The sequence below is a fragment of the Clostridium rectalis genome, from assembly GCF_900626095.1.
In the GTDB taxonomy this organism is placed as follows: domain Bacteria; phylum Bacillota; class Clostridia; order Clostridiales; family Clostridiaceae; genus Clostridium_AS; species Clostridium_AS rectalis.
On the sequence record NZ_UYZZ01000007.1, the window covers coordinates 1 to 57,671 of the forward strand.

Here is a 57,671-nt window from a genome sequence, read left to right on the forward strand (position 1 = left end):
ACTCCCGAAGGAGCTTCATCGCTCGACTTGCATGTGTTAGGCACGCCGCCAGCGTTCGTCCTGAGCCAGGATCAAACTCTCAATTTAAAAGTTTAATCTTTTTTAGCTCATCGCTATTTTAACACTTTGTGTTAAGAATTAACTGGTTTCATTCTTCTCTGTTTAATTTTCAAAGACCAAATACTCATCTAAAAGACTTTTACATATTATCATTTACCAAATAATCTGTCAAGACTTTTTTTTCCTCAGTTATCATCGTTTCTCGCGACGACATGATTTATTTTAACACAATGTTTAATTTTCTCCCATATAATTTACCGAAAAATCTAATATTATGTGTTTTTTTCTCAATATATCTTTTTTTTTCTAAGTTTTATATATAAAGATACACCAGATACAGTTGAAAGAAATTATAACATAATACAGTATATTGCCTGTCTTTAATACAATATACTGTACTAAAAATTTCTATAACAGTTTTTATAACCTATTAACTATTTCTTTAAATCTGTTTCCCCTTACTTCGAAATTAGAAAACATATCAAAACTAGCACATGCTGGTGAAAGAGTAACAATGTCCCCCTTTTTTGCATACTTTTTAGAAACTTCAATAGCCTCTTCAAGAGAAGCTACTATATTTATAGGTATATATACATTACTTTCCTTCATAACCCTTTCAAACTCTTTTTGTATTTTTTCTTTCGTATCGCCTAATAGAATAAGTCTTTTTATGAAACTATATCCTTCCTCGGCCAAAATTTTAAAGGAAATCTTTTTATCATATCCTCCAGCAATTAAAATTACTTTTTCATTAAAAGCATTTAATCCTGCTAAAGTCCTTGTTGGACTAGAAGCTATTGAATCATTATAATATAGAGCCCCATTATACTCCCTTATAAATTCCATTCTATGCTCCACCCCAGTAAATGATGTGGCAACTTTCCTCATACTTTTTAAAGATACATCTCTACTAACACAACAAAATGCTGCTAATAAATTTTCTATGTTATGCATGCCCTTTAATTTTATTTCATTTATATCACAAACCATTTCTTCATTAATATATAATTTATCACTTTTAAAATAGGCACCCTTATCCAATTTATCTTTTATACTAAATTGAATTAATTCACCAACAGCTTCATCCGTCATAGAATTAGTAATACTATTATCTTTATTAAGTATTACTACATCATTATTCCTTTGCCATTTAAAAATATTTCTCTTTGCATCTATATATTCTTCCATATCCTTATGTATATCTAAGTGATTAGGTGATAAATTTGTTATAAGGGCCACCTCTACAGGTTCGGTAACAGTCATAAGTTGAAAACTAGATAGTTCTAATACTACTTTATCCTCTTTTTTTATATTTTCTATTTGTGAAAATAATGGTATCCCTATATTTCCACCAACCCATGTTTTATACCCTTCCTCTTTAAGCATATTACTTACCAAAGTAGTAGTTGTTGTTTTTCCATCACTTCCTGTTATCCCGAAAATCTTACTAGGACAATATCTTATAAATTCCTCTATTTCAGATGTAATATATGCTCCTTCATTTTTAGCTTTTAATAAAGCATTGCTATCTATCCTCATAGACGGTGTTTTAAATATGATATGAAACCCGGTAAGATAAGTTAAATAATTTGACCCTAATATAAGTTTAACATTCTTCCCCTCTAAATCTTTAACTATACTCCCTAATTGTTCTCTATCTTTTTTGTCAAATGCAGTAACTTCTCCTCCAAGTTTAATTAAAAAATTTATTAATGGTCTATTACTTATCCCTATTCCTACTACTGCTATCTTTTTACCTTTTATATTTTTCTTAAATTCACTAAAATCCTTATTCATAATTGACCTCCGAAAATTAAGTTATAACCTTTAAATTAAATTATATCATTTTTATAATATATGATTAATAGTTTGTAGAGTTTTTATTGCTCAAATATCTACAAATATCGTTAAAAAAATAAGTATAACTACGTCGAAATTGTGCGAAAATATTTAATTTAAAGACTTTATTATCATCTATTGCAAAATAATATCTATATGTGCTATACTTATAAATGTGCCGTAAGGAAACATTAATATAATTCCCCAAGTTTTAATTGAACATATAACATATCCCCATGATTAAACCCTATTTAGCCGGATGAGATTCATCCGGTATTTTTTTCTTTTTTGTTACTTAAGAATATTAAAAAATGTGACATCAATGTTAATGATGCCACATTTTTTATAAACTATTTTAAAAAATAATTTTTTCTTCAATAAATTTAACCAATTCATCCACACTTAATCTAATCTGTTTCATAGTATCTCTATCCCTTACTGTTACAGTATTGTCATCAAGAGTATCATAATCTACAGTAATACAGTATGGAGTACCTATTTCATCTTCTCTTCTATATCTTTTACCAATGCTTCCTGCTTCATCATAATCCACATTAAAGTATTTTGTTAATAAACTATATACCTCTGTAGCTTTATTAGAAAGTTTTTTAGTTAAAGGAAGTACCGCAGCCTTAAACGGAGCTATTGCTGGATGGAAATGTAATACATTTCTTATATCTCCACCTTCCAATTCCTCTTCATCATAAGCATCTACTAAAAATGCAAGAGTTACTCTGTCAGCACCTAAAGATGGTTCTATACAATATGGTATATACTTTTCGTTAGTAGTAGGATCTAAATATGTTAAATCCTGTCCTGAGTGCTCCATATGTTGTTTTAAATCATAATCTGTTCTATCAGCAACTCCCCATAATTCTCCCCAACCAAATGGGAATAAATATTCTATATCTGAAGTAGCATTACTATAAAAAGATAACTCCTCCTGTGAGTGATCTCTGTATCTTAAATTCTCTTTTTTTATTCCAAAATTTAACAAGAAGTTCCAGCAGTAATCTTTCCAATACTTAAACCACTCTAAATCTTTTCCAGGTTCACAGAAAAACTCTAGTTCCATTTGTTCAAATTCTCTTGTTCTAAATGTGAAATTACCTGGTGTTATTTCATTTCTAAAAGATTTTCCAATTTGTGCTATACCAAAAGGCATCTTTTTTCTAGAAGTTCTTAAAACATTTTTGAAATTAACAAATATTCCTTGGGCAGTTTCTGGTCTTAAATATATCTCTGATTTGGCATCCTCTGTAACTCCCTGATATGTTTTAAACATCAAATTGAATTTTCTTATATCAGTAAAATTATCCTTACCACACTTTGGACAAACTATCTTATTAGTTACAATATATTCTTTTAATTCTTCATTAGTCCAACCATCAGCACTTGCTATTTCTACTCCATTTGATGTCATATGATCTTCTATTATTTTATCTGCCCTAAATCTTGCCTTACACTCCTTACAATCCATTAAAGGATCGGAAAAACCTCCCACGTGTCCAGATGCTACCCAAACCTGACTATTCATAAGTATAGCACTATCAAGACCTACATTATACGGACTTTCCTGAACAAATTTTCTCCACCAAGCCTTTTTTACATTGTTTTTTAATTCAACTCCTATAGGGCCATAATCCCAAGAGTTAGCTAACCCTCCATATATATCTGACCCTGGAAACACAAATCCTCTATTTTTTGCTAAAGCTACTACTTTATCCATAGATTTTTTTAAAGCCATAATTTATTCCTCCTCTTATATTTAAATAATAAATTTAAATAAAAAAAAAGCCCTTACCTCAAGGGACGAAAAAATTTCCGCGGTTCCACCCTTTTTGGCAATAGCCCTACTTTACTAAACTCATACACTCAAAGGTTCCCTTCATAGTAAAATCTTAGCTATTTCCACCAACCTTAGCCTCTCTAAAAAAATTCTACTATTACTTTTCCTAATCATCGTGCTTTTATTCAGTTTAATATATATTTTATCAATTATTTTTAAAATGTCAATAATATTTTCAAAAAATAAAAATGGCTCCGTGGAAAGGATTTGAACCTTCAGCCCTTCGGTTAACAGCCGAATGCTCCACCATTGAGCTACCACGGAACGTTTATTACATTATTTATTATATCATATTTTTTTATAAATGCAAGCAATTCTCAAAAATAATTTTTAAGATTGTGTGTCTAATAGAAAAACACACAACCTTAATCACTTTACTATTGATTATTATTTGGTTTCATTGTTGGGAAATCCTGCCGAATAATTTACTACCTTTTACATCTCTTTATATCCCTATTTAATAATGCTCTTTTTTCATCTTCATTTTATAACTCTTCTTAATTCTTTATAAATAGTCGTAAGTTAGTCGTAAAGTAGTCGTAAGTTACACTTTGCCAGTTTGAACAACCTTTTGTACATTAAAGTAATCTTCAAAATTAATCAACTCAGCACGTTTTAAATCCTTTGTGGCTTCCGCGTAAATATTCATTGTTGTCTCTGCATCTGCATGACCGAGAATATCCTGCATTGCTTTAATATTAATACCTGCTTCACACATTCTTGTTGTAAATGTATGTCTCAATGAGTGATTACTGAATTTCGGCAAAAAAGTTACTTCTTTATCTCCTTGCTTATTATCCAATATATCGTAATTGCAATCTCTTATAATCCTTCTCAATGCCTTATTAAGAGTTCCCTGATGCTGAACTCCACCAAATCGATTGATAAAAATGAAATCAGTATATCCATCAACAACAGCAGTACATTTATTTCTCAATTCTTCTTGATTCTGCTTTTCCAATAGAAAGGCTTCTTTAACCTTTGGCAACATAGGTACCATTCTCTCCCCTGCTTTTGTTTTTGGTGTATTTACTGCAAAAGCACATCCATCATCTTTACCTCTGCTATAATAAACAAGCGTATGATTAATACTAATTGTTTCTTCCTCCCAATCTATATCACACCAACGCAAGCCTGTAATTTCTCCCACTCTTAAACCAGTCCATAACATAACTGTAAAAATAGGATACCATTTATTATATTGTGCCTTTTCCTTCAAGAATCCCTCAAATAATTCCTGTTCTGGAACTGTCAACGCTCTCCTTTTAACCGAATCATTGTTATGAGCCCTTTTAAGTTCTTTCAATGCATTATCAGAAGGATTGTATCTCAAATAGTCATCTTCAACACCAAGTTCAATAACCTGATGCAATACTGTATGAATGCAATCAATTGTTGATGTTTTTATGTGTTGCTCATCAGCAAGCCTATTATAAAAAGCTCTTACATCAGTTCTTTTTAAATCTGCAATTCTCATATTACCGAAATCAGGCTCTACAAACTGTGTGTACATATATTTATAATTTTGAAAAGTATTGTCCTTCAATCCTCTCTTAATTTGCACCCACAAATTATATAAATCATTGATAGTCAAATCTTTCTTATTCGCCCTGATTCCATCTAATGCATCTCTCAAAACATCTATTTCTTTTTCTCTAAGTTCATCAAGTGTTTTTGCGTAAATGGAATGACGTTTTCCAATTTTATCTCTCCACTTATATTCAAACGTACCATTAGCTCTTTGGTATTCGCCTTCCTTTAAAACTCTTTTCTTATTATCTTTGCGTCTCTCTACTGCCATGATAATTCTCCTTTCATAACGATAAAGAGAACACGCTCATATTTATTATAACCTAAGAATGTTCTCTTCGTCTACAGTAAAACACATCTTTTGTAAATTATATCGAGTACGTCTTTTCTAAATATTCATCAAACAATTTCCTTTTAATAAGACGTTTATTTCCACACCATATCACATATCTGCAATCTTTCGCATTGGTTAAATCTCTCAATTTATTAACCCCAATACCGAAATATGCAGAAGCCTCTTCTAACGTAAGATTTGATTTTTCCCATATAGGTATTTTTTTATTTATAGAGATTCCTCCTTTCTAATCAAAAGGGAATTTTACATTATCAACTTCCATAAAATCATTTTTTCTATCAAGATATTCTCTTACGGACATATACTCTTTTTTATCTCCTTTTGAATCATAAATAACCACTTTGTGTATTCTTCTTAAAAAAGCTTTCCATGATTCCTCATCTTCCCTTTGAGTCTCTAAATACTGTTTTTCAAGCGACCAATTCGATACAATATATACCTTATTATAGCAAGCAAATTTATTTGTATATCTACTTGGTAATTCAATAGGGTAAATATCACAGTACATAAGCATTTCTTTTAATTTGAGTGAAGAACGAAACTCATCAAAGCATATAACCGATTGACAATTGTATCCATCAAATGGATGCAAATAGTCAGTTACTCTATATACATTTGAATATCCGTTATCTTCTAACACGCCTCTTGTTTTACCAGTACCAGTTGCACCACTTATATATATAACTTGTAAATCAAGTCTAACGGTTTCTTTAAATCTTTCAGTTAATATTGTGGTACGAATTTTATCTAGCTTGTCAATTTGCAATATATAATCTTGATTAGTAGCCAATATTTCAGCATTTGTCATATTATCTAGTACCATTTGATATAAGTCAGACATATCACTTCTTTTGCCCCTACTGTCTGGCGGTTGTGTTCCATACTCTTCAAAAGTACCTTCAATCTTCTTTTCCTGCTTAGATTCGTCTAACTCCCATTTTCCTGACTTTTTAATATAGTTTACGTTGTCCGATACAGACCCTCTACATTTTTCAATATGAGCTTCTGGGAAGTATCTCTTTATCATACTGAATCTAACTCTTGAAGCAAATACCACATAAATATGTGTATGAAACTGTGAGCCTTCTTCATCAGCCATGCAAAAATATGATATAGTCTTAAAGTTGTTCCTTATAATTTCAGTAATATATTCATGCGTGAATCCTTTTTCAATAGGAGCATTAATTGTTAATTGGTACATATAGGATTGCGTATCTATAACTTTTCCCTCCTTCTGTGCAGTTTGTTTATTGATGTGAACAACTTGAAACTGTTGAATTTACAAGGTTTTAGACTGTTTGTGCACTGTTGGGTAATACTAACCAACAGTGTGCAAGGGCTTGTGGCTTCGCCACCGCCCTGCACCTAAGCATTATTTTGTTAGTGCATTAATGCAAATCTGTTGCATTTTTTCTACATCACGTATCAATGGTATTTTTATAAACTCTAATTGTGACCCCTGCAACAAAACAACACCTTCTCCTACCATAAATTCCCTTTCACCTATTCTATCAATATATTCTTTAGGTATAAGCATTTCATATATACTTCTAATAGGAGCACCAACAATGATTATTACTCCATAATTCAACCTGCTTCCAGATGGAAAAGCAGATGCATCTGGTCTCTGACACGATATTACTAATCTAACACCAAGTGAACGTCCTAGCATAAGAATTTCTGAAACTTTACGCATTATTTCATCCGCTTTCTTTTTATCTGTATTTTGAATAGATAAAATATTTGCCATATATTCATCCCAAATAAGGGTTATAGGATAACGTGATTTATCTTTCCTTGACTGTCTATTATGCAATATTTCATAAACTGTATTTAATGCCTCTATAGATTTATCATAAGGATAGTATCTAGGACAATTTCTTAAATGTGAAAACTGGTCATCCTGTTTAAAGTCAGCAAAATACACTTGTCCTTCTGAACCATTTTCAAGGCACAATCTTGCGAATAGTATATTTGTCAAAAAGCTCTTACCACTTCCTGACATACCACATACGAGTGTGTGACTATTGAATTTCTTCGATACATCTGTTGTAATAGCTTCTTTTGCTCCATAACCATACCATTTATCAAAATCATAACCAAGCAAGATATTAGAAGCTTTCATCATACATTACATCCCTTTGAATAGCCTTTCTGCCTTTAGCTGTCTTTAACACAATTCTATTTCCGTCATGATTACCACCATATTGAATCTCTTCAACAAAATGAACGTTCATTACATCTGCAATAGCATCCTTATATTCAAGCCACGTGTTATATGGAATATAAGTAAAAAACTCTCTTACAATTACATTAGTACCTTTAACCTTCTTCTTACTAATTAATATTGGATGCCCAGCTTTTAAAACCTTACTATGAAAAACTAATATTAAATTTGCTTCATCACGAATAGCAGTTTTTTCAGCTACTATTTCTATAAGATACCATGATAATAAAATAGGCAAAATTATTACTGCAAAATTCATAGCAAATTCAAATGCTGGAGCTAATATATGTGGTACATCAAGACCATTCATCAACTTATCTTTAAAAAATATTAATAATACTGCAAATACTGCTATTAGAATCCAGAATAAATTTAATAGAGGTTTGTTTATTAACTGAGATACTCCTAACTTAAATCTTAACATTTGTTTTTTTCTGTTACGCTGACGAGCCAAATATGCATCTTTATCCAATCGAAGTCCTCCTTTTAATTTTTATATAATTGCAGATGAAGTAGAGTTATTACTACTTCACCTGCTTAAATTACTCAGACATTTATTATGCCTTATTAATCATTTCAATTTTGCCTTTATGATTAAAGCAAATGTCAATTGTTTCATTTGACTTTATGTCTTTAGGAATATTTAGTCCGTCTTTCAGAAAGAACTTCTCTGTTCTCAAACCTTCTACATTCTCATCCTTAAAGGCAACAAAAATGTTCATTCCTTTGATTACTTCTCCACTATTGTTAGTGAAATTTAAATTTTGAACACCTACTATTTTAACTACCATAATCCTTTTCTCCTTTCCGCCTTTGATGATATCCTCATAAGCTTTATTCGGTTATACCTTCCGATAAACTTATAATATCATCATTAGTAGGTATTGTTGTCGGAAGTTTTTTGTGATATTCTGTTTTTAATACCTACCCAAAGGAGAGAGTACATGAATATTGATGTTATATTAGAATTTTTTTATTGTAGAGCTTCTAACCGCATTAAAGAAAAAGTAACTGAATCTAAACTTACACATCGTGAAATATATCTGCGTGATAGTAAACAAATTAGTTGGATTATTAACAACAATAGAACGAAAAATAACAGATTTTTGATTACTGATGCTGTCCTTGAAAATTGTGATGATTTTGGTGAACCTGATGGACTTTTAGCAAAACTGCCCTTTAAAAATAGAAAAGAAATCCTATGGGGAACAGATGATGAAATTGAATGCTATTTACCATTATTATTTGAGTTGCTATGGGATGAAGTGTCCTATCAATCCAACCCGAATAATATTGATAAAGAACTGTACCTTTGCGACTATATCCCGTATGCTAAGTACAGTACATATCGGAGTATCTTATTTTCTCCCAATAACAAATACCCTGCATTGTTATATGGAATATATGAAGATGATGTTATCAATAACATAGACTCGGCAAGAGATGAAGCACTTGCATTTCTTTATACAAAATGTAAATATAAATTTACAAATATTTTTATTAAATTTGCCTACTCCACAGACTCGTTCCATAAAATTAACAAGGTATTTCAGCATACTTTTATAGAACAATTATTCATTCCAATGCTCCTTCAATTTGCGCCTAATGAATCTTCTTTAGGATTACGTGTAAGAGACCTAATATTCTCTGATTTATCCAAATGTGGCGAACTATTAGTTGAAAGGAACAATATATACAACTCAAATAATTTTTTCTCTCAACTAATCAACGCTTCATCTACTTATATTGTATCATTAGAAAAAATACAATCAGCATACCTTGAGGAACTTAAAAGAGAGACTACCTAATTAAGGCAGTCTCTCTTTTAAAACTAATACACTTCTATTATTTATTCTATTCTACATAATCAAGATAACTCTGATATTTCTTTATCATTAAATTTTTTATATATTGTTCCATATAATTATAATCAGGTTCTCCAGATTCCGTTACAGGTAACATGATTCTTTCTTTTGCAAGTCGAGGGTCTGATATTTCATGGCTAAAACTATATTTTCCAGTTAATGCTTTAGTCATCACTGTAGCAAGAAAGAGATATTGATACTTGTTCAATTCTTTATTCCAACATTGAGTTACATGGTCTGCGGCAATAAAGGTATATGGATGATAAAAAGTCTTTCCTGCGGATGAACCTCCGTTTGCAATGCTAAGACAATCTGTAAACTTTTTTACCTTTTCTTCATTGCCAATAAAATTAGTTATGCCATTTTCTTGTCCGTAAGATGATACAAGAGGTGTATTTCCCACTATGTGATTCTTCTCTACAATACGTTTTCCCCTTTGTGGCTTATGAAATACATCATTAACAAGAAAATATCTCCATTGAACAGACTCTAAATCAGGTAAATACTTTTGTTGCATTTGGGTTAATTCAAATTTACAATAACAAATATATCTATCCTTTTTTTCTGCTTCAAGAGTAATCATATATTGTTCCATGTATTCCCAATTAGGTTCTTCGTTGTGATTTATTGGTAACATAATCTTTTTCTTTTTCACTCTTTCTGGAATCATACCATTTCCAAACGAAAAGCAACCTTCAACACAGGACTGTAATGAACATCTTAAAAATAGTCCTATATATTTGTTTATATATTCACTTTGAATATAATACATTTTATTGCCAGTTATATACTTATATGGTTGATAGAAAAAGCAGGCACTTTCAGCACCAAAGGATATAGTATTTGAAGGATTAAGTTTATATTCTCCATTTTTAACGCAACAATTAAAACTATTATTAAATTGTGTTCTTGTCAAATATGGTATACCTGTTTCACTATTCTCACATTCAGTGATATTTGCAGAGTGATATGCCTTAGAATTTATAATCTGCAAATTTATATCATCAAATTGAAATTCTTTCCACTTTATATTATCCATATTATTTATCCTCTTCTTTATTAAATAGATATTGTCTATTCTTCATTATCATAGAAAATTCAAAAGATAAATAATCTCCGATAGTCTTTTCAAATTCCTCAATAGTAGGAATTTCATCATTGAAGTAGTAATAACTATGCAACCATTCATCCTCCGCTTCAACGGTTGATGTAACACAGAATTTTGTTTCAGCTTCTATTCTGTTGAACCACACGTCAAGAAGATGTTGTTTCTTATCTTTTGCTAATTCTGTCTCAATCAAACCTATATGTGGAGCTACCTTGTATCCGTCGTTCTCAAAATTAATAAACTTACATTCCTTAGTTTTAGGATGTGGTTCTCCTGCTGTAAATATAGCTATACATGGCATAACTCCTACTCCATAAAATGTATCTTTATTGAGTGTAATTACACCCTCTAAAGTGTGATGCTTTAATATGTTAGTCTTAACAGCCTTCTCTTCCTTTGTTTTTCCAGTCATAGAAGATTGAGGAACAATCACAGCACATCTAGCACCAGAGACTAGAGAATCCAAAAGATGCTCCGTAAAGCTGATTTCATATAAATTCGGATTCCTCTTTGAACCCTGTGAATATGGCGGGTTCATCATTCCAACGTTAGAACCCTTTAACTGCAATTTATCTGGCTCTTGTGCTAGAAAATCGGCATTGATAATGTTGCTCTTACCATCGCCACGCAATATCATGTTTGTTGTTGCAATAGTAAACATATATGATTGTAATTCAAATCCATGAAGCTGATTCTTTCGGATGCTCTTTATATCTGGGTCTGATTCAATCTCTTCCTTTGTGTTCAACCCTTTACTTACAATGATTTGATTAAACATATTATGCATTGCAGCTATAAGAAAACCTGCTGTACCACAACACGGGTCAAGCACTATATCCGTAGCCTTTAGTTCTAACAAGTCGCAGAAAAGCTCTGTAATATGCTTAGGTGTAAGTACAATACCAAGTGTTTGTCCATCTCCACCGCTATAGCTCATAAACTCTCCATAAAATCGACCAAGATAATCTTCGGCTGACCTTGTATATTTGATGCATTTATAGATATGTTCATATAAAAACTCTGTGTAATACTTTAATGGAGTTTTGCCTAAAGTAACATTAACCTGATTCAATATAGTAGTATCTTTGATGATAGAGAACTGACTTAATACCTTATCTCTCTTAACATCTGGTGCGACCTGCGCTCTCTTTAGGTTCGCTTCAATAGCTTCATAAATTTTCTGTCCATCAGTCTTTAGATTGTCACCGTTAAGGCTCTCAACACTAAAATTCTTATGTTCCGATTCATTCAGTGCAAGCAGTATTCCAGATACCACTAAAGGCTTATCAATATCTTTTAAATTACCATAGTTACGCAAATCCTCATGTAAAGTAGCGGCATCTTTTAAAATTTCCGTAGTCTCTTTTTCAATATCAGTCTTTTCTTGTAATATCTCTTTGACATAGTATTCTTCTATATTCTTATCATTAAAGGATATGAACGATTCTACTTCTGGTAGCTCTCTATAATATTCTGTATCATCCACAAATATAGGACTTATCCTATGGCGTCTTTCACTTCCAGAAATACCAAAAGCAAGCACCTTTCGGTAACTTGTATTATTAATCAAATGCTTTGCATAGAACAAAGCACCATTCACAGCATAATTTTTGACCGCTTGTGTTTCTAGACTGATAATAGTTCCATTGAGTTTTACATGCTTATTAAGTTCGGCTTTATCTTCAATTACAATAATGAAATCTTTGACAATACCTATATATTCGGGAAATCCAACGTTCCCAGTGCCACTTTTGGAAGCTGTTTTAAGTGCTTCGTTTAATTCTTTTATTGAACTACCCTGTGGTTCTAAATCAATATTTGCTTCTTTTAATAGGTCTCTTACCCATAAGTCAGTTTTTATCTCTTTCTTTGCCATGATACACCTCTTTACCTTCTATACTATCTATATTTTTCCTAGAAAAAACGGTTAGACATTCGCCCAACCGTTATAATCCTATATTTCTGAACGTATTCTCTTATTTGTGTCGTAAATCGGTCGTAACTTTTGCATATAACCATTTACAATTATTGATTTTACTAACCTACTTATTTAGTTGGCTTCATTGTTGGAAATAATAATACATCTCTTATAGATGAGGAATCTGTTAAAAACATAACCAATCTATCTATTCCTATTCCCAAACCACCTGTTGGAGGCATACCTATCTCCAATGCATTTATAAAATCTTCGTCCATCATATATGCCTCATCATCGCCAAGTTCTCTTTCCTTTAGCTGTTGTACAAATCTTTCTTTTTGAACTATTGGATCATTTAACTCAGAGTATGCATTACATATCTCTCTTCCAAATATAAATCCTTCGAATCTTTCAGTATATTCTTCATTTCCTCTCTTCTTTTTAGTAAGAGGTGATATTTCTACTGGGTAGTCCATAACAAACGTAGGTTGAATTAATTCATGTTCACAAAATTCTTCAAAGAATGCATTTAATATATCACCTTTTGTACAATCTTTTAATTCTTTCTTTAATTCAATATGTTTTTCTTTTGCTATCTCCCTTGCTTCCTCATGGGTATTGATATTATCAAAATCTACATTACTATATTTCTTTACTGCATCTACCATAGTTATTCTGTTCCATGGTGGTGTAAAATCTATTTCTGTTCCTTCATAAGTTACTTTAGTTGTTCCTAAAACTTTTCCACAAATATATGCCACCATATTTTCTGTAATTTCCATCATATCATTATAGTCAGCAAAAGCCTCATATAATTCAATAGCTGTAAATTCGGGATTATGTCTTACGTCTATTCCTTCATTTCTAAAATTTCTTCCAATCTCGTATACTTTTTCAAATCCACCAACTATAAGTCTTTTTAAGTATAATTCTGTAGCTATTCTTAAATACATATCTATATTTAATGCATTATGATGAGTTATAAATGGTTTCGCTGCCGCTCCACCAGCTATAGGTGAAAGTATAGGTGTTTCAACTTCTACAAAGTCTCTTTCATCTAGGAACTCTCTCATTGCTTTTATAATAGCAGTTCTCTTAAAGAATGTATCTCTAACATCTTGGTTTATTATTAAATCTACATACCTTTGTCTATATCTTAAATCAGGATCCTTTAAACCATGCCACTTTTCTGGTAATGGTTTTAAAGATTTAGCTAATAATTTGAAATCAGTTATATGTACTGAAACCTCTCCTGTCCTTGTTTTAAACACTGTACCCGTAATAGCCACAAAATCACCAATATCAAATGATTTATATTCTTTTAACTTTTCTTCTCCAACATCATTAATCTTTATATATAACTGAATCTTACCATATCTATCATGTATATCTGAAAAACCAGCTTTTCCATGAACTCTTTTAGACATAAGTCTCCCTGCTACAGTTACCTCTTTACTCTCTAATTCTTCATAGTTTTCTTTTACCTCTTTAGATGTATGAGTTCTATTTATTTTATATACATCGAAAGGATCCTTACCCGCTTCTTGAAGATCAAACAACTTTTGTCTTCTTTCTTTAATCAACTGATTAAATTCTTGTTCTTCTTTTATAAGATTCTTTTCTTCATTTGACATTCTTGCATTCCTCCATTAATTTCTTCTAACAGATAGTATTTTATATCTATTTACTCCATCTGGAATTGTCACCTCAAATTCATCTCCTACTTCTTTCCCAATTAATGCCTTTCCAACTGGAGACTCATTAGATATTTTATTTTCCATAGGATCTGCTTCTGCAGAACCAACTATTGAAAATTCTACTTCCTCATTAAATTCATAGTCTAGAACCTTGGCAATTGTTCCAACCCCTACTGTATTTTCAGGAATTTCACTTTCATCTACTATAGTAGCATTTTTTAGCATCTTTTCAAGTTGAATTATTCTACCTTCAACGAACGCTTGCTCATTTTTAGCCTCATCATATTCAGCATTTTCACTTAAGTCTCCGAAAGACAGTGCAACCTTTATCTTTTCTGTTATTTCTTTTCTTTTAACTGTTTTAAGAAACTCCAATTCTTCCTCTAATTTCTTTACTCCCTCATAAGTCATCACATATTTTTTTGATTCACTCATTTTTTTCTCCCCTTTTAAATCTTTTTACTGAATTTACTTTTTATATATTATTATATTCTTTAGCTCTTTATGCATTAGTCTTCTTAATTAATACCCACGTAATCATTTAAGTTATTATAAATCAGCACTATTTTTATGTCAACTTATATACTATTTAAATGCTATAATACTTTCATTAAATTTTATCTTATCAATATATATATCATTAGACTTTAACAATGTTTCTATATTATTTTCTCCCATCTGACATAATAAAGCACCTAAAAGTGATATTGAAACATCTTTATTTAAAGGATATTGCCAAGGAGTTATATACGTTGCATTATTCAGTATGTTGCCTTTAATATCTACCGGGGTATACAAATTATCAAAATACCATATGGGCACCTTAGTGATTAAATTAATTTCCCTAGTAGTTAAAATAAAGTCACTATTTTTAAAAGCATATTCCTTATCCCTTGTAACTATTGGTGAAGTACCAAAGTTTGCTATAATATAATCAGAAATTAATTGAGACCTTTTAACATCCTCTGTTAAAAACACTAGGAAACCAGCTATTCTAGATATTTGTAAAATGGTATCAAAAATTTCATTATCCGCTGAATCATATACTACAATACAACTACTTTTAATACTTTTTCCTTGCATTCTTAACGCCAATTGAATACTTTTAGACACAGTATATCCATATAACTTTTTCTGGAAATCATTATAAATGTAATAATCAAACTTATTACATACATTAGGTGCCATATATAATTTACTACCTCTTACAAATTTTTTAGCAATATGCATATTTTTTTTATATGCTCGCTTATTTATATTTAAAGGAAAATTTACATTAGCTATATGAAGATTTAAATCACTTATAAAGTTATCCCCCATAAGAGTTATTTTAAATCTATCTCTTATGTTACTTATTAAATTAAACTTATTATACATATTTAAATCTCTATAGGCATTTATATATATGATAGGCTCCATTTAAAATTATCCTAATTAATAATATCTATAAATTATATGATCTTAGTTTAAAGGAAATTCAGCTAATTCCTTTTTATATAGTTCTAATATATTTAAAACTTTTTTATAGTCCTTCTCCACATTTATCTGTTCTTTAATTTTATTGCAATGTCTTAACCCCTTTATATACCATGCTATATGTTTTCTCATTTCTCTTACCGCTTTACTCTCCCCATGATAGTACAAAGCATTTTTATAATGTTTTATACATACTTCTATTACCTCTTGTGGATTAGGTGTAGAAATTAAATTTCCTTTTAATTTTTGTTCAATTTGCCTGAATATCCAAGGATTACCTAGTGATCCTCTGCCCAACATTATACCATCACATAAAGTTTCCCGGGTAATTTTAATAGCATCTTCTGGAGTAAAAATATCCCCATTCCCTATAACAGGTATATTTACTGCCTCTTTTACTCTTTTAATAATATTCCAGTCTGCCTTTCCCTCATACATCTGTTCCCTAGTTCTCCCATGTACAGTTAACGCATCTGCACCTGCATCTTCCAAAAATTTAGCAAATTCCACTGCATTCACACTATCATTACTAAAACCTTTTCTAAATTTCACAGTTACAGGTTTTTTACTAATTTTTTTTATACTTGTTACTATATCAGATGCCAATTTAGGATTTCTCATAAGAGCAGATCCATCCCCATTTTTAACTATTTTGGGAGCTGGGCATCCCATATTTATATCCACTAAACAAATATTGTTATCTTCATTAAAATAATTACACACCTCTGCCATTACATTAGGGTCACTTCCAAATATTTGAACAGCTATAGGGACTTCATCTGGGGAAGCTTTAAGCATATCTTTTGTTTTTTTACTATCATAATAAAGAGCCTTTGCACTAATCATTTCCGTATATACCAGACCACAACCCATATTTTTGCATAGACCCCTAAAAGCTATATCTGTAACCCCAGCTAATGGAGCTAAAAATACATTATTATTAAATTTTAAATCTCCTATCTCCATTTAAAATATTTGCTCCCTGTTTTTTTCATATATTAATCTTAATCCTTCTAAAGTTAGTGATGGATCAATAACATCTATTGATCTTGCTTCTTCACTTATAAGTTTTGCTAAACCACCTGTAGCAACCACATAGGGTTCATTTTCTCCTAAATCCATCATTTCTTTCTTCATATTTTTAACTATGCAATCTACTAAACCTGCATATCCATAAATCATACCAGCTTGCATACTTGACACAGTATTTTTACATATTACTGTATTAGGCTTTATTAATTCAAATCTTGGTAACTTAGCAGCTCTTTGAAATAGAGCTTCAGAAGATATTTTTATTCCTGGACAGATAGTTCCTCCTAAGTAATCTCCTGCCACAGTTACTGCACAAAATGTAGTTGCTGTGCCAAAGTCAATTATTATTAAAGGTTTTCTATAATTATCATGGGCAGCTACAGCATTTACTATTCTATCAGCTCCCACTTCTTTTGGATTATCATATTTAATATTTATACCAGTTTTAACTCCTGGTCCTACTATTATAGGTTTTATTTCAAAATATTTAATTATCATATGCTCTACTGAATACATTATATTAGGAACAACAGAAGATATTATTACTCCTTCTACATCAGATGGATCTAATTTACTCTGTAAAAATAGTTGTATTACTTGAATTCCGTATTCATCTGCAGTTCTTAATGGGTCTGTAGAAATTCTCCAATCAGCTATGAGTTCCTTATTCTTATATAATCCCAAAACTATATTAGTATTTCCTGCATCTAAAACTAAAATCACCCGTACCACCACTTTCATAAAAATTAAAGTAAGTTTATATTATGTATTTTATTATTATGTAAATAAATCTTTTTATTATTCATTAGCATATATACAAACAATTATAAGTTAAAAAAGAGTATCTGTAAATTATAATTTACAGATACTCTTAACTATTTATCCAAATAAAGTAAGTAAAACCCCCGCTGCTACAGCAGTCCCTATAACTCCAGATACATTCGGTCCCATGGCATGCATAAGTAAAAAGTTTCCTGGATCTTCCTGTTGTCCAACCACTTGGGATACTCTAGCAGCCATAGGTACAGCAGATACCCCTGCTGAACCTATAAGGGGATTAACTTTCCCTCCACTAACTTTATACATTATTTTGCCTATAATAACTCCTGCTGCTGTACTTATTCCAAAAGCCACCACCCCTAAAACTATTATTTTTATTGTCTGCATCTGTAAAAATATTTCCGCTTTGGCTGTAGCCCCAACAGTAACTCCTAAAAATATTGTGATAATATTTATTAAAGCATTTTGAGCAGTATCAGATAGTCTATCAACTACTAGTGACTCCCTAAATATGTTTCCTAACATTAGCATACTTATTAACGGTGCTATAGATGGCAATAATAATATAACTAAAATTGTAACAACTATAGGAAATACTATCTTCTCTACCTTTCTCACCTTTCTAAGTTGTCCCATTCTTACAGTTCTTTCTTCCTTAGTAGTAAGAGCTCTCATTATTGGTGGTTGAATCAATGGTACCAAAGCCATATATGAATATGCTGCCACCGCAATAGGTCCTAAAAGCTCTTTTGCTAGTTTAGTCGTCAAATATATAGCAGTAGGTCCATCTGCCCCGCCTATAATTCCTATAGCTGCAGCCTCTTGCTTAGTAAACCCTAGAAGTAGTGCAGCTATAAATGTAAAAAATACACCAAATTGTGCACCTGCTCCCATCAGTATACTAGATGGATTAGCAATTAACGGTCCAAAATCTGTCATAGCCCCTACTCCCAAAAATATTAATGGAGGATATATATCTAACTCCACACCCTTATATAAGTAATAAAATAATCCTCCCGCTTCTTTAGTTATAAGTTTTCCATTTATTAATTCATAAATAGGAGGTTTTTGTAATCCATTAAGGGGTAAATTAGTAATTAACATCCCAAAAGCTATAGGCAATAATAACAAAGGTTCAAATTCTTTTTTAATAGCCAAATAAACCAATAAACCTGATATGCCTATCATTATGATTTGCTTCCAAGTAATAATGGCAAATCCTGATGAAATCCATAAATCATAAAGAGGTTTAATTATATCCACTTAGAACACTCCCTTTTATAATGAATTTATTCTAAAACCATAAGTAAATCCCCTGTATCAACCTTAGCCCCTTTGTTTATATGAATATTTAATACTTTTCCATCACAAGGTGCCATTATTTCATTTTCCATTTTCATAGCCTCTAATATTAACAATACCTGTCCCTTTTTTATAGTTTCTCCCTCTGTTACATTTATCTTTAATATACTTCCCGGCATAGGACTTTCTATTTTTTTACCCTTTACATTCTTATTTTTATCCTTCTTGGATGTATTATTCTCTGCTTTTTTATTCATGTTTACTTTATTATTATCTTCTTTAATATTTTTTTCAACACTTACTGCGCCTTCATCATTTTGGTTGTTTAATAACTCTTCCACCTCAACCTCATATTTATTCCCATTTACCGTAACACAAAATTTTTTCATTAATATTCCCCCAACCTTTAAATATTTCTAAAATTAATAGCAGATTTTCTCCATTCTGAACTACCCTTAATCTTTTTTATACTTTTTATATTCACGTTTTCCAAATCAGTACCCATATACATAGTTAACGCTGCAGATATAGCCGCTACTATCTCCTTATCATTTAATTCATCATTTGTATAATCATTACTTTGTTTATCCTTTAGTTGTGCACTATTAATTTCATCCACATGTTTTACATCCTCAGGTTTTGCTAAGTAAAAATCGTGAAAGATCCTATTTTGAATTTTTATAACACACATCAATATAACTAGAACCAAAAATACTATAACCATAGAAAAAATAGTTACTTTTAACCCTTCAATAAATAAATTCAATTGCTCCCCCTCCCTTTGCCTTCATTCAAATTAGCACACTGCCGTGTTTCTTAGGATAATTTATCTCCCTTTTACTTTGCATCATGCTTAAAGAATTTATTATGATATCTTTAGTTGAAGGTGGTTCAATTATATTATCTACGTACCCCTTTTCAGCTGCCCTATAAATATCCGTTAATTCTTTAGTTTTCTCATCAAATATATCATTTTCCTTTCTCTTTGGAATGTCGCTTTCTAATATTTCATCCCTATAAAAAATACTTAATAGTTTTTTAGGCTCCATAATACATATTTCGCTTTCTGGCCATGCACACACTAAATCAAAAGTACTTTCTTTCCCTGAGAGTAATGTATATGCTCCCCCAAAAGCTTTCCCCACTATTATGGCTAACTTAGGTACAGTTGCCTGTGTAATAGTAGTAAATGTCTTAGCTAATTCCATAATAAAACCTTGTTTTTCCTCGTCTATACTTTCTAAAAACCCTTTACAGTCAACCAATGATACAATAGGTATATTGAAACAGTCGCATACCTTAACAAATCTTCCAATTTTATTAACATCCCTTATTGTTAGTTTAGCTCCTTCTCTGCTCTCTATTATACCTACCACAATTCCTCCAATTTTTCCTAAATTAGTATCTACCTGTGTATTCCATATATTATTTATATTAATTAAAGTTCCTGTATCACATATTTCTTCAGACAAATTTTCAATTTGGCAAATATTCTGTAAATTTTTTTTATTACTATCTTCATCTATATTATCATCTATAGGAAATTCCAAATTATTAGAAGGTAAATAACTTACTAATTTTCTTGCTAAGCTTATTGCCTGCTTTTCATTGTCACATAATATTTGCGCTGTACCATTATCCATTAAATTTAATGCGTTTCCATAACTCTTAGAATCTATATATTTACTTTCATGCACTATTACATCTTTTGGATCATTTAAATATACCTGTGAACTTTCATTGATAACTATATTAAAATCACTTATAGCAGAACCAACAGCCAATAACCCAGAACAAGCACTGTATACTATAGAAATTTGTGGTATAACTCCCGAAAATTTTGAACTTTTATCAATTAATTTTCCATAGGCTAGTAGTATATCTAGATTTTCTGATAAGTCACTTCCTATAGAATCGTACATCTTTACAATAGGTGCTCCCATTTTAGCCGCCATATCCATTATATTACAAATTTTTTCACTTGCTTTTTTAGTAAATACACCACCATTTAATTCATAGTCAAAGGCATATGCATATACTAATTTACCGGAAACTGTACCGTATCCGGTTATAACCCTAGTATTTTTCTCTCTAATATAGGATCCTATCTCAACAAAAGAATTTTCATCAAAAAGTAATTTTATCCTTTCTTCTACATTATACTTATTGCTTTTTTCATTAGTTAAATTTTTAGCATTCTTTTTTGTAGAATCGTTATCCATTATAAAACACCCCTTTCACCATAAAATACTTATTTCTATCATACCATAATATTGAAAAAATGTAATTAATAAAAATGAAGATATAGAGCAAATTTACTCTATATCTGTATACGTAAACGTTATTATTGTTAAATTTTATACTATTGCTTTACTTTATTCATAAACCCTTCTTTCTCTACTATGTATCTTTCATGAGTTCCTATACCAACATCTCCAACTTCATCCCAAGCTTTCACTTGAAAAAAAAGTTTTTTACCTTCAATTTTTGTTAACAAAGCCTCACATTTAACCTTCATCCCTAAAGGAGTTGCTTTTATATGTTTTACATCTACTGATATTCCTACGGTAGTATATCCTTCCTCTAAAAATGGTAAAACGCAATCTTTTGATACATTTTCCATTAATGCTATCATGGCTGGTGTTGCATATACTGATAAATCCCCAGAACCACATTCAATGGCTGTTAGTTTTTCTGTAACCTTTATTTCTTTTATATTTTTGATACCCTCTTTCACGTTAACCATAACTATCACCTCTTTTATTTTTATAATTTAATTATATCATTAAGTTAATAAATTTTAAAAATAAAAAACAGAGGAAATTTCCTCTGTTTTAACTATTTACAAATATTTCTTCAAATTCATCTGCTTCTAATTTTTCTTTTTCTAGTAGAGCCTTAGCAACTGCATGTAATTTATTAACATTTTCTCTAAGCAATGATTGGGCACTATTATATCCCATATCAACAATATTTTTAACTTCTTTATCTATTTTTGAAGCTACTTCTTCACTAAAATTTTTAGCTTTACCAAAATCTCTACCTAAGAATACTTCGTCATGGCCACTTCCAAAAGCTATTGGTCCAAGATTATCACTCATTCCGTAATCCATAACCATTTTTCTTGCTATTGTAGTAGCTCTGTCTATATCATTTTTGGCACCAGTACTGATATCACCTATTATTAATTTTTCTGCAACTCTTCCTCCAAGTAGTCCTACTATTTCATCCTCTAATTTAGATTTTGACATATAAGAACTGTCCTTTTCTGGTAAATGCATAGTATAACCGCCAGCCATACCTCTTGGAACTATACTTATCTGATGGACAGGATCTGCATGTGGTAGTAATTTCATCACTACTGCATGCCCTGCTTCATGATACGCTGTAAGTTTTCTATCTTCTTCATCTATTACCCTACTTTTCTTTTCCGGTCCTGCTATTACCCTAGTAACAGCTTCTTCTAATTCATCCATTCCTATCTCTTTTTTATCTTTTCTAACCGCAAGCAATGCAGACTCATTCATCAAATTTTCTAAATCTGCTCCAGTAAATCCCGGAGTTCTTTTGGCTAAAACATCTAACTTTACTTCTGATGACAGTGGTTTGTTTTTTGAATGAACAACTAATATTTCTTCTCTACCTTTAACGTCAGGAGCCCCTACTACTATTTGTCTATCAAATCTACCTGGTCTTAATAACGCTGGGTCTAATATGTCTGGTCTATTAGTTGCAGCTATCATTATAATGCCCTCATTAGCTCCAAAGCCATCCATTTCAACTAACAGCTGATTTAAAGTTTGTTCCCTCTCATCATGTCCTCCCCCAAGTCCAGCTCCTCTTTGTCTTCCCACAGCATCAATTTCATCTATAAAAACTATACAAGGGGCATTTTTCTTTGCTTGATCAAATAAGTCTCTAACTCTTGAAGCTCCAACACCTACAAACATCTCTACAAAGTCTGAACCAGATATACTAAAAAATGGTACACCAGCTTCTCCAGCTATAGCCTTTGCAAGTAATGTTTTTCCTGTACCAGGAGGTCCTACTAACAGCACTCCCTTAGGAATTCTTGCTCCCATTTCATTATATCTTTTAGGTTGCTTTAAAAAATCAACTATTTCAGCCAACTCTTCTTTTTCCTCTTCTGCTCCTGCCACATCCTTAAATGTTACTTTCTTCTTATCTGGAGTAGCCATTTTAGCCCTACTCTTTCCAAAATTCATAACATTTCTGTTGCCACCACCGCCTTGGGATTGTTGCATAAACATAAACCAAAATACTACAAACATTAATATTAATAATGCTGTAGGTAACCAATTTAACCACATAGGTGTTCTTGCTGGCAGTGCATATTTCTCGATTACCTCTCCATTTTTATCATGAGCACTTATAAATTGATTAAGTCTTTCAAATGGAACTATTGTTTCATACTGGCTTCCATTTTTTAAAGTACCTATTACTGTCATTTTATCATCTTTTACTTCAAAACTTTTTATTTCATTATTTATCCAATATTTTTGGAATTGGTTAAAATTAACAGTTGTTGCACTTTCATTAGTTCTTGCCAAATATAAAGCGGCAACAATAACTCCAATAAGTACTACAACCCAGGCCGTTGCACTTGAAAATTTCTTATTCATTACTGGCCCCCCTCTCTTTCTAGTTTATACTGTAAAATTGTATCATATCAAATATTCCTTTACAATAATATTTAGACTTAATTATTTGTAAATTTCCTCTTTTAATATACCAATATAAGGTAAATTCCTGTATTTTTCTGCAAAATCTAATCCATATCCCACTAAAAAGTGATCTGGGACCTGAAATCCAATATATTTGGCATCTATCTTTACCATTCTTCTATCCGGCTTATTTAATAAAGAAGCTATTTGAATACTATTAGGATTTCTACCTTTTAAATAGTCTACAAGATATCTTAAAGTTACTCCTGAATCTATAATATCTTCTACTATTAGTATATCCTTATTTTCTATTTCAAAATCTAAATCTTTTAATATTCTTACAACTCCTGAAGTTTTACTTGAATTCCCATAACTTGAAACAGCCATAAAATCCATAGTACATGGTATTTCTATCTCCTTCATAAGATCAGCCATAAAAGGTACTGATCCTTTTAATACACCTATAAGCATTAGATCTTTTCCTAAATAATCACTACTAATCCTTTTTCCTATTTCCTTTATTTTATTCCTTAACTGTTGTTCATCTAATAATATTTCTTTAATATCATCTTTCATTTTGCTCATCTTATTTCCTCACTTTCAACTGATATCTTCAAAATTTCTTTAGTAGATTTTTCAACTTTAAATTTTTCGCTAACCCTATACCCAACTATCCATGCTATTTCATTGTGGAAGCAAATAAGTGGTATATTATCTCTTTCATTTTTAGGTATCTTCAAATCCATAAATATATCTTTTACTTTTTTACTACCCTTCATCCCTAATGACGTAAATCTATCCCCATCCTTTCTATATCTTAACAATATATTACCATTAATTTTATTAAAATCAAAATATTTTGTATTTACAGCTTCATCAAAATTTATGCTTTCTTGACCATTGATTAAAGTGGCACAAACTTTTATATTATTATCTAATTTATTTTCCCCCAAATTTATAACATACTCTTCATTATTCTTCTTATATTCTATTTTACCTTTCTTATTTATAACAATATCACCATAGTTGTTTATTGCTACTATACTATTAGGTAACCTTATAAATTTCCCTGTTGTATTATTCTGTAGTTTTATAATACTGTCTATATGTATTTTTTCACAATTATATAAATTTCCATTTATATAATGTATGGCTAATCTCAGTATTCTACTTACTATAGCCATATGTTTATCAAAAACTTCCTTTCTTATTATAACCTTATCTTTACTAATTATAGAATATTTGTTAAATGTATCCATACTTATTTTTTCCATAAACTCATTATCTATAGCAATATTTGTTGATAATCTATTTACAGAATTAACTAAATCAGAATTAAAATTATTTTTCATATATGGAATAAGCTCTAATCTTATTTTATTTCTTGTATATATAGTCTCTAAATTAGTCTTATCTATTCTGGGATTTATATTAAACTCATCACAATACTCCTCTATATCTTCTCTATTAGAATTAATAAGCGGTCTAATATATAGATTATCTCTTACTGGCTTTATTCCTATAAGCCCCTGCATCCCTGTTCCTCTCATAATCCTCATAAGTATAGTTTCGCATTGATCGTTAGCATTATGTGCTAATGCTATTTTATTACCTTTTGTCTCCTTCAATACTTTGTTAAAAAAAGAATACCTTGCTTCCCTTCCTGCTGTCTCACAGGATATGTTTTTTTCTTGGCACATTTTATTTATGTCAACTCTTATAGCGTAAAACTCTATACTTTTAAATTTACAAAACTCTTTTACATAATCTTCATCTCTGTCAGATTCTTCCCCTCTTAGACAGTGATTTACGTGGGCAACTACCAATCTTATTTTATATCTATCCCTCAAAACATGTAGTACATGAAGTAAACACATAGAATCTGGTCCCCCAGATACCCCTACTATTATTTTATCCCCTAAACTTATCATACTATTATCTTCTATAGTTTTTACAACGTTATCTATCATAAAAATAACACTTCCCTAAAATTTCATAATCTTAATTATAACATAAATAAAATCTTAAAAACCAGAAATCATATAGCAATTGTATTTGATCTCTGGTTTTTTACTTTAATACAAAGCATATACCTTTGAAACAACTACTGTCATATCATCTTTTATCTTGCCATTGCTTAACTCTTTAACTTTATTCACAATGTCTTTACATAATTCCTCTGGCTTATTGAAATTAGTTTCTCTAAGATACTTTAATAACCAGTCTATTTTTCCAGCTTCATTAACATTATAATCTAAAACTCCATCGCTAAGCATTATAATTAAGTCTCCATTATGAACCTGTTTGTTTACTATATCCACATCTACCTTATCTAATACACCTATAGGTAGTGTCTTAGATTTTATTATATCTACCTTATCTTTAGATTTTATAAAACTGGCTACAGCACCAACCTTCATAAAATTAGCTTCACCAGAGTATAAATCCACACTATTTAAATCCACAGTTGAAAACTTCTCCTCCTCTGAAAATTTTATAGTCATAAGCGAATTTATAGTATTAATAGCTGTAAGTTTACTAAATCCAGCTTCAGCAAATTTTTTTATTAATTCTACTGCTGCACTACTTTCTTGTTCTGCTTGTGGACCCGATCCCATTCCATCACTTATTATTGTTATATATGTGCCATCCTTCAACTTATCATAAGCATAACTATCACCATTAAACTTTTCTCCATCTTTACATAATATACCCGCATAAGAAGCTATATGATACTTTGGTGTTTCCTCTAATGTTATAGCACAAGTTCTACTAGTGACATCTAAATTACAACATTCCTCACTTATGCTCATCATTTTACCCGTTACATTATTGATTAAAGGTAATATTTGTTTTACACACTTTTGTTTGCCACCACATGCATTCATAGATAACTTTATAATTAACCTATCTTTCTTATTATTATAACAAAATACGTCTCTGTATTTTATATTATTTTTATTTAGTATTCTTCTTATATCTTTTTCAATATATCTATTGAACTTTATACTTTCATTAAACTCTTCCCTCATCTCATTTACAGAAGCAGATATATTACCTATTTGAGTTGCCAAAAATCTTCTGCTTTCAGTTAATCTATGTTTCCATGTTTCATCTATTATATAGTTATTTACTATCTCCTCTGTGTTTCTTATGAGCGCAGCCCTTTTTATACATTTCCTATCTATTTCATCAGGAACTACTTTCTTTTTATTTTGATAATTTCTTATCATTTCTTCTAGAGCAGAATAAGTATAAAAATTCTCTCTTTTCCAACACATAGAATTCATATTACAATTGCCACAAACTCTATCTGCTAAGTTCTCTACCAAAGCGCTACTTTTAGTTTTCATTTCTAATTTTTCATTGTTGGATAAATTTTCCAGTATAACACTCATATCTAGAAGCACATCTGAAAATCCTGTTAATCTATCTAAAAATAAATCTTTTATATTATTTACATAATTCTCTTTTACATTTTCTTGTTTCATTTCCCAATCCAATTCCAATTCCATTTTTTTATATAATGTATTTGGAATAATACAATATATAAATAATGCAACTAAAGCCTCCTTAAATTGAAATTGCACCCCTATATCTGAGTATAACTTTAAAATGGCAAATATAACTACAAAAGATAATCCACTTATCCATTTTCCCATTGACTTAAATATACCTGATATTAAACCACAAACACCATATACCCCTACAAAAGTTACCATATTACTTGTAGATAGGCCTACAATTGTTCCCATTGCTATCCCACAAGCTCCACCAGCCGAACTACCTTTTATGTAACCAATCATTACAATAGACGTAAGGGCTAATATATTTCTTACAGAGACACCATATATACTTATTCCCCAAGTCCCTGCCACTATTAACGATAATGTTATTGCCATACTTATAATTTCTTCTCCAGTATATAAATGTTTAGTTTTTAATTGTTTAATGCATGTAATTGAATAATTAATAATATAATATATTGGAAAGATACACGCTATTTCAAAGATAGCATTTAAAAAAGCTATAGTTGTGCTAATGTGTAATATAAACCTATTGTATAAAAATAATTCAAGAAAAATAATACCATATAATATATATATCTTTTTGTTAGTTTTAATCTTATTAAATACATAACTTGAAAATACTACTGTACCTGTTATTACAAAATATATCCATATATTTCGTATATTATTATATAAGGATATATACCCTATAGTACATCCAATACCAGTTATCATAGTAAATTTATTATCCTCAGAAATAATTGCAGCTACTAAAAACGCAATTCCAAAAGGAGCCATCAAATTTACCATAATTACTCTACTTGTAAATAAAGCAGAAAAGAAATAAATAATTACGGTAACAATAGAACTCCAATTAATTTCTTTTCCTTTATGTCTATCCTTATTAGCCTTTTTTATTCTTTTATATGGAAATATCTCTGCACCATATTGCATTATAAACCCACCACCCTTGTAAATATTTCATTTTAAATTATAACAAAGGTTACTGGAAATAATTGTCATAAGGTGAGTGCTGATTAAATTTTTTTTAGGACATATATCTCTAGTATTTACGGGAAAAATTATTTTAAAGTAAAAGATTAATATTTTTTTAGAGCAAAAAACAAAAAAGAGATGATTATGTTGTAATTGGAAATATATGGTTGTGATTAGGCAAAAGAAGCTTTTTTTCTTTCTTTACACTAAAAAACCCGTAAGCTAACTTACGGGATCTATCTGGTAGCGGAAATAGGACTTGAACCTACGACACTTCGGGTATGAACCGAATGCTCTAGCCAGCTGAGCTATTCCGCCATATTTTCTTTTGGTAGCGGGGATAGGACTTGAACCTATGACCTTCGGGTTATGAGCCCGACGAGCTGCCAACTGCTCCACCCCGCGATATTATGGTGCCGAAGACCGGAATCGAACCGGTACGATGTTTTAAGCATCGCAGGATTTTAAGTCCTGTGCGTCTGCCAGTTCCGCCACTTCGGCATATAATCTATATGGTAGCGGAAATAGGACTTGAACCTACGACACTTCGGGTATGAACCGAATGCTCTAGCCAGCTGAGCTATTCCGCCATATTTTCTTTTGGTAGCGGGGATAGGACTTGAACCTATGACCTTCGGGTTATGAGCCCGACGAGCTGCCAACTGCTCCACCCCGCGATATTGTGGTGCCGAAGACCGGAATCGAACCGGTACGATGTTTTAAGCATCGCAGGATTTTAAGTCCTGTGCGTCTGCCAGTTCCGCCACTTCGGCACGTGAATTTTTTTTTCTGTATCTCACGACATGATTAATTATATATTAACAATTTATTTATGTCAACATTTTTTTTTATTAATTTATAAAAAGAGGCTAAAAAGCCTCTTAATTCCTAGTAATTTGAACTTTTTCTATAGCCCCTACTTTTTGAATCCTGATTTTTCTTCATATCTTGAAGTCTTTCTTCACTTTCCTTTAAGAACTTTGACATTATATCCTCAAAGTTTTTTGAAGGCTGTTTTTCTTTTTCCTTTTCCTTACTCCAATCAATCTCAATAGGTTTCATAGATTTTTTTTGCGGTGATGCTTGCTTTATTGATAAACTTATCTTGCCATTATCATCTACTGAAATAACTTTAACCTTTACTTTATCACTTTCCTTTAAATAACTTCTAATATCTTTTACATAACTATCTGATACCTCAGATATATGCACCAAACCTGTCTTGCCTTCAATTTCAACAAAAGCACCAAAGTTTGTAATGTTAACCACTGTACCTTCTAGTATGTTTCCTGCCTTTAAGGTCATATTAAAAAAATTCCTCCTTAAAAAATAAATGTATATTAATTTTTAAAATTAACCAATACTATTTGCTATTCACCACAGGGATCTCATTAGGTTTCACAAGCTTTAATCTTTCCCTTGCCAACCTTTCTATATAAGAATCATCTTTAGACATATTTACTTCATCCTGTAGTTTTTGATTTTTGTCCTGTAATTTTTGTAGCTCAATATTTTTTTCATTAATTTGTGTTTTTATATTTTTTATTGTAAATTGCTGATTTACAAATATATATCCAATATAAAACACAACCATAATTAAAAATAGACTTTTAAATTTAATCTTCTTAATCATTTAATAAAAATAATTCCCTTCATGAGCGTATTTTATCCTTTAACTATATTCTAATTGCAATTTGAATTTTCTTCAAGTGATTTTTAGAATTTTAACTTACTTTTTTCTTCTAAATTTATATATCATAACTTCTATAGGAAAAAATATCAAGTTTTTAGACATTCTTAAGGCTTTTCCTATACTTTTTAAAATATTATGCAGCACTTTTAAAAAAACCTTACTTACAAATTTTAGGTATAAATATATGCCTAATGCAATAAATAAATATACATAAAAACCGACATAAGCATAATTAGTATATAAAAGGAAAATAAAAACTAAAATACCCGATAAAATCCAAAATAAAGTATCTTCTATAAAAGTAACTATTTGTTTTGGATTCTCAAATCCTCTTATTATTCTATATATATCAAATAGTATACCAGTAATAATACCGGATGCTAAACTAAATATTAATAACTTTAATTGTTGATGTATTGAAATTATCATATTTACCTCTATTTAAATAATTTCTTAAATAGTTTTTCTTTTTCTTTTTTATTTTCTTTATTTACATATACACAGGAATTTATCATACCATTTATAATAACTTCCCCATTTTGCACATCCAGCTTATTCATCTTTAATCCCTCACCCTTTATATGTAAAGTTCCTAATTTTGTATTTAATATTATTTGATCCTCATTGAAACTTACAACTTCAACCACACCATTTAGAAATAATCTCTTTCTATTTTCTAAGGTCATACTACTTTTTTCTTCTATTTTTATTTCCTTTTTTTCCATATATAATACACCTCCAACCTATAGTAATTATATGACTGCCTAATATTTTATAGAACTTTAAAAAGAAAAAGACTAGAAGTATATTCAACTAGTCCTTTAAAAATATTTTATAAATTTTCTGTTCCAGCTATTATTTCATACATTTCCTTAGCATCTTCTTTTTTTACATGTTCAGCTATGTTTATAACTTTCGCTTTTATTGATCTATCAGCATACTTTATTTCTATAATATCATTTTCCTTTATTTCAGTGCTAGGCTTTACCACTTTATCATTTATAAGAACTCTTCCACTTTCACAAGCTTCTTTAGCTATAGTTCTTCTTTTTATTATCCTTGAAACTTTTAAGTATTTATCTAATCTCATTGATATCCCTCCTAAAAAAACAAAAAACCCAGATTCTCACCCAGGTTTTTTTAAAATATAGTAAAAACAATATTTTATTTATTAACTCTTTCTTTGAATTCTTTACCAGGTTTAAATACTGGAACTGTTGATTCTGGAATATTTATTTCTTCTTTAGTCTTTGGATTTCTGCCTATTCTTGCAGCTCTTTTTCTAGTTTCAAAAGTTCCAAATCCTACTAACTGTACCTTTTCTCCACATTCTAGTGCTTCCTCAACACTTTCTATAAATGATTTTAAAGCTAGTTCTACATCCTTCTTTGTTAGTTTTGATTTTTCTGCCATACTTGTGATTAATTCTGATTTGTTCACCTTTGTTACCTCCTTAAATTTGAATATGCTATAAAATAGCATATTCTGCACTTAATTTAAAATTCCTTTTTTTAATCGTAGAAATCACAAAGATTTCTTTTCTTTTTTCTTTGATTCTTCCCACAATTGATTCATTTGTTCTAATGTCATTTCATTTAGTTTGACATCCATATTAACCGCAGATTTTTCTATGTATTGAAATCGGCTAATAAATTTATCTATAGTATAATTTAATGCAAACTCAGGGTCAATGTCAAGGAATCTTGCTACATTTACTGTAGCAAATATTAAATCTCCAACTTCTTCTAATATTTTTTCCCTATTATTATTTTTATATACATCTTTTACCTCATAAAATTCTTCTAAGACTTTTTCCATAGCATCTTCAACTTTATCCCAATCAAATCCAACCTTTGCCGCCTTTTTTTGAACCTTATCAGCTCTTATAAGTGCTGGAAATGTTTTTCCTATATGTTTTAATTCTTCTGTATATGTAATAAATCCTTTTTCTTTCTTTTTTATTTTATCCCAATTATCTAAAACTTCTTCTGATGAATTAACTAGCATATTATTAAATACATGTGGATGTCTCGTTATCATTTTATCACATATTCCTTTTATTACATCATTTATATTAAAAAAACCTTCTTCTTTTCCTATCTGTGAATGAAATACTACTTGTAATAATACGTCTCCCAGTTCTTCTACAATACCATCATCATCATTATTATCTATAGCATCTATCACTTCATAACTTTCTTCTATTAAATATTTTTTCAAAGATTCATGGGTTTGATCTCTATCCCATGGACATCCATCCCCACTTCTTAGTTTCTCCATTATGTTAAGTAAATCGTAAAAATCATTATTATTGTTTTCATCTTTAGGAATAAAAATTGATGTTAAATAATCTATATCTAATTGCCTATCTAACTCATATATTGGAATTTTTCTTACACTTTGTAGTCCCTTCACTCCTGCAGCTCTTACAAAATATATTTCTGTTTCATCCTTATAATACTCTAGTAGAGTAAGCTTAACCTCGGAAGCTATAAATTTATTATACACTTGTGTTATTATGGTTCCTACTCTTTTATCTAATAATTGATTTTTTATATCAAAGGCGTCTATTATTTTTATTCCTTCTATAGGATCAAGTTTAAGAGCCTCCATCATAGAGTCTACAAAACTAACTGCTGGTAAAATATCTATATCTATATTCTCTTCCCTACATAATTTTAATAAATTAATTACAGATTTTTCAGCTACCAATGGATGACCTGGTACTGCATACACTATATCATGAAATTCTTCATAGTTTTTAATTATATCCTTTGCTATGGATTGGTATACCTCATCAAAACTATCCATCTGTTCATATTTATTATCAAATGTAGTAAATTCTATGCCAAAATCCTTTAGATATTCTACAGTAGGATGCTTATGTGTCCTCAAATATACATGCTTGCATTGCTTTAATACATCTATGGTCCCCAAGGTAAGAGCTTCTTTAGCTCCTGGTCCTAATCCCACTACTTTTATCATCTATTATCTCTCCTTTTGTATTTAAGAAATTTATGCTTAAAATAACTATAACTAAATATTCTCATTAACACAATTAGTATACTATATATTAATATACCAGAAAATACTGCTATTAAACATGCCAATGCGTTACTCCAAGTATAATCAAATGCCGTAATATATATATATATTACTCCAATTATCATAATTACAGAAGCATACATTGGTTTTATCATAATTTCATAATAATTAAGAGATATTTTAAGAGTTTGCTTTAAACATCTTATATTTAATATTGAGGAGATTAAATACCCCATTATACTGCCTACAACAGCTCCATAGATGTTCAAATCCGGAATAGGTACTAGTGTAACTGTTATAATAATTTTTACTATACATCCTATTACAAGGTTTAACACAGGTCTTAAATATCTACCCACCCCTTGTAGTATAGCTGTTGTTGTTTGAGTTATTATTATAAATGGTATAGAAATAGATAAATATTTAAGAATTTCATATCCTTGACTATGTCCAGGGAACAATAGTCTCATAACAGGAGCTGACAAAAAAAACAATCCTAGAAAAGATGGAAGGGCTATAACCATTGAAAATTTAATTGCTAAATTAACTTTCTCTACAAGTTCACCTTTTCTATTGAGTATATAAAATTCAGCTATTATAGGAACAATTGATGCACATAATGCTATAGATATAGTAAGAGGTACATTTACTAATACAAATGCCTTTCCTGTAAGCTGTCCATATAGTATGGTTGCTTGCTTGTAGCTATATCCAGCTTCCAAAAGTTTTTGAGGTACTAAAGCCGAGTCTATAAGACTCATTATACTTCCTACAGTGGCTCCTAAAGAAATAGGAATAGATATATATATAAGCTTTGTTAATATAAATAAATTATCCTTTACTTTATTTATATTAAGCTCTCTTTTTATAGACATATATCTAAAAAATAAATATATACCACCAAATATCCCCCCTGCTGTAGCACCAAATGCAGCCCCTCCTGCAGCATATTCTATACCTTTAGGTAACAATATGTATGCTAGTCCTATTCCAAAAAAAACTCTTCCTATCTGCTCTATTATTTGTGATACTGCAGTAGGGCTCATATTTTGTAACCCTTGAAAAAAACCTCTAAAGGCACTCATTATAGATATAAATATTGGTGCAGAGGCTATCCCTATAAGTGAATAGTAAGACTTAACATCCCATTTAAAGAACTGTATAAGTTGCTTAGAAAATATAAACAGAAATGCTGAAAATCCTCCTCCTATTATAATCATAAGAAGCATTGATTTCTTAAAAACTTGTATTATTCCCTCGTTATTACCAATTGCCTTTTCTTCAGACACCATTTTTGATATAGCCACAGGCACTCCAGAAGCTATTGCAATAAAAAACATATATAATGGGTATGACATTTGGTAATAGCCCACCCCTTCATCTCCTATTAACATTATGAGAGGCCATCTGAAAAACAACCCTAAAAATTTCGCAAGTATTCCCGCTATACCTAAAATAAATGTTCCTTTTATAAGAGACTGCTTTTTCATCAATTTATACCCCCTTATCCTTCTAAATATATTATTTAGCTTAAGGGAATATTATTACTTCATTTGAATATTTTTTATTTTTATAGTCAATAATCTAGAAAGAATTAAAAAACAATAAATGGCAGACATGCTGCCATGTTTGCCATTTATTGTTCCATTTGTTTACCTAAGAAGGATGATGCAGTTTCAGCTAATTTGATTTCTACATCACCAAATGTTTTCCCTTCTTCCTTAGATACAATGATTACAGCTCCTATTGCATCTCCTTCTGAAATTATAGGAGAAATAACTTGAGCTTTATATTTTCCTTCTACTTCTTCATCATCATATAATGATACAAATTGTGAGCCCTGATTAAAATGCACTGTCTTTCTATCATCTATTATCTTTTCCAACTCATTACTTATCTTTTTATCCAAATATTCTTTCTTCTGAGCTCCACTAATAGATATTATACTATCCTTATCACATATAAATACTATGTTGCCAATAGCTTGCTGTAATGCTTCAGCATATCCTTTAGAGAATTCACTTAACTCTCCTATAGGGGAATATTTTTTTAGTATTATTCCACCCTCTCTATCTGTAAAAATTTCTAAAGGATCTCCTTCTCTGATCCTTAATGTTCTTCTTATTTCTTTAGGAATTACTACTCTTCCTAGGTCGTCTATACGTCTTACAATTCCTGTTGCCTTCATAAAATTTTCCTCCCTTAACTAAAAATATTTATTTATTACGACTTGTATTAATATTATCTTTCTAAATATGAAATTTTATACACATTTGTAATTTAAAAAAACCCGAAATTTAAAATTTCGGGTTTTTTTTACTATAATATATTCTTTTCATACTTTTCTGTTTCAATTTTTGTATCCTTTTTCCATTGATTTACTTTTTCAGTAAACACTTTCTGCTGCTCTTCTGCTAATGTATCTTTCTTTATCTGTTCCTTTACAGTATCAAACTTTTTAAATGAAACAGGATCTTTATCTATTACTTTTATAATATGATATCCAAACTTACTGTTAACTGGATCTGATATTTCACCTTTATTTAACTTAACAACTGCATCTGAAAAAGGTTTTACAAATTGGCTATATTCAACAGAACCTAAATCACCACCACTTTCTTTTGATCCAGGATCAGTGGAAACTTCCTTCGCCACTTTAGCAAAATCTTCACCTTTGTTAAGTCTTTCTTTAACTTTTTTAGCTTCCTCCTCAGTTTTAACTAAAATATGCCATGCATGAAATTTACTTGGTTTTTCTGTGAAACTATATATGTTATCATTATAGTATTTCAAAGCCTTTGCATCATCAATTTTTACATCCTTTGTTACTGTCTTTTGAACCTCATTTGCTATTAATTGTGTTTTATAAAACTCTTTTAGTGTGTTTTCATCCACACCCATCTTTTTTATTTCTTCACTGTACTTTGCTTTATCTCCATTAAAATTTTGTTTTATAATGTTGTCAATAGTTTTTGTAAGCTCTTCGTTTATTTTAGATTCGTCAACCTTTAACTCTTTAGCCTTACTTAATAATATTTTTTCTGTTATCATTTGATCTAAAACTTGCTTTTTATACTGAAGTAACTGGTCTTTTACTTCAGTATTTTTATCATAATTTTCACCATATTGTTGCTTTATTTTTGATATCTGCTCTGTTAGCATTGGATTGGTATCCAATTCACCTCTTGTAATTTTTTCATTACCAACTTTGGCAACAACACTTTTATTTATTGCCTCAGGTGTTTTTTCTATCATACTACATCCTACCGCAGACATAGCAAGTATACTTATTAATGTAGATGCCACTAATTTTTTTATGTTTTTCAATTTTATTCCCCCACTCTTTCTATTTAATCTTTATTATTATTATAATCTTTAGTTTCCATTGCAAATAATTTGAATATTAATCTTTTTATATATAGTTATGAAAAATATTCATTTTAGCTTTTTATATTTAAAATCAGTTCTTTTAATTTACTTAATAATTCCTCCTTTTTTATATTTTTTAAATTATATCCTAAGGCTGGTTTATCACCAAACTTAAATATCACTTCTCTATTATAATTATTTTTTATATTTTTTCTAAGCTTCTCATTAAATCTTTCCTTATTATCAAATTTTATAATTATTTCATTACCTTTTTCTTTTATCTCTTCTATTCCTAAATCTTTAGAAATACATCTTATATAAGCAATATCTATTAAATTTTGAACAGATGGAGGAATTTCAGAGAACCTATCTTCTAGTTCCTCTTGAACATCCATCATATCTTCATATGATTCTATTGCTGCTATTTTCTTGTAAATCTCTATTTTTTGAATTTCATCACCTATATAATTTTCCGGTATAAACGCATCCACCTTAAGCTCTACCGTAGTTTCTATAGGTTCTCTATCAATTTCACCTTTAACTTTTTTTATTGTATCTTCTAACATTTTACAATACAGATCATAACCAACAGACGCCATATGTCCATGTTGTGAAGATCCCATCATATTTCCTGCACCCCTAATTTCTAAATCCTTAAGGGCAATCTTAAATCCTGATCCTAATTCCGTAAATTCTTTTATAGCTTTTAACCTTTTTTCTGCAACTTCTGTTAAAATTTTATCTCTTTTATATGTTAAATAACAGTATGCAATTCTATTACTTCTTCCAACTCTCCCTCTTAATTGATATAACTGTGACAATCCCATCTTATCAGAATCATATATTATCATAGTATTAACATTTTGTATGTCCATACCCGTTTCTATTATTGTAGTTGCAACAAGTACATCATACTGATTTTTCATAAATCCCATTATAACATTTTCTAATTCTCTTTCTTGCATCTGTCCATGTGCTATAGCAACTTTAGCTTCAGGTACAAGTTTAGAAACATAAGAGGCTATTTCCTTTATGTTTTCAACTCGATTATATACAAAATAAACCTGACCACCTCTATTTATTTCTCTTAATATAGAGTCCCTTATTAATTGATCATTGTATTCAACTACATAAGTTTGAATAGGGAATCTTTCCTCAGGAGGGGTTTCTATAACACTTATATCCCTAACTCCAACTAAAGACATATGTAACGTTCTAGGTATAGGTGTAGCACTTAGAGTAAGTACATCCACATTCTTTTTTAATGTCTTTATTTTCTCTTTATGTTTTACTCCAAATCTTTGCTCTTCATCTATAACAAGAAGTCCTAAATCTTTAAACAATACATCTTTTTGTAATATTCTATGGGTTCCAATTAAAATATCTATATTCCCTTCTTTAATTGATTTAATAGTAGATTTTTGTTGTGCAGGAGTTTTAAACCTACTTATCATATCTACTTTAATAGGAAAATCAGAGAATCTTTCCAAAAGATTATTGTAATGTTGTTGTGCTAATATAGTAGTAGGTACTAAAAAAGCTACTTGCTTTCCATCCATTACGGCTTTAAATGCTGCTCTTAAAGCAACTTCTGTCTTACCATAACCTACATCTCCACATAATAATCTATCCATGGCTTTATTTGACTGCATATCTGATTTTATTTCTTCTATAGCAGTAATTTGATCAGGAGTTTCTTCAAAAGGAAATTCCTCCTCAAATTGCTTTTGCCATACAGTGTCCTTAGAATATTTATATCCTTTAAGTGTAGAACGTACCGCATATAATTTTACTAAGTCCTCTGCTATTTCTTCTATAGATTTTTTTACCTTATTTTTAGCTTTTGTCCATTCAGAACTCCCTAATTTATTTACTTTAGGTGCATTTCCCTCACTACCTATATATTTTTGAACCATATCCAATTGCTCAACCGGTACATAAAGTTTATCATCCCCAAAATACATTAACTCTAAATAATCCTTCTTGTGACCGGCAATTTCTAGTTGTTTTATACCTTTATATACTCCTATACCGTGATTTACATGTACTACATAATCTCCTGGCTTTAACTCAGTAAAACTTTTAATTTTACTCAAACCTTTTTTGTTCTGTTTTTTAGCTAATTTTCTCTTAGCTTTTCCAAAAACTTCTTTATCTGATATAATACATAATTTTAATTGGGTATACTCATATCCTTTTAATTGACTACCAAAGGTTATTATAACCTCTCCAGGCATTATTTCATTTACCACATCTTTATAAACACTTTCTATGTCATTATCCCTTAATGTGTTTACTAGTCTTTCCCCTCTTGGCCTTGTACCTGATAATATTAAAATTCTATAACCTGCTGCTTTTTTCTCCTTTATATCATCTATAAGAATATCTAATTGACCTTGGTAATTACTCAAAGTTATTTGTGAAAAATTAACTATTTCTTTAGGTTCTAGAACTTTTACAGATTTAGGAATAGCACTTAATGTTACAATTTGACTATCTTTTAATGTATCCCATAGTTCATGTTTAGGAATTAAAAGTTCTGCTTGTTTAGGTAAAACATTTCCCCTACTTAAAAAATTTTTATAGTTGTCCTGAAATTCATAATATACACTTTCCAGTTTTCCTTCACATCTTTGAACATCATCTAGTACAATAAACCAATCTTTAAAATAATCTAAAAACCCATCTATTTTATCATAAAAATATGGCAAATAACTATCTATGGTCTCAAATGACCAATTTTCTTTTAAACTTTCTAAGTTCCTATTAACTATATTATCTAATTTTTCTATAGCTTCATTATTACCTTTTTCTTTTAAAATAGAAGTTACACTTTCAAGATCACTTTGAATATTTTTACAACCTATTTCTATATTGTTTCTATTTAAAATTATTTCTTTTGCAGGAAATAATTCTATAGAATCCGTCTTATCAATACTTCTTTGAGACTCTGCATTAAAACTTCTTATAGAATCAATTTCATCCCCAAAGAGTTCTACTCTATAAGGTTCAGCTGATGTTGGTGAGTATACATCAAGTATTCCCCCTCTAACAGAAAATTGCCCTTTACTGTCTACTAAGTCAACCTTTTCATATCCACACTGGATAAGCTTTTCACTTAAATCCTTATAATCCACAATATCCCCTATAGAAAATTTGAATATATATCTTTTATATAAATCCATAGAGATATATGATGCAGCTAAAGATTCAATAGATGCCACTATAATTTTCTTACCTGGTTCTAATATACTTTTTATAACCTTTAATCTTTCCCATCTTAAATCTCCTGAAATAGCATCAAGGTTATAAAAAACTACTTCTCTCGTTGGAAAATAATATACTTCGTTTATATATAAAGATAAATCTTCATATAAATCTCTTGCTTCCACGTCACTATGAGTTACTAGTAACAAGGGCTTGTCTATTTCATCATACATTCCATTTATAACATAACTCCTTGAAGACTCCGAAAGTCCAAATATGCTTAACGGATATTTACCTCTATCTATACTATTTTTAATAGTCTTAAATTCCTTACTACTTCTTAGAGGCTTAAAAATACCACTTAATCTCATTTTATTCACCTCATTATATTACTCCGCTTTAAAATTATTAAATTTATTCATTGCTTTTTCAGGAGTTTCCTTAATAATAATTTCTACTGACTTTCTAACTACCTCAAAACATTGATTTAATTTTTCTCTATCCTCTGGTATAAATTTACCTAATACATGAGAAACCATATCTCTTTCCGCTTTTCCTATTCCAATTCTAGCTCTTATAAATTCATCTGTTCCTAAGTTAGCTATTATACTCTTAATTCCATTATGCCCCCCTGAACTTCCTTTTGTTCTTATTCTTAATCGTCCCACCTCCAAATCCACATCATCATAAATAACTATTATGTCATTGGATGGTATTTTATAGAATTGAACTATTTCTCTTAAACTCTCTCCACTTAAATTCATATAAGTTTGTGGTTTTAATAAAATAACCTTTTCTCCATTTATATTTCCTTCTCCATAAACTCCCTTAAATTTTATCCTGTTTAATAAAATATTATACTTACCCGCTATTGAATCTATACAATCAAAGCCTACATTGTGCCTAGTTTTTTCATATTCTCTTCCTGGATTACCTAGTCCAACTAATAAAAACATATTATTGCCTCCGTTAAAATTTAGTATAATACTTATTATATTATACTAAAATATACAAATAATAAAGAGACGTGTACAGTCTCTTTATTATTATATCCAAGTAATTACTTTTTATATAACACTTAACTTTTAGAATCTTTCATTTCTGATAGTATTATATTTACATCTATATTAGAACCATTTCTCCATATAGTACATTTTACAGAATCTCCTATTTTATGTTTATCCAATACTTCTGACAAATCTTCATAACTCTTAACTTTAGTCTTATCTAATTCAATAATTACATCTGTAGGTTTAACCCCTGCTGCAGCTGCTCCTGATCCCTGAACTACCTCATTTACATAAAATCCTTGAATTTTACCATCCTTTGAGCTCACTGATTTGCCTAATACTCCTAATGCTGGCCTTTTAACTTTACCATAATTCATCAAGGAATTCACTATACCTTTAGCTTCATTTATCGCTATTGCAAACCCCATTCCCTCAGCATTTACATTTGCTCCAAGCTTTAAACTATTTATCCCGATTACTTCACCATTTTCATTGCATAATGCTCCTCCACTATTTCCTGGATTTATAGCAGCATCTGTCTGCAAAACTTTATACACCGCACCCTCATATTGCATTGTTCTATTTAATGCACTTACAATTCCTGATGTAACTGTCCCTGCAAATTCTTCTCCTAATGGATTTCCAATAGCTATAGCTAAATCTCCAACTTTAACTTGGGATGAATCCCCAAACTTAGCCGTTGGCAAATTATTAGCTTCTATTTTTATAACTGCTAAATCTGATCTTTTATCTGCCCCTATTAATTTAGCTTCAAGTACTTTACCATTAGATAATTTTACTGTAACTTTTGAAGCCCCTTCAATAACATGATTATTTGTAACAATATAACCATTGGGATCAAAAATTATCCCTGATCCTGAACTTTGGGTAGTTGACCCCCAAAAGGTTTCTCCTTTATTATTAATACCAACTACTGCAGGTCCTACAGCCTCTGCTACTTTATTGACAGCATTTTTAGGTGTTTCTGCGGTACTTTTATTGTTAGATAACTGATTTTTATAGAAATACTCATTTTTTCCTGAATACTTTTTATTAATAATATATGCACTAGTTGCAGCACCAGAAATAGCTGCTATAACTATTATAATTATTAGTTTCAAAAAATTTCTAAATCTATATCCCCGTTTGTTTTTTTTAAATTTTATATTACCATCTTCAGAACCTATACTTTGCCACTTTACATCCTTTACTTCATTAAATTTATAATCATCCATAATGATAACACCTCCAAAACCTATAGTAAAATTATATGCTACTTATTTTACATAACTATGAACAAACTGTAAGAAATTCATTATAGAATTTTTATATTTTTTTTAACGTAAAAGTAAATTCTACTCCATCATCTCTATTTTCAGCCCATATATCCTCTCCTAATTGAGTCAATATACTTCTTACAATCGATAGTCCTAATCCCGTACTAATCTTAGAAGATCTTGCTTTATCAGCTTTATAAAATCTAGACCATATATTTTTTAAATCCTCTTCCTTTATTTTTTTACCTGTATTAAAAACAGAAACATAAACTTTATTTCCTTTAACTTTAGTATTTATTTCTATCTTGCCACCATCTTCTCCATACTTTAATGCATTATCAATAAGATTAGTAACAACTTGGGTTAATCTATCTTTATCAGCTACTACATATAAGTCATCATCCTGTAAAGTTACTTCCACATTGATTTTATTATTTTTAATTTTAGTTTCAAACCTTATAACAGCCAATCTAATAATTTCATTTACATTTACTTCCTCAATATTTAATTTCAATTGTCCTGCTTCAATGGAAGATAAATCCAATAAATCATTTACTAATCTAGTAAGTCTTTGAATTTCATCATAGGCTAATGTTAAATAATAATTTACCTTCTCCTCTGGTATTACTCCATCTATTATTCCGCCTATAAACCCTTTTATAGAGGTAAGCGGTGAACGAATCTCATGAGATACATTAGAAATAAATTGTCTTCTATTAACCTCTATTTTTTCTAAAGATTCCGCCATTAAATTAAAAGAATTAGCAAGTTCTCCTATCTCATCTTCTGCCCTAATATGAACTCTTTTGTCCACCTCTCCTTTTGATATCTTATCTGCTACATAATTAATTTTACCTAAGGGTTTTATAATTATTCTCTGAGAAAAATAATATATGATAAAACAGGATCCTATAATAGCCAATATAGCTGATAACCAAATAATTTGATAAACTTTATTTAAAGGTCCTCTTATTTCATCAAGGGAAGTGTGCATTATAACTGCCCCTTTAAAAGTATCATTATGAAAAACTGGAATTATAAATGTATGAACTGGTGCTGTAAATATATTAGAATATGATCCTCTTTTCTCTATATCATTTCCAAATCTTAGCTCCTCTAATTCATCTGTCAAAACCTGTTTCCCTATTAAATTACTATACTTACTATTAGACACAGAATAAACTATTCCATAATTATCCGTCAACCAAATATTACTAGATAAATAATTTCCTATACTATATAAAAGTTCACCAATTCTCTCACTTGATAAATTTCCCTCTAAATATTTTACTGCTCCTACTCCTATATATTGTCCTTCACTAATTAATTGACTTTTTCTTTGTTCAAAATAATAGCTTTCGAACCAGTAGGATAAAAAAGTAGCAGTTACAACAAAACTTATTGCAATTATTGCTGTAAAAGTTGCTACCATTTTTGAAAATAATCCCTTTTTCATAAGTTATTTCACCTCAAATTTATAACCAACTCCCCATACAGTCTCTATCTGCCAGTTAACACCACCTGATAACTTCTCTCTCAATCTTTTTATATGAACATCAACGGTTCTTGAATCACCTGGATAATCATATCCCCACACCTCACAAAGTAATTGCTCCCTTGTAAATACCCTATTTTTATTATTGGCTAAATAATAAAGAAGCTCAAATTCCTTTGGTGGCATTTTTATTTCTTCATCTTTGTATATTACTGTATAAGAATTAATATCTATTACAAGATCTTCAAATTTTAAAACTTCTCTATCTTCCCCATCAGAATTATATCTTCTAAGTACCGCTTTAACCCTAGCTACTAATTCCTTTGGTTCAAAAGGTTTAACCATATAATCATCTGCTCCTAATTCCAATCCTAACACTTTATCAAAAGTTTCTCCCTTTGCAGTTAGCATTATAACTGGGCAATGTGAATCCTTTCTAATCCATTTTAATACATCTATACCATCCATATGTGGTAGCATTATGTCTAATAGCACTAAGTCAGGCTTATATTCCTCAAAAGCCTCCTGCGCTTCTTTACCATCATTACTCACTCTAGTATCATATCCAGCACTATCTAAATACATTTTTATTACTTCACATATATTTAGATCATCATCAACTATTAAAATTTTACCTATTTTCCCTTCCATCATTCCATCTTTCCTCCTAGTATTATTGTGAAACACTATACAATTTAAATTTATCATATAGCATTTATATATAATAGTATATTCTTAAAATGTTACAAAATATTTACTAGTTAAATAGTAAATATTTATATTAAAAAATTTATTTTATAATGAACTTTATTATACCTTTAAACTATGATTTAACTAAAAACTACTCTAAATAATATTTTGCTCAATAAATTATTTTTAAACCTAATTAATTTTAAAACCACACTATATTTAATTAATTTCATAACTATAAAGAAAAGCTATGTAAAACTTTCAAGTTTACATAGCTTTATTTATTAATCTTCAAATAATTTACTTACTGAAATTTCTTCATATATTCTTCTTATAGCTTCTGCAAATACAGGAGCCACTGATAACATTTTAAACTTTTCACTCTTCTTATTTTCTGGTAAATCTATAGTATTTAACATTATTAATTCTTTTATTACTGATTCATTTATTCTTTCAATTGCAGGACCTGATAATACAGCATGAGTACAACAAGCATAAACTTCTTTTGCTCCCATTTTCACCAATGCATTTGCTCCATTTGTTATTGTTCCAGCTGTGTCTATCATATCATCAACTAATATGCAAGTTTTATCCTTAATATCGCCTATTATATGCATTATCTCTGATACGTTTGGTCTTGGTCTTCTTTTATCTATTATAGCTATTGGTGCATGAATTCTATCTGCAAACTTTCTAGCCCTTGTAACACTTCCAAGGTCTGGAGAAACTACTACCACATCATCCCTTTGATCAAATCCATTCTGAGCAAAATACTTTCCTAAAATAGGAACTCCTAAAAGATGATCCACAGGGATATCAAAATATCCTTGAATCTGTGCTGCATGTAAATCCATAGTTAACACCCTATCTGCACCTGCGGCTGTTAAAAGATCTGCCACAAGTTTTGAAGTTATTGGATCTCTTGCTTTTGCTTTTCTATCCTGTCTTGCATATCCATAATATGGTATTACAGCTGTTATTCTTCCTGCTGATGCTCTTTTAAATGCATCAATCATTATAAGTAACTCCATTAAGTTATCATTTACTGGATCATTAGTAGATTGGATTATAAAAGCATCAATTCCTCTTACTGTTTCATTAATATCTACACATATTTCTCCATCACTAAATGTTCCTACTTTTGCATCTCCTAATGGAACACCTAATATATCTGCAATATCTTCTGCTAGTTTAGGGTGTGCATTCCCTGTGAAAATTTTTATACTCTTGCCATGGCTTATCATTAAATGAACCTCCCTTAGAATTATTTATTCAGTCCTTTTTTTGTAACCCAGCCTTCTTTGTTTATCTGCTTTGTTCTTGCAATCGCTAAAGCCTCTTCAGGAACCTCTTTAGTAATAGTTGATCCTGCAGCTATATATGAATTGTCATTTATTTTTATAGGCGAAACTAAGTTTGCATTGCAACCTATAAACACATTATCCCCTATAATTGTTTTATTTTTTGTCTTGCCATCATAATTAACAACTACAGTACCACAACCAAAGTTGCATTTTTCTCCTACTTCTGCATCCCCTATATATGTTAAATGTGATACCTTAGTATTATCTTTAATAGTAGATTTTTTAACTTCTACAAAATCTCCTATTCTAACATGTTTACCTATATTGCTCTCTGGTCTTATGTATGCAAAAGGGCCTACTGTTGTATTTTCACCTATATTACTTTCTAAAATAACAGAGTTTTGTACAATTACATTTTTGGCAATAATACTATCCTTTATCCTAGAGCTTGGATATAAAACACAGCCTTCCCCAATAACACTCTTCCCTTCAATTACATTATTAGGATATATTATGGTATCATTTCCTATAACAACATCTGAATCTATGTAAGTACTGTCAGGATCTATCAATGTTACTCCATTTTCCATATGTTTTAAATTTATTCTTTTTCTCATTATTTTCTCAACCTCTGCAAGTTGAACTCTAGAATTTATTCCCATAGTTTCTTCAAATTCTACTGGTATAGCTCCAATTTTTTTACCATCATTTTTTAATATCTCTATGACATCTGTTAAATAATACTCACCTTGACAATTATTGTTAGATAATTTTTCTAAAGCAACTAAAAGAGCTTCTACATCGAAACAGTACATACCTGCATTTAATTCTCTAACCTCTAATTCATCTTTTGAGCAATCTTTATGCTCTACAATTTTTTTTACTTCTCCATTACATTCTCTTATTATTCTGCCATATCCATAGGGATTTTCTACTATTGAAGTGAGAATAGTTGCAGTGAAATTATTATCTTCATGAAAAGCTATTAACTTTTTTACTATATCTGCTGTTATTAAAGGTGCATCTCCATTAAATATAGCAACTGTACCTTTTTTACTTTTTAAAAATTCTTTAGCACATTTAACTGCATGCCCTGTACCTAATTGTGTATCTTGAAGTGAGTAAGAAACATTTTTTGAGCTAGTATTTACCTTTACCTTTTCAGCTCCTGTTCCTATTATTATGTTTATATCTTCAACGCCGCCTTCTCTTAACGTGTCTATAACATGATTAACCATCTCTTTACCGCATACTTTGTGTAGTACCTTCGGTATAACAGATTTCATTCTTTTTCCTTTTCCTGCTGCCAATATTACAGCACAATTATACATTTAACCACCTCTTTATGGGTACATATTTACATAATTCTGCTTTTTGATTTAAAAATCATCCTATACTATTATATTTTATATATATTATATTTTCAACCTAAAGCCTAATTTTCAGAAAATTCATCACAATAAACTTTCTTTTATCCAAAGAAAAAACCCTCACATAAGTGAAGGATTTTTTAAAACTGTGAAGTATCCCTACTTCATTTTATTGCTCTGAAGTTTCATCTGTAACTACTTCATCTTTTACTTTTTCATATTCATCTAATATAGCCTTTTGTATCTTTTCCCTTGTTTGAGTATTAATAGGATGAGCTATGTCCTTAAATTCTCCATCAGGAGTTTTTCTACTTGGCATCGCTATAAAAAGACCATTTTGTCCTTCTATAACCTTTATATCATGAACAACAAATTCATTATCAAAGGTTACAGAAACAATGGCTTTCATCTTTCCTTCAGCGGCAATCTTTCTAACTCTTACATCTGTAATTTCCATATAAATCCACCTCCAAGATGCTTCTGTACATATTAATATTCTCTACGCTTTGTAATTTTCCTTCTAAACTTTTAAAAAAATCGTAAAATTTTTAGAAAATTTTATAATTTGAGTCTTTCAGAAGGATTTAAAATCGCATTGTTATTATCATCCAATCCATTAAACTCTACTATAGATACATAATCATTGACCAACTTCTTTTTAATTTCTGTGTTATCAACTAATACACCCATACCTACAAGTGTACTATTAAATTCCTTTAAAAGATCTATTATGCCAAAAGCAGTACCTCCAGCCTTCATAAAATCATCTATAAAAACACAATTACTACCACTTTTAATAGCTCTTTTTGGAAGAGTCATATTCTGTATTCTATTTGTAGAACCTGATACATAATTAATGCTAACTGTCGGACCCTCTGTAACCTTGCTTTCTCTTCTAACCACTACAAGTTGTACTCCAAGCATTCTAGCTACTTCATAAGCTAAAGGTATACCTTTAGTTTCAACTGTTATAACATAATCTACATGTACTTTATTAAAGGAAGATGCTAATATAGTTCCTGCTTTGTGTATTATATCCGGATTAAACATTAAATCCGTAACGTAGAGAAAGTTTCCTGGTATTATTCTTTCTCTATCTTTTAAAATAATACATAATTCTTCGGTAAATTTTATTCTTTCTTCGTTAGAAATACCACAAACGTATTTTATCCCACCTGCAGCTCCAGAAATAGTTTCAATTTTCCCCATAGATAATTTATTAAGCATATCCTTTATTGGAATTAAATCTTCACTTATGGTGGATTTAGCCGCATTGAATTTTTCTGTAAATCTATTAAGGTTTATAACCTTATTAGGATTTTCTATTAACATTTTTGTTATTGCTGATACTCTTTGATTTCTTGTAAACTTTTCCATTTCATCACCTATCTATATAAATTACGAATTATTTTATCAAAAAAACATCTTATTATTCATATTCTATTCTAAAACATTAATATAATCAATACTTAGTAGTATAAATATAATATAAATAATATTTTCTGTGTTTTTTTACCTGACTTTTGTATATAATTATTAAATGGAGCTAATTTATAAGGAGTTGATAATGTTGTTACTTGATTTTATAAAAGATAAAAATAAACCCATACATTTTATCGGTATTGGCGGAATAAGTATGAGTGGATTAGCTGAAATACTCTTAGAAAAAGGTTATAAAGTTAGTGGCTCAGATATGAATGAGTCTAATACCACTAATAAACTTACTAAAATGGGCGCTGAAATTTTTATAGGTCATAATAAAAATAACATAAAAGACCCATCATTGGTTGTTTATACTGCGGCTATATCAAAAGATAATCCTGAATTAATAAAAGCTTTAGACTCTAAAATACCTACCATGGATAGAGCAGAGTTTTTAGGTCAATTAATGAAAGGTCATAAATTTAATATTGCTATATCAGGAACTCACGGAAAGACAACTACTACATCAATGATGTCACATATAAGCATAAAATCAGACTTAGATCCTACAATATTAGTAGGAGGACAGCTAGATATTATAGATGGCAATGTTAGAACAGGTCAAAGTGAATATTTTATAACAGAGGCTTGTGAATATAAGGCTTCTTTTCTTAAATTTTTCCCTTATATTGGAGTTATATTAAATATAGATGCAGATCACTTAGACTACTATAAGGACATAGAAGATATACAAAACACATTTTCAAAATTTGTTCAGCTTATCCCAGAGCATGGTTATCTAGTTGCTAATCTTGATGATGAAAAAATGGGTAAAGTTATAGATTCAGCCAAATGTAATGTACTTACCTATGGAATAAATAAAGGAGATATTAAAGCTACCAATATAAAATTTAATGATAAAGGTTGTGCATCTTTTGATGTATTAAGAAATAGTAATAAGCTTTTCTCAGTAAACTTAAATGTTCCTGGGACACATAATATACTAAATTCTTTAGCTAGTATATGTACATCACTAATATTAAATGTAAGTTCTGAATTTATTATTGAGGGACTTGAAAGCTTTTATGGTACACATAGAAGATTTGAACTTAAAGGAGTAAAAAACGGTGTCACCGTTATAGATGATTATGCTCATCATCCAACTGAAATCGAAGCTACCTTAAATGCAGTTCAAAACTATCCACACAAAAAAATATTTTGTGTTTTTCAGCCCCATACTTATTCCAGAACTATTAGCCTTTTTAATGAATTTACTCAGTGCTTTCATGGTATAGATGAATTAATTTTAGCAGATATATATGCTGCCAGAGAAAAAGATACAGGCGTTGTTAGTTCAACTTCTTTAGGTGATAAAATAAGAAAATATAATATAAAGTGTTTAAATATCCATAGCTTTGAAGACATAGTTGATTATATAGAAGAAAATATGTCTAGCGGTGATGTTCTTCTTACAGTAGGCGCCGGAGATGTATATAAAATCGGGGAAATGTTTTTAAGAAAATAATTTTATAGTATTTGTGTAAAACACCTCTATTATGGTAACACTAAGTTATATAAATAGGAGGTGTTTTAACTTGAAGAACTTCTTAATATCATCACTAGCAAACTTAGTTTTAATATTTATATCATATTTTTTATTTAGAAACATAATAAGTGGTCCTACTCGTCACAAACTTTATGAAAAAATGTTTAGTTCAATGTCAAAATTTATAATATATGTATTTATAATTACAGTTGCTATTACTGGTCTTACAGCTCTTATATTATATAAAACTAGTTTAGTTCCTTATATAAACATAATAGCACCTGCCTTAGTTTCTATATTAGTTGGATTTATTATGTCCACTGTTCCAACTAGAGGTAAAGGCGATAAAGATAAAGCTTAATTTACTATTGCTTTTTCTACTAGGATAAATTATAATAATATTTGTCCTTCGGGGTGTGGCGCAGATGGGAGCGCGCGTGGTTTGGGACCATGAGGTCGCAGGTTCAATCCCTGTCACCCCGACCAAAACAATTTACTTATATAAGTAAATTGTTTTTTTATTGTATTTAAATTTATAAAAGCCATAACTCTTGTTATGACTTTTATAAAGGCAAAAACAATTTAATTTTTGCCTAATTCTTCTAAATATATATCCAATTCTTCTTCTATTAGTTTGTTATTAAAAGACTCCTCCACTTTATTTATCCTCTCTTTATTCACTACATCAACAGAATTATTAAGAATATAACCTAATGCAATTAAACATGTACTATAAAACAAATAAGGTGTTACCCCTGATAAATAATAATTAATAATGTCTAATATCTGTTTTTTTATTTCAAGTCCACCCTTTACTAGATTTGACACATATCTATATGACATATAAACATTAAATATAGCACAAATTATCATAACTGTTCCCATAAAATATGTTATAACTGTTAATTTTGAAATATTAATTATTTTGCTTTTCCTCATAATATCCTCCTCATAAATATAGCCTTTTTAATGCTATTTATTTTTTAAACTTACTTTTTAACCTTGCCTTTTGCTTTAAAGTACCTCCATTCAATTTTTTATACAAATATAATAACAAAAGTTATGTTAATCTACTGTTAAGCTAATATAAACTTTTTAGAAAATTTATTAATACTGCCTATACTTTTAAATGTATTCATGCACCAGTTAAATTTAATTACATATTATTCATATATTGTTTTTATATTGAAATAAATATATAATAACTATATCGGGGTGTAGCGCAGTTGGTAGCGCATATGGTTCGGGACCATAAGGCCGCAAGTTCAAATCTTGTCACCCCGACCAGAATAAATAATAATAAAGATTAACATACTATAAAGTGGGTATACATAATCCACTTTTATTTATTTTATACATTTTAAAAATTAATGGAGGTACAAAGCTATGAACAAAAAATATAGAGAGCTTTTTAAAAATTTAGTTAAATGGTATTATAATGATGACTTTGACTCTAAAATACATACTATGCTTCAAGATCCTAATATTAATAAAGAAGAATTGGCCCAAGTTATATCCAGTCTCTGCGGAGTTGAAGTTAACTTTAGTGATAATTACCTAAATGACCTAAAAACTGCTCTTGATAACTATAAATCTGCTAAAAAAATTATAACTAAATTGCATAACTGTTCAGCTAATTGTTCTACTAATTCAAAAGAAACCATCTGTCAAAAATCTTGTCCTTTTAATGCCTTAGTAAGAAATGATAACGATAATAAAATTTATATAAATGAAGAAATCTGTTTAGATTGTGGTACATGTATTGAAAGTTGCCCTAATGGCGGAATATTAGAAAAATCAGAATTTATCCCCCTTATTAATCTATTAAAAAGTAATAATACTATTATAGCTGCAGTTGCCCCTGCGATAATTGGTCAGTTTGGGGATCATGTCACTATTAATCAATTAAGAACAGCATTCAAAAAATTGGGATTTACCGATATGGTAGAAATAGCTTTTTTTGCTGATATGTTAACATTAAAAGAATCAGTTGAATATAATCATTTTGTAAATAACGAAAAAGATTTTATGATTACATCTTGTTGTTGCCCTATGTGGGTTGGAATGTTAAAAAGAGTCTATGATGATTTAGTAAAATATGTTTCCCCCTCTGTATCCCCTATGATAGCCGCAGGAAGAGTTTTAAAAGAACTAGATCCTAACTGTAAAGTAGTTTTTATTGGTCCTTGTGTTGCTAAAAAAGCAGAAGCTAAAGAAAAGGATTTAATAGGTGATATAGACTTTGTACTAACATTTACAGAAGTTAAAGATATATTCGATACATTTAGCATACATCCTAATGAATTAGAGGAAGACGTGGCCTCTGAATATGCATCTAGAGGCGGAAGACTATATGCCCGAACAGGTGGAGTATCTATAGCCGTAAGTGAGGCTATTGAAAAATTATTTCCAGACAAATTCAAACTTTTAAAAACTACACAAGCAAATGGAGTAAAAGAGTGTAAGGAACTACTTACAAATATCAAGGATGGTAAAATTTCAGCTAATTTTATAGAAGGAATGGGATGTGTTGGTGGATGTGTTGGTGGCCCTAAATCCCTCTTAGACAAAGACCTTGGTAAAAAGGCTGTTAATATATTTGCAGAAAACTCTAATATAAAAGTCTCTGTGGATAGCAACTGTATGAAAGAAATACTTCATAAAATTAATATAAACTCAATAGACGACTTTAATTCTAAAGAAAAGATAGATATATTTGAAAGAGAATTTTAAAATATAAACTTAGTATAACAAAAGCACTATGACTATAATAATATATCATAGTGCTTTGCTTATTTTTATTCAAAACCCTTATAAGCACTTATACTTACTTTTTAAGATAATATTCCATTATATTCTTAACTTTAGGGGTTACAAAATGACTCCCTCCCCTATCTTTCACATTTTCTATAATCATGGATAAGGCTATTTTGGAATTGTCTGTATTCACTCCTACAAACCAACCATTTTCAGTGCCCAATGTATCATCTTGAGTTTTCTTTATCTCTGCAGTACCAGTTTTACCTGCTATATTTATACCAGGTATTTTAATGTCTGACGCAGTTCCATCAGAATCATTTATAACAGATAAAAATCCATCTATTAATATATTTACATTCTCCTTTTTGATTGCTTTTTTCCATAACTTAGCCTCAGTATTCTCAGTTATATTTAATCTTGGCTTCATTATATTACCTTCATTACCTAGTGCACTATAAGCCAATGCTATATGAAGAGGTGATACAAGTATTTGACCCTGTCCATAACCAGTATCTGCTAAAAGTATACCCTCATCTATGTTACCTTTATTTGCTACCTGAGTTTGGTCTATTGGATATTCAAAATCCAATTTTTCTCCAATGCCAAAACCATTGACACCCTCTATAAATTTAGCACTACCTAAATCCAACGCTACCTTGGCAAAATATATATTGTCAGAGTATTTAATTGATTCCTTTAGCGTTATTGCCTTTCCATGATCCTTTACTCTAGTAACACTATATCCGCCCCAAGATGAATCCTTTTGCCAACTCTTACCCTTAATATCCACAGGGACTTTGGGATTTATTAAACCATTATTAAGTCCGATTGAAGCTGTAATTAACTTAATAGTAGACCCTGGAGAATAAACATCGTTAAATCTATTATTAAACTGTGAATTGTTACTTTGTTGAAAAATTTCTTTCTGTGTCCTTGATGTATATGTTACAAAAATATTAGGATCATAAGAAGGTGAACTTACCATAGCTAAAACCTCTCCAGTTTTAGGATTTACAGCAGTACTTGCTCCTTTTTCACTATCCATTTCACTATAAATTTTCTTTTGCAAATTTAAATCTATTGACAACTTAATGTTTTGCCCATTCACTGCATCTTTTTTACCTATATCAATTTTTTTATTTCCTCTTTCTATATATATATAACCACCGTCTTCACCTTTAAGCCTCTCTTCATAGACACTTTCTAACCCCATTTTCCCAATTAAACTATTTGAATTATATCCCTTATTTTTATTTTTTTCTAATTCTTCTTTTGTAATAGGTCCTATATAACCTATTAGACTACCTATCGCTTCCCCCCCATTATAAACTCTAGAGTTTTTATCATTTATAAGAATCCCCTTAATTTGTAGAAGCATGTTGATTTTCTCCCTGTCTGTATTAAGTAAATCAACAATAGGCACAAAGTGTTCTGGGTTTTTACTTCTTTTTAATTTATCTGTAATATATGATTCACTAATATCAAGTATTGAAGCAATCTTATTTACCTTAAGTTTTTCATCCTCTCCTTGAAACTTTGAAGGATAAATTCCAACTGTTTTTACTGTATCATTAGTAGCCAACGGTATTCCAAATCTATCTAATATATTACCCCTTTTAGCATAATATTTTTCAGCTCTTATGCTATCTTTATCATTCATTTCAGGAAAAATCAAAGATTCATCCCATTTTACCTTGTAATCCTTATTTTCTTTTACAAGCTTAACATTATAACCCTTTATATTTAGCTTCCCTGCAATGGTATTCATAGTAAGTGTAAAAGGTATCTCTAAAGATTTATCTGATTTTTCCTTATTATTAATTATGGATAAATCTTTTACTTCCATACCAGAGTATATGTTACTATACCTATTAACAAAATTTTGTTCACTTATATTATTTTTAGATTCCTCTGAAAGCATACTATACATAGACTTATAATCTTTCTTCACCCAAAAATTTTTATACTCGTCAAATGCTTTTTCAATTTTACTAGTTTTTGAACAAGAAGCTAAAAACAATAATATACTAATTAAACAAATACTAAACAGAAACCTTTTCTTCATATTGTACCCCCTATTATATATTAAAAGAATATTAAATCGAATATATAAAAAACTATTGAATATTTTATATAAATAATTTTATCATATATTATTACTACATTTGAAAGCAATTTTTGTAAATTAACCTTAAAAAATAATACTTTAAAATATTAATTTTAAATAATCTAAAATACATCCTAATATGATAATATATCTATATGTTATCGTTACATAATTTTAACTTATATTAGAAAGGAATGATTATTATGTTAGACGGAATAAAAGCTGCTATATTTGATATGGATGGTACACTAATAGATTCCATGTGGGTGTGGAATAAAGTAGATATAGAATTTTTAAAAAAGAGAAATATTATTGCTCCTTGTGATTTAAAAAAAGATATCGAATATTTAAATTTTACCGACACAGCAAAATATTTTAAAAAAAGATTTAATCTATCTGAAAGTATAAAAGATATAAAAAATGAATGGAATAGTATGGCCTTTAAAGAATATGCAAATAACGTTAAGTTAAAACCTGCTGTTAAGGAATTTTTAAATATACTTAAGGAAAGGAAAATAAAAATAGGACTTGCTACTAGCAATTGTGATTCTTTATTAGAAGTTACTCTAAAAAATACCGGTATATATAATTATTTTGACTGCATAACGACTGCGCAGGAAGTAACACGTGGCAAAAACTTCCCTGATATATACTTATTATGTGCTAAAAAGCTAAAAGTTTCTCCAGAGAATTGTATAGTCTTTGAAGATATTCTTCCTGCAGTATTAGGTGCAAAATCAGCGGGAATGAAGGTAGTTGGAGTACATGATTTATATTCCGATAATCAAAAGGATGATATTATGAAATTATCAGATTTTTACATTTTTAAATATGATGAAATTACAAATGCAGTTTAACATTTAACACATTGATAAAATATTTATCAATGTGTTAAATTTATGTATAGTTTTTTTATTTTTATGAATACAATAATAATAAACAACTATTTTGGAGGAGATTATCCTTGCTTGTATTTCTCTTTATACTTTTAATTTCTGTTTCTGTTTACATTTCTTATTATTTTAATAACAAAATAACCAATCAAAGAAGACAGTTTATCGTATTAAAACGTGAACTTAACACATTAAAAAACAGGTTGAATAATGAAAAAAGTACTTATAATTCTTTAAATATACAGTATAAATATACATCCCTTAAAAATGGTGTAACATTAAATGAATGTCCTTTATATTTATACCCATCAAATACTGCCATAGTTTTATCAACATTAAGAATAAACACATTTATAGAAATTAAAGATAGTGCACAAGTAAATAATGAGTTGTGGTATGAAATATCTGTACCTTCTCTTAATCAAATAAACTCTAAAGGTTGGATTAAAGCTATTTATGTAAAACCAAATACCAATATAGAAAGTTTCAATGAAACAACGCCTTAAAAAATTTAACCTCATGATTATCATGAGGTTATTATATTATTTAATATTTTACTTTATAATTCCATTTTTATATTCTGGAACTATATCTATAATATCCTTTGAACAACAATACTTTAAATCTTCCTCTAAATTCAGTTCTTTAATCCTTTTAAAATGGCTGGCATTTTCTATAAATTTCAAATCTTTATTTTCACTATATATATAATGTGCTGTTTTAGCTATATCCGTAAGATCTATTTGTTGTTTTTGCCTTAATATACAATCTATAATATATCCTGTACATATAAAATCATCTATAGAAAACTGCCCATAAGTCCCTGCATTTACTATTGATATATCATTATTTAAACTTAACAATTTTTGTGCTACAGCTTTAGCATTTATTAAAGCCCCTATAAGTATATTCCTAGCTCCTACACTCCCCCTTATAGCTCTTGTGCCATTACTAGTAGTCATAACTAAGGTTTTACCTTTAACAAGTTCACTTGTATACTCTATTGGAGAATTAGAAAAATCAAAACCTTCTATTTTTAAAGCTTTCCTTTCTCCGCCTAAAATACAATTACCCTTATCTTTATTTGCTATATTTAAAGCTTCCTCTATTTTAATAACTGGTATGACCCCTTTACATCCATTATTAACAGCAGTTACTATTACAGATGTTGCCCTTAACATATCTATAACAACTACAGATTTATCCAATACTTTTTCATTTCTAATATCATCTGCTGATATTATTACATCTATTTTCATAACTATTCCCCCATTTTTTAGGATTTTAGTTTAATTATTATTTTTAAATCTATTTTAACACTATAAAAAATTTCATACAAATCTTATATTAATCTAATGTATTTTTTGTAAAATTAAAATACATGCCTTGAAATATATCTTTATCCTTTAGATTTTTATCAATTGAGTTTAATATTTCCCATTTCTTTAAACTCCACATAGGTCCCACCAATAAATTTCTAGGTGCATCTCCTGTTAGTCTGTGAATTACTATATCAGGTGACATCATTCCTATAGATTCGCATATTATATTAACATACTGGTTTTGATCTAAAAACTCTAATTCACCATTTTCATACAAACTCATAAGAGGAGTTCCTTTAATTAAATGTAATAAATGAAATTTTATTCCTTGTATATCCTTAGTTGATAAATATTTAACTGTCCTTATCATGTCTTTCTTATCTTCTCCAGGTAACCCAAAAATACTATGAACTACTACATCAATATTTCTATTTCTTAAATCGCTTAATGCTTTCTCAAAAACCTTTAAGTCATATCCCCTATTTATAATTTTAGCTGTTTTATCATTCACTGTTTGTAATCCCAATTCTACCCATAAATAAGTCTTTTTATTTATATATTCTAATAAATCTAATACCTCCTCCCCTAGACAATCTGGTCTAGTAGCAATTGCTAAAGCAACCACGTCCTCTTGATTTATCGCTTCTTCATATTTTCTTTTTAGTATGGTAATAGGTGCATAAGTGTTAGTATATGCTTGAAAATATGCTATATATTTACCTTCCTTCCACTTTTTATTCATCATGGATTTTATATTATTAAATTGATTTTTAATAGAAAATTTACTATCTCCTGCAAAATCCCCTGATCCTCTTTCACTACAAAATATACATCCACCTTTACTTATAGTTCCATCTCTATTTGGACATGAAAAACCTGCGTCTAATGATATTTTAAATACCTTACATCCAAATTTGTTTCTTAAAAAATAAT

53 protein-coding genes, 9 tRNA genes, 1 rRNA gene and 1 other annotated feature (1 of these 64 running past the window's edge) are annotated in these 57,671 nt (G+C 29.7%); of the genes, 8 read left to right on the forward strand and 55 right to left on the reverse strand.

Features of this window, described 5'->3' with window-relative positions; genetic code table 11:
- The 10 genes from EJL03_RS11255 to EJL03_RS11300 all read right to left on the reverse strand — a co-directional run.
- Positions 1–87: ribosomal RNA gene (locus EJL03_RS11255) — 16S ribosomal RNA — on the reverse strand; the annotation flags it as partial.
- Positions 88–480: 393 nt separating this feature from the next.
- The gene (murD, locus tag EJL03_RS11260; protein ID WP_125154080.1) at positions 481–1,857 is read right to left on the reverse strand and encodes a UDP-N-acetylmuramoyl-L-alanine--D-glutamate ligase; all 1,377 of its coding nucleotides are present in this window, start codon (positions 1,855–1,857) and stop codon (positions 481–483) included.
- A 397-nt stretch (positions 1,858–2,254) separates the two neighbouring features.
- A complete protein-coding gene (locus EJL03_RS11265; protein ID WP_125154081.1) occupies positions 2,255–3,646 on the reverse strand; it encodes a glycine--tRNA ligase in 1,392 nt (463 codons plus the stop codon).
- A gap of 58 nt (positions 3,647–3,704) precedes the next feature.
- Positions 3,705–3,871: a binding site (T-box leader), on the reverse strand.
- A 66-nt stretch (positions 3,872–3,937) separates the two neighbouring features.
- A tRNA-Asn gene (locus EJL03_RS11270) sits at positions 3,938–4,012 on the reverse strand.
- Between the two features lie 280 nt (positions 4,013–4,292).
- On the reverse strand, positions 4,293–5,549 hold the full coding sequence (locus EJL03_RS11275; RefSeq protein WP_125154082.1) for a site-specific integrase: 1,257 nt from the start codon (positions 5,547–5,549) through the stop codon (positions 4,293–4,295).
- 97 nt (positions 5,550–5,646) lie between these two features.
- Positions 5,647–5,850 carry an excisionase gene (locus EJL03_RS11280; RefSeq protein ID WP_341472430.1) on the reverse strand — a complete coding sequence of 68 codons (204 nt, stop codon included), beginning with the start codon at positions 5,848–5,850 and terminating at the stop codon, positions 5,647–5,649.
- A 9-nt stretch (positions 5,851–5,859) separates the two neighbouring features.
- A complete protein-coding gene (locus tag EJL03_RS11285; RefSeq protein WP_125154083.1) occupies positions 5,860–6,834 on the reverse strand; it encodes a replication protein in 975 nt (324 codons plus the stop codon).
- 171 nt (positions 6,835–7,005) lie between these two features.
- Positions 7,006–7,761 carry a helicase HerA domain-containing protein gene (locus EJL03_RS11290; protein ID WP_125154084.1) on the reverse strand — a complete coding sequence of 252 codons (756 nt, stop codon included), beginning with the start codon at positions 7,759–7,761 and terminating at the stop codon, positions 7,006–7,008.
- Positions 7,745–8,332, reverse strand: a complete 588-nt coding sequence (locus EJL03_RS11295; RefSeq protein WP_125154085.1) for a hypothetical protein — start codon at positions 8,330–8,332, stop codon at positions 7,745–7,747. The genes EJL03_RS11290 and EJL03_RS11295 overlap by 17 nt, the downstream gene beginning before the upstream one ends.
- A gap of 85 nt (positions 8,333–8,417) precedes the next feature.
- Entirely contained in the window at positions 8,418–8,651 is a 234-nt protein-coding gene (locus EJL03_RS11300) for a hypothetical protein (protein ID WP_125154086.1), read from the reverse strand.
- Between the two features lie 153 nt (positions 8,652–8,804).
- On the opposite strand from EJL03_RS11300, the gene EJL03_RS11305 reads away from it, so the two are divergent.
- Positions 8,805–9,668 carry a hypothetical protein gene (locus EJL03_RS11305; RefSeq protein WP_125154087.1) on the forward strand — a complete coding sequence of 288 codons (864 nt, stop codon included), beginning with the start codon at positions 8,805–8,807 and terminating at the stop codon, positions 9,666–9,668.
- A gap of 46 nt (positions 9,669–9,714) precedes the next feature.
- Here the strand turns inward: EJL03_RS11305 and EJL03_RS11310 are convergent, their stop codons facing one another.
- From EJL03_RS11310 to purR, 41 genes are all read right to left on the reverse strand, one after another.
- Positions 9,715–10,764 carry a restriction endonuclease subunit S gene (locus EJL03_RS11310; protein WP_125154088.1) on the reverse strand — a complete coding sequence of 350 codons (1,050 nt, stop codon included), beginning with the start codon at positions 10,762–10,764 and terminating at the stop codon, positions 9,715–9,717.
- Position 10,765: 1 nt separating this feature from the next.
- Positions 10,766–12,709: an HsdM family class I SAM-dependent methyltransferase gene (locus EJL03_RS11315; protein WP_125154089.1), complete on the reverse strand. Its 1,944-nt coding sequence runs from the start codon at positions 12,707–12,709 to the stop codon at positions 10,766–10,768.
- Between the two features lie 170 nt (positions 12,710–12,879).
- Positions 12,880–14,385 (reverse strand): lysine--tRNA ligase, encoded by a 1,506-nt coding sequence (gene lysS / locus EJL03_RS11320; protein ID WP_125154090.1) that lies wholly within the window; start codon positions 14,383–14,385, stop codon positions 12,880–12,882.
- A 15-nt stretch (positions 14,386–14,400) separates the two neighbouring features.
- Positions 14,401–14,883 carry a transcription elongation factor GreA gene (gene greA, locus EJL03_RS11325; RefSeq protein WP_125154091.1) on the reverse strand — a complete coding sequence of 161 codons (483 nt, stop codon included), beginning with the start codon at positions 14,881–14,883 and terminating at the stop codon, positions 14,401–14,403.
- A gap of 150 nt (positions 14,884–15,033) precedes the next feature.
- Positions 15,034–15,867: a hypothetical protein gene (locus tag EJL03_RS11330; RefSeq protein ID WP_125154092.1), complete on the reverse strand. Its 834-nt coding sequence runs from the start codon at positions 15,865–15,867 to the stop codon at positions 15,034–15,036.
- 42 nt (positions 15,868–15,909) lie between these two features.
- On the reverse strand, positions 15,910–16,890 hold the full coding sequence (dusB, locus tag EJL03_RS11335) for a tRNA dihydrouridine synthase DusB (protein WP_125154093.1): 981 nt from the start codon (positions 16,888–16,890) through the stop codon (positions 15,910–15,912).
- Positions 16,891–17,679, reverse strand: a complete 789-nt coding sequence (locus EJL03_RS11340) for a type III pantothenate kinase (RefSeq protein ID WP_125154094.1) — start codon at positions 17,677–17,679, stop codon at positions 16,891–16,893.
- A gap of 156 nt (positions 17,680–17,835) precedes the next feature.
- Entirely contained in the window at positions 17,836–18,924 is a 1,089-nt protein-coding gene (locus tag EJL03_RS11345; RefSeq protein WP_125154240.1) for a sodium ion-translocating decarboxylase subunit beta, read from the reverse strand.
- A 101-nt stretch (positions 18,925–19,025) separates the two neighbouring features.
- Positions 19,026–19,427, reverse strand: coding sequence for a biotin/lipoyl-containing protein (locus EJL03_RS11350; RefSeq protein WP_125154095.1), 402 nt, complete (start codon positions 19,425–19,427; stop codon positions 19,026–19,028).
- 17 nt (positions 19,428–19,444) lie between these two features.
- A complete protein-coding gene (locus EJL03_RS11355; RefSeq protein ID WP_125154096.1) occupies positions 19,445–19,804 on the reverse strand; it encodes an OadG family protein in 360 nt (119 codons plus the stop codon).
- A gap of 25 nt (positions 19,805–19,829) precedes the next feature.
- Positions 19,830–21,260: a carboxyl transferase domain-containing protein gene (locus tag EJL03_RS11360; RefSeq protein WP_125154097.1), complete on the reverse strand. Its 1,431-nt coding sequence runs from the start codon at positions 21,258–21,260 to the stop codon at positions 19,830–19,832.
- Positions 21,261–21,400: 140 nt separating this feature from the next.
- On the reverse strand, positions 21,401–21,784 hold the full coding sequence (locus EJL03_RS11365) for a thioesterase family protein (protein ID WP_125154098.1): 384 nt from the start codon (positions 21,782–21,784) through the stop codon (positions 21,401–21,403).
- Between the two features lie 88 nt (positions 21,785–21,872).
- The gene (gene ftsH, locus EJL03_RS11370; protein WP_125154099.1) at positions 21,873–23,681 is read right to left on the reverse strand and encodes an ATP-dependent zinc metalloprotease FtsH; all 1,809 of its coding nucleotides are present in this window, start codon (positions 23,679–23,681) and stop codon (positions 21,873–21,875) included.
- Positions 23,682–23,762: 81 nt separating this feature from the next.
- Complete coding sequence (gene hpt, locus EJL03_RS11375; protein ID WP_423243349.1) at positions 23,763–24,299, reverse strand: hypoxanthine phosphoribosyltransferase; 537 nt, start codon at positions 24,297–24,299, stop codon at positions 23,763–23,765.
- A 5-nt stretch (positions 24,300–24,304) separates the two neighbouring features.
- Complete coding sequence (gene tilS, locus EJL03_RS11380) at positions 24,305–25,693, reverse strand: tRNA lysidine(34) synthetase TilS (protein ID WP_125154101.1); 1,389 nt, start codon at positions 25,691–25,693, stop codon at positions 24,305–24,307.
- Between the two features lie 105 nt (positions 25,694–25,798).
- On the reverse strand, positions 25,799–28,186 hold the full coding sequence (gene spoIIE, locus EJL03_RS11385; RefSeq protein WP_125154102.1) for a stage II sporulation protein E: 2,388 nt from the start codon (positions 28,184–28,186) through the stop codon (positions 25,799–25,801).
- A gap of 283 nt (positions 28,187–28,469) precedes the next feature.
- A tRNA-Met gene (locus EJL03_RS11390) sits at positions 28,470–28,546 on the reverse strand.
- An 11-nt stretch (positions 28,547–28,557) separates the two neighbouring features.
- Positions 28,558–28,633, reverse strand: a tRNA-Met gene (locus tag EJL03_RS11395).
- Positions 28,634–28,639: 6 nt separating this feature from the next.
- Positions 28,640–28,729 (reverse strand) — tRNA-Leu (locus EJL03_RS11400).
- Between the two features lie 12 nt (positions 28,730–28,741).
- Positions 28,742–28,818: transfer RNA gene (locus tag EJL03_RS11405), tRNA-Met, on the reverse strand.
- A gap of 11 nt (positions 28,819–28,829) precedes the next feature.
- Positions 28,830–28,905: transfer RNA gene (locus tag EJL03_RS11410), tRNA-Met, on the reverse strand.
- A gap of 6 nt (positions 28,906–28,911) precedes the next feature.
- Positions 28,912–29,001 (reverse strand) — tRNA-Leu (locus tag EJL03_RS11415).
- 115 nt (positions 29,002–29,116) lie between these two features.
- On the reverse strand, positions 29,117–29,533 hold the full coding sequence (locus EJL03_RS11420; RefSeq protein WP_125154103.1) for a S1 domain-containing RNA-binding protein: 417 nt from the start codon (positions 29,531–29,533) through the stop codon (positions 29,117–29,119).
- A gap of 58 nt (positions 29,534–29,591) precedes the next feature.
- Positions 29,592–29,858, reverse strand: a complete 267-nt coding sequence (locus tag EJL03_RS11425) for an FtsB family cell division protein (protein WP_206427370.1) — start codon at positions 29,856–29,858, stop codon at positions 29,592–29,594.
- A gap of 99 nt (positions 29,859–29,957) precedes the next feature.
- Positions 29,958–30,350 (reverse strand): spore cortex biosynthesis protein YabQ, encoded by a 393-nt coding sequence (yabQ, locus tag EJL03_RS11430; RefSeq protein ID WP_125154105.1) that lies wholly within the window; start codon positions 30,348–30,350, stop codon positions 29,958–29,960.
- Between the two features lie 8 nt (positions 30,351–30,358).
- Positions 30,359–30,646 (reverse strand): sporulation protein YabP, encoded by a 288-nt coding sequence (yabP, locus tag EJL03_RS11435; RefSeq protein WP_125154106.1) that lies wholly within the window; start codon positions 30,644–30,646, stop codon positions 30,359–30,361.
- A gap of 107 nt (positions 30,647–30,753) precedes the next feature.
- Positions 30,754–31,011 carry an RNA-binding S4 domain-containing protein gene (locus EJL03_RS11440; protein ID WP_125154107.1) on the reverse strand — a complete coding sequence of 86 codons (258 nt, stop codon included), beginning with the start codon at positions 31,009–31,011 and terminating at the stop codon, positions 30,754–30,756.
- A gap of 74 nt (positions 31,012–31,085) precedes the next feature.
- Entirely contained in the window at positions 31,086–31,361 is a 276-nt protein-coding gene (locus EJL03_RS11445) for an HU family DNA-binding protein (protein ID WP_125154108.1), read from the reverse strand.
- 84 nt (positions 31,362–31,445) lie between these two features.
- Positions 31,446–32,906 carry a bifunctional methyltransferase/pyrophosphohydrolase YabN gene (gene yabN, locus EJL03_RS11450; protein WP_125154109.1) on the reverse strand — a complete coding sequence of 487 codons (1,461 nt, stop codon included), beginning with the start codon at positions 32,904–32,906 and terminating at the stop codon, positions 31,446–31,448.
- Complete coding sequence (locus EJL03_RS11455; RefSeq protein ID WP_125154110.1) at positions 32,903–34,456, reverse strand: putative polysaccharide biosynthesis protein; 1,554 nt, start codon at positions 34,454–34,456, stop codon at positions 32,903–32,905. The genes yabN and EJL03_RS11455 overlap by 4 nt, the downstream gene beginning before the upstream one ends.
- A gap of 146 nt (positions 34,457–34,602) precedes the next feature.
- On the reverse strand, positions 34,603–35,154 hold the full coding sequence (gene spoVT, locus EJL03_RS11460; protein ID WP_125154111.1) for a stage V sporulation protein T: 552 nt from the start codon (positions 35,152–35,154) through the stop codon (positions 34,603–34,605).
- A 131-nt stretch (positions 35,155–35,285) separates the two neighbouring features.
- The gene (locus EJL03_RS11465; RefSeq protein ID WP_125154112.1) at positions 35,286–36,293 is read right to left on the reverse strand and encodes a peptidylprolyl isomerase; all 1,008 of its coding nucleotides are present in this window, start codon (positions 36,291–36,293) and stop codon (positions 35,286–35,288) included.
- 113 nt (positions 36,294–36,406) lie between these two features.
- Positions 36,407–39,913: a transcription-repair coupling factor gene (mfd, locus tag EJL03_RS11470; protein ID WP_125154113.1), complete on the reverse strand. Its 3,507-nt coding sequence runs from the start codon at positions 39,911–39,913 to the stop codon at positions 36,407–36,409.
- A gap of 18 nt (positions 39,914–39,931) precedes the next feature.
- Complete coding sequence (gene pth / locus EJL03_RS11475) at positions 39,932–40,498, reverse strand: aminoacyl-tRNA hydrolase (RefSeq protein ID WP_125154114.1); 567 nt, start codon at positions 40,496–40,498, stop codon at positions 39,932–39,934.
- Between the two features lie 122 nt (positions 40,499–40,620).
- The gene (locus EJL03_RS11480; protein WP_125154115.1) at positions 40,621–41,787 is read right to left on the reverse strand and encodes a S1C family serine protease; all 1,167 of its coding nucleotides are present in this window, start codon (positions 41,785–41,787) and stop codon (positions 40,621–40,623) included.
- 91 nt (positions 41,788–41,878) lie between these two features.
- Positions 41,879–43,285 carry a sensor histidine kinase gene (locus tag EJL03_RS11485; protein ID WP_125154116.1) on the reverse strand — a complete coding sequence of 469 codons (1,407 nt, stop codon included), beginning with the start codon at positions 43,283–43,285 and terminating at the stop codon, positions 41,879–41,881.
- A 3-nt stretch (positions 43,286–43,288) separates the two neighbouring features.
- On the reverse strand, positions 43,289–43,975 hold the full coding sequence (locus EJL03_RS11490) for a response regulator transcription factor (RefSeq protein ID WP_125154241.1): 687 nt from the start codon (positions 43,973–43,975) through the stop codon (positions 43,289–43,291).
- A 323-nt stretch (positions 43,976–44,298) separates the two neighbouring features.
- Positions 44,299–45,258: a ribose-phosphate diphosphokinase gene (locus EJL03_RS11495; RefSeq protein WP_125154117.1), complete on the reverse strand. Its 960-nt coding sequence runs from the start codon at positions 45,256–45,258 to the stop codon at positions 44,299–44,301.
- 20 nt (positions 45,259–45,278) lie between these two features.
- Positions 45,279–46,649 carry a bifunctional UDP-N-acetylglucosamine diphosphorylase/glucosamine-1-phosphate N-acetyltransferase GlmU gene (glmU, locus tag EJL03_RS11500; RefSeq protein ID WP_125154118.1) on the reverse strand — a complete coding sequence of 457 codons (1,371 nt, stop codon included), beginning with the start codon at positions 46,647–46,649 and terminating at the stop codon, positions 45,279–45,281.
- Positions 46,650–46,857: 208 nt separating this feature from the next.
- A complete protein-coding gene (spoVG, locus tag EJL03_RS11505; RefSeq protein WP_125154119.1) occupies positions 46,858–47,145 on the reverse strand; it encodes a septation regulator SpoVG in 288 nt (95 codons plus the stop codon).
- 101 nt (positions 47,146–47,246) lie between these two features.
- On the reverse strand, positions 47,247–48,065 hold the full coding sequence (gene purR, locus EJL03_RS11510) for a pur operon repressor (RefSeq protein WP_125154120.1): 819 nt from the start codon (positions 48,063–48,065) through the stop codon (positions 47,247–47,249).
- Between the two features lie 193 nt (positions 48,066–48,258).
- Here purR and murC point away from each other — a divergent pair, with 193 nt between their 5' ends.
- The 3 genes from murC (at position 48,259) to EJL03_RS11525 (ending at position 50,142) form a co-directional block, all read left to right on the forward strand.
- The gene (gene murC, locus EJL03_RS11515) at positions 48,259–49,635 is read left to right on the forward strand and encodes a UDP-N-acetylmuramate--L-alanine ligase (RefSeq protein ID WP_125154242.1); all 1,377 of its coding nucleotides are present in this window, start codon (positions 48,259–48,261) and stop codon (positions 49,633–49,635) included.
- Positions 49,636–49,705: 70 nt separating this feature from the next.
- Positions 49,706–50,017: a hypothetical protein gene (locus EJL03_RS11520; RefSeq protein WP_125154121.1), complete on the forward strand. Its 312-nt coding sequence runs from the start codon at positions 49,706–49,708 to the stop codon at positions 50,015–50,017.
- Positions 50,018–50,066: 49 nt separating this feature from the next.
- A tRNA-Pro gene (locus EJL03_RS11525) sits at positions 50,067–50,142 on the forward strand.
- A gap of 96 nt (positions 50,143–50,238) precedes the next feature.
- Here the strand turns inward: EJL03_RS11525 and EJL03_RS11530 are convergent.
- Positions 50,239–50,595: a hypothetical protein gene (locus tag EJL03_RS11530; RefSeq protein WP_125154122.1), complete on the reverse strand. Its 357-nt coding sequence runs from the start codon at positions 50,593–50,595 to the stop codon at positions 50,239–50,241.
- Positions 50,596–50,867: 272 nt separating this feature from the next.
- Between EJL03_RS11530 and EJL03_RS11535 the strand changes: the two genes are divergently transcribed.
- Together EJL03_RS11535 and EJL03_RS11540 are read left to right on the forward strand one after the other, a co-directional pair.
- A tRNA-Pro gene (locus tag EJL03_RS11535) sits at positions 50,868–50,943 on the forward strand.
- A 99-nt stretch (positions 50,944–51,042) separates the two neighbouring features.
- Positions 51,043–52,389, forward strand: coding sequence for a [Fe-Fe] hydrogenase large subunit C-terminal domain-containing protein (locus tag EJL03_RS11540; protein WP_125154123.1), 1,347 nt, complete (start codon positions 51,043–51,045; stop codon positions 52,387–52,389).
- Positions 52,390–52,483: 94 nt separating this feature from the next.
- On the opposite strand, the gene EJL03_RS11545 is transcribed toward EJL03_RS11540, so the two are convergent.
- A complete protein-coding gene (locus tag EJL03_RS11545; protein ID WP_125154124.1) occupies positions 52,484–54,481 on the reverse strand; it encodes a penicillin-binding transpeptidase domain-containing protein in 1,998 nt (665 codons plus the stop codon).
- 245 nt (positions 54,482–54,726) lie between these two features.
- On the opposite strand from EJL03_RS11545, the gene EJL03_RS11550 reads away from it, so the two are divergent.
- Both EJL03_RS11550 and EJL03_RS11555 read left to right on the forward strand, forming a co-directional pair.
- A complete protein-coding gene (locus EJL03_RS11550; RefSeq protein ID WP_125154125.1) occupies positions 54,727–55,380 on the forward strand; it encodes an HAD family hydrolase in 654 nt (217 codons plus the stop codon).
- Positions 55,381–55,487: 107 nt separating this feature from the next.
- Positions 55,488–55,922: a hypothetical protein gene (locus EJL03_RS11555; protein ID WP_125154126.1), complete on the forward strand. Its 435-nt coding sequence runs from the start codon at positions 55,488–55,490 to the stop codon at positions 55,920–55,922.
- A gap of 48 nt (positions 55,923–55,970) precedes the next feature.
- On the opposite strand, the gene EJL03_RS11560 is transcribed toward EJL03_RS11555, so the two are convergent.
- Entirely contained in the window at positions 55,971–56,675 is a 705-nt protein-coding gene (locus EJL03_RS11560; protein ID WP_125154127.1) for a 2-phosphosulfolactate phosphatase family protein, read from the reverse strand.
- Positions 56,676–56,763: 88 nt separating this feature from the next.
- On the reverse strand, positions 56,764–57,671 hold the 3' portion of the coding sequence (mnmL, locus tag EJL03_RS11565) for a tRNA modification radical SAM protein MnmL/YtqA (RefSeq protein WP_125154128.1). Its footprint extends 40 nt past the window's final position; the window shows 908 of its 948 coding nt (coding positions 41–948); the start codon falls outside the window, past its right edge; the stop codon is at positions 56,764–56,766.

What these genes read in the sequence shown, in the direction of transcription:
- murD (WP_125154080.1), bottom strand. Translation starts at nt 1,857, where the DNA reads ATGAATAAGGATTTTAGTGAATTTAAGAAAAATATAAAAGGTAAAAAG.
- EJL03_RS11265 (WP_125154081.1), bottom strand. Translation starts at nt 3,646, where the DNA reads ATGGCTTTAAAAAAATCTATGGATAAAGTAGTAGCTTTAGCAAAAAAT.
- EJL03_RS11275 (WP_125154082.1), bottom strand. Translation starts at nt 5,549, where the DNA reads ATGGCAGTAGAGAGACGCAAAGATAATAAGAAAAGAGTTTTAAAGGAA.
- EJL03_RS11285 (WP_125154083.1), bottom strand. Translation starts at nt 6,834, where the DNA reads ATGTACCAATTAACAATTAATGCTCCTATTGAAAAAGGATTCACGCAT.
- EJL03_RS11290 (WP_125154084.1), bottom strand. Translation starts at nt 7,761, where the DNA reads ATGATGAAAGCTTCTAATATCTTGCTTGGTTATGATTTTGATAAATGG.
- EJL03_RS11300 (WP_125154086.1), bottom strand. Translation starts at nt 8,651, where the DNA reads ATGGTAGTTAAAATAGTAGGTGTTCAAAATTTAAATTTCACTAACAAT.
- EJL03_RS11305 (WP_125154087.1), top strand. Translation starts at nt 8,805, where the DNA reads ATGAATATTGATGTTATATTAGAATTTTTTTATTGTAGAGCTTCTAAC.
- EJL03_RS11310 (WP_125154088.1), bottom strand. Translation starts at nt 10,764, where the DNA reads ATGGATAATATAAAGTGGAAAGAATTTCAATTTGATGATATAAATTTG.
- EJL03_RS11315 (WP_125154089.1), bottom strand. Translation starts at nt 12,709, where the DNA reads ATGGCAAAGAAAGAGATAAAAACTGACTTATGGGTAAGAGACCTATTA.
- lysS (WP_125154090.1), bottom strand. Translation starts at nt 14,385, where the DNA reads ATGTCAAATGAAGAAAAGAATCTTATAAAAGAAGAACAAGAATTTAAT.
- greA (WP_125154091.1), bottom strand. Translation starts at nt 14,883, where the DNA reads ATGAGTGAATCAAAAAAATATGTGATGACTTATGAGGGAGTAAAGAAA.
- EJL03_RS11330 (WP_125154092.1), bottom strand. Translation starts at nt 15,867, where the DNA reads ATGGAGCCTATCATATATATAAATGCCTATAGAGATTTAAATATGTAT.
- dusB (WP_125154093.1), bottom strand. Translation starts at nt 16,890, where the DNA reads ATGGAGATAGGAGATTTAAAATTTAATAATAATGTATTTTTAGCTCCA.
- EJL03_RS11345 (WP_125154240.1), bottom strand. Translation starts at nt 18,924, where the DNA reads ATGATAGGCATATCAGGTTTATTGGTTTATTTGGCTATTAAAAAAGAA.
- EJL03_RS11350 (WP_125154095.1), bottom strand. Translation starts at nt 19,427, where the DNA reads ATGAAAAAATTTTGTGTTACGGTAAATGGGAATAAATATGAGGTTGAG.
- EJL03_RS11360 (WP_125154097.1), bottom strand. Translation starts at nt 21,260, where the DNA reads ATGGATAACGATTCTACAAAAAAGAATGCTAAAAATTTAACTAATGAA.
- EJL03_RS11365 (WP_125154098.1), bottom strand. Translation starts at nt 21,784, where the DNA reads ATGGTTAACGTGAAAGAGGGTATCAAAAATATAAAAGAAATAAAGGTT.
- ftsH (WP_125154099.1), bottom strand. Translation starts at nt 23,681, where the DNA reads ATGAATAAGAAATTTTCAAGTGCAACGGCCTGGGTTGTAGTACTTATT.
- hpt (WP_423243349.1), bottom strand. Translation starts at nt 24,299, where the DNA reads ATGAAAGATGATATTAAAGAAATATTATTAGATGAACAACAGTTAAGG.
- tilS (WP_125154101.1), bottom strand. Translation starts at nt 25,693, where the DNA reads ATGATAGATAACGTTGTAAAAACTATAGAAGATAATAGTATGATAAGT.
- spoIIE (WP_125154102.1), bottom strand. Translation starts at nt 28,186, where the DNA reads ATGCAATATGGTGCAGAGATATTTCCATATAAAAGAATAAAAAAGGCT.
- EJL03_RS11420 (WP_125154103.1), bottom strand. Translation starts at nt 29,533, where the DNA reads ATGACCTTAAAGGCAGGAAACATACTAGAAGGTACAGTGGTTAACATT.
- yabQ (WP_125154105.1), bottom strand. Translation starts at nt 30,350, where the DNA reads ATGATAATTTCAATACATCAACAATTAAAGTTATTAATATTTAGTTTA.
- yabP (WP_125154106.1), bottom strand. Translation starts at nt 30,646, where the DNA reads ATGGAAAAAAAGGAAATAAAAATAGAAGAAAAAAGTAGTATGACCTTA.
- EJL03_RS11440 (WP_125154107.1), bottom strand. Translation starts at nt 31,011, where the DNA reads ATGAGATTAGATAAATACTTAAAAGTTTCAAGGATAATAAAAAGAAGA.
- yabN (WP_125154109.1), bottom strand. Translation starts at nt 32,906, where the DNA reads ATGATAAAAGTAGTGGGATTAGGACCAGGAGCTAAAGAAGCTCTTACC.
- EJL03_RS11455 (WP_125154110.1), bottom strand. Translation starts at nt 34,456, where the DNA reads ATGAAAAAGCAGTCTCTTATAAAAGGAACATTTATTTTAGGTATAGCG.
- spoVT (WP_125154111.1), bottom strand. Translation starts at nt 35,154, where the DNA reads ATGAAGGCAACAGGAATTGTAAGACGTATAGACGACCTAGGAAGAGTA.
- mfd (WP_125154113.1), bottom strand. Translation starts at nt 39,913, where the DNA reads ATGAGATTAAGTGGTATTTTTAAGCCTCTAAGAAGTAGTAAGGAATTT.
- pth (WP_125154114.1), bottom strand. Translation starts at nt 40,498, where the DNA reads ATGTTTTTATTAGTTGGACTAGGTAATCCAGGAAGAGAATATGAAAAA.
- EJL03_RS11480 (WP_125154115.1), bottom strand. Translation starts at nt 41,787, where the DNA reads ATGGATGATTATAAATTTAATGAAGTAAAGGATGTAAAGTGGCAAAGT.
- EJL03_RS11485 (WP_125154116.1), bottom strand. Translation starts at nt 43,285, where the DNA reads ATGAAAAAGGGATTATTTTCAAAAATGGTAGCAACTTTTACAGCAATA.
- EJL03_RS11490 (WP_125154241.1), bottom strand. Translation starts at nt 43,975, where the DNA reads ATGGAAGGGAAAATAGGTAAAATTTTAATAGTTGATGATGATCTAAAT.
- EJL03_RS11495 (WP_125154117.1), bottom strand. Translation starts at nt 45,258, where the DNA reads ATGATAAGCCATGGCAAGAGTATAAAAATTTTCACAGGGAATGCACAC.
- glmU (WP_125154118.1), bottom strand. Translation starts at nt 46,649, where the DNA reads ATGTATAATTGTGCTGTAATATTGGCAGCAGGAAAAGGAAAAAGAATG.
- spoVG (WP_125154119.1), bottom strand. Translation starts at nt 47,145, where the DNA reads ATGGAAATTACAGATGTAAGAGTTAGAAAGATTGCCGCTGAAGGAAAG.
- purR (WP_125154120.1), bottom strand. Translation starts at nt 48,065, where the DNA reads ATGGAAAAGTTTACAAGAAATCAAAGAGTATCAGCAATAACAAAAATG.
- EJL03_RS11530 (WP_125154122.1), bottom strand. Translation starts at nt 50,595, where the DNA reads ATGAGGAAAAGCAAAATAATTAATATTTCAAAATTAACAGTTATAACA.
- EJL03_RS11540 (WP_125154123.1), top strand. Translation starts at nt 51,043, where the DNA reads ATGAACAAAAAATATAGAGAGCTTTTTAAAAATTTAGTTAAATGGTAT.
- EJL03_RS11545 (WP_125154124.1), bottom strand. Translation starts at nt 54,481, where the DNA reads ATGAAGAAAAGGTTTCTGTTTAGTATTTGTTTAATTAGTATATTATTG.
- EJL03_RS11550 (WP_125154125.1), top strand. Translation starts at nt 54,727, where the DNA reads ATGTTAGACGGAATAAAAGCTGCTATATTTGATATGGATGGTACACTA.
- EJL03_RS11560 (WP_125154127.1), bottom strand. Translation starts at nt 56,675, where the DNA reads ATGAAAATAGATGTAATAATATCAGCAGATGATATTAGAAATGAAAAA.